We start from the raw sequence: 56,343 nt of genomic DNA, 5'->3' as shown, positions 1-56,343 counted from the left end.
TTCCGGTACCCGATAATGTTCGCTTAGATGCGCAACTACATAGGGCAGATGAGCCGGTTCGCAGCGGCGTGATTTAGGCTTAGGGCGAATGGTGCGCGGCAACAAATAGGGGGCGTCGGTTTCCACAAGCAGCTTAGCCATGGGAATAACCTTAAGCGCATCGTTAAGCTCGCCGCTACGGCGCTCGTCGCATACCCAGCCGGTAATGCCCAGATACAGGCCCTGGTCTAAATAATTTTGTGCCTGCTGGCGGTTGCCGGTAAAGCAGTGCAATACCCCGCGGGGTTGATACTCACGCAGCATGGCAAGCATATCGTCATGGGCATCACGCTCGTGTAAATACACCGGCATATTGAGCTCGTTAGCAAGTGCTAACTGACTGGCAAATATTTTTCTTTGCTGGGGGCGAGGTGAAAAGTCACGGTTATAGTCAAGGCCGCATTCGCCTATGGCAATCACTTCCTTGGCCTGGGCCATGGCGCTGAGATTGGCGGCGAAATCGTCCGTGGCATCCTTGGCATTGTGGGGGTGAATGCCGGCGCAACTATAAAGGTTAAATTGCTGCGCCAGAGCCAGCGCTTCTCGGCTGTCGGCTTCATCGCAGCCGATCACCATCATGGATTGAACGCCGGCCTCGCGAGCGCGGGCAACAACGGCATCAAAGTCATGGCGAAATTGACTGCTGCTGAGGTTAACGCCGGCGTCGATCATATTAGTCGGTGCGTTTTACGCGGATACTTTTATTGCTGCCTTGTTTTTTCAACAAGAAGGAATTGAACATGGCGCGACTGATCACTACGGTATCGTTTTTACTGATACGGAATGATTCAGTGCCAACCTGGCGCCAGCGCTGACCGTTGTCCAGGGTAATGATAAGCTCACCGTATGGCGCTTCTTTAATGCTGCTGACCTTGGCTACAAGTTCATCACCATTTTCTTCATTGCGCTGTTTGTGCTCTAAGCCAAAATCACCCTTGTCTTTTTTGCCTTTGTTGGCGGCGTTTGCATTGGCATTGCCTGCTGCAGCGGCAGAAGCCTCTGCGCCTTTGCCTTGTGACTTACCAGCCTTGTTAGCAGGCACATTGGTGGGCACATTGGCAGGCATGCTGTCGATTGGTTTGCCGGCCATGATGTTGTCATAACATAAAAGGCGACGAAAATCGTTTTCGATAAAGCTACACGCTTTTAAGGCCTGAATATTTACACCATCATCGGCCTGAGCCGTGGTGCTTAGGGTGGCTAGTAATGCTAGCGAGGCGGGCACGAGGTATTTTTTCATTGCTTTTCTTCCTGTGATTCTTCCGATGACGGTTTCGCGCTGTAAAATGCAGCCAAAATAAGGCCAAGCTCAAATAATAACAGCATGGGCAAGGCAAGCAAGGTTTGTGATAGCACATCCGGTGGCGTTAGAAACATCGCCAGTACAAAGGCACCGACCACTATATAAGGGCGCTTTTCTTTAAGGCTGGTGGTCGAGGTGACGCCGCTCCAGCATAACAACATGATGGCGACGGGAATTTCAAAGGCGATGCCAAAGGCCAAAAACAACTTAAGTACAAAGCCCAAGTAGCTGCTGATATCTGGCGTCAGGGTCATGACCTCGGGGCCAATGCCGGTGAAAAAGCTGAGGATAATCGGCAGCACGACAAAATAACAAAAGGCGATACCGCCGTAAAACAGAACTATGCTTGAGAGCAGCACGGGGATCAGCATACGCTTTTCATGGGCGTACAAGCCGGGCGCTATAAAGGACCAGATTTGGTGCAAAATAAAGGGAATGGCGGCAAAAAGCGCGACAAACAAGGTCAATTTAAAGGGCGTAAACAGCGGGGCCGTCACATCTGTGGCGATCATCTGGCTGTTTTCAGGCAGATTTTCTACCAAGGGGTTGGCGACGAAGGAGTAAATATCATTGGCGAAATAAGCCAGGCCAATAAAGATCACCAATACCGCAATCACAGAGCGCAACAAGGTGTTACGCAGTTCAAGTAAGTGCGAAATAAAGCCGGATTGCGCGGGTTCAGTCATGATTTTTCTTTGTGCTTTGCAGGTCGCTGCTGGTGTCTGTGGTAGGCTCGGACGTTATGCCCGCTTGCTCTTTACTCTGGACGCTTGTTGCCGTGCTATCCGTATTCTCATAGCTGCGTGTGACCGACTGTGCGGCGCGCTGTAATTGCGCCACCGATTCTTGCAGTTCCGGGGAAATATCGCTCATATTTTGCTGCTCGGCTTTTTTGAGGTTCTGATGTAGCTCATGCACGCGCAGCTCTTCGCTGACTTCGGCGGAAATATGATTAGCCATGGTTTTGATTTTGCGTATCCAGGTGCTGACGGTACGTATGGCCACCGGCAAACGCTCGGGGCCCAATACGATCAGGCCAACTATGGCCACAACCAGCAATTCCCACATGCCCATCGGCGCTTATACCTTGTCTTTATCTTGCGCAGCGGTTTTATCGGCGGCCGGGTTGGTCGCGTTATCTTGCTCGCTGATCTTTTCTTGAGTGGTCGTTTCGGTTTTATCTTCGTCTTTTACGGCCTTCTTAAAACCTTTCACCGCACTGCCTAGATCGCTGCCGATGTTACGTAGTTTTTTGGTGCCGAATAGCAATACGATGATCGCTAAAACGATAAGTAGCTGTACCCAGCCGACGTTACCAATGCCCATATTATGTACTCCAATATGCGGATAATTGTTCGACGAGTATACCTTGTACTACGTCGAGCTAATAGTATAAATCTTTACGGGGGAGACCCTATCCCTTTCGCCAACCCAGCCAACAAAGGCCTGCTCCCAAGGTGGCGCTAAGTGCGGCCCCAGTATACCAGTGGTTGATGACCAAAATACTACTGACTATCAAGGCACTGCAACCAATTAGGGTAAGCAGCACGGGTTTGTGGTTATTGGCCTGGGGTGGCGGCTGCAGATGCTGGCGCTTCAGCGCGTGATAGAGCAAATCCGGGATCTCGGGCATCTTTTCCGCCCAAAATGGCAAATTAGCATACATTTGCTTGGCCACGGCCCAAGGACCTACTTGTTGTTTGACCCAATCTTCGAGGAAAGGTTTCGCCGTTTGCCACAGGTCCAACTGCGGGTAGAGCTGACGACCCAGGCCTTCAACATAGAGCAAGGTTTTTTGCAGTAACACCAGTTGCGGCTGCACTTCCATATTAAAGCGTCGCGCCGTGTTGAACAGGTTAACGAGCACATGGCCGAAGGAGATCTCCGCCAGTGGCTTATTAAAAATGGGCTCACACACGGTGCGAATGGCAAATTCGAATTCTTCTATGCTGGTATCGGCAGGCACCCAGCCCGAGTCCACATGCAGCTCCGCCACCTTGCGGTAATCGCGGTTAAAAAAGGCGATAAAGTTCTCAGCCAGGTAGCGTTTATCGTCCTTGTTCAGGGTGCCGACAATGCCGCAGTCTATGCCTATATACTGCGGGTTGTGCGGGTTCTCGTGAGAGACAAAAATATTGCCCGGGTGCATATCGGCATGGAAGAAGCTGTCGCGGAATACCTGAGTAAAGAAGACCTCAACGCCACGCTCGGCCAGCAACTTCATATTGGTACCTTGCTTAAGCAGGGCATCGGTGTCGGATACGGGAATACCGTAAATGCGCTCCATCACCAGCACATTGCTGCGGCTGTAATCGCTGTACACATAGGGAATGTAGAGGGATTCAGAACCTTCAAAGTTGCGTCTGAGCACAATGGCATTGGCGCCCTCACGCATTAAATCCAGCTCATCGAGCAGGGTTTTCTTATACTCTTTGACCACTTCAACCGGGCGTAAACGACGGCCCTCGCGCAGTAATTTGGCCACCACCTTGGCGCATTGTTGCATCAGGGTGAGGTCGGCATCGATCTGCTTTTTGATATCGGGGCGAATGACCTTAACCACCACTTCCTGATGCTCGCCGCTGCCATCGGCCAGCTTGGCGGTATGTACCTGAGCGATGGAGGCAGAGGCTAATGGGGTGGTGTCGAATTCGCTGAATACGACGCTAATATCGTCGATTTCTAACGCCTGTTCGATAATTTTCTGCGCCAGGTCGCCGCTAAACGGCGGCACCTGGTCTTGCAGCAGCGCCAGTTCGTTGGCGATCTCAGGAGGCAAGAGGTCGCGGCGGGTAGACAGCATTTGTCCAAATTTAATCCACACCGGCCCTAGGGTTTGCAGGGCCAGGCGTAGGCGCATACCAGCGGGTTTGTCGCGATGGCGGTTGCGCAACCAAAAGGCGCTGCTTCTGGCCAGTTTGGCAAACCAGGGCAGTTTATGGCGCGGCAGCAGCTCATCAATGCCGTATTGCAATAAGGTTTTGGTGATGAAATACAGTCGCGCTACGGCCACAATTAACCTCTTGTTTGCTGCATTGGCATTTGCGCCAATAGTTTATCTAGGCGCTGTTCCAGCTGTTGGACATCGCTCTTTAATTGGCGATTCTGACGCGTGAATTGGGTCAGTTCCAGCGGGTGAATGCTTACTTTAAGCTCGTCTTGTAACAGCGTCAGCAGGATATGATCCAGCTTGCCTTGTGCTTCTAACGCCCGGGCTTTGCCTTGGCTGACAGCTTGCCATAATAACTGCGCTGGCGCATCGCCGATATATTGCGACCAATGTTCCGGCCAGTCGATATCGAGCTCGCTAAAGGCCTGACTAAAGGCCTGGGCAAGATGAATATCGCCGTCGATATCGAGTTTATGCTGGCGGATAAGCTGGGTCAGGCGCGATGGCTCTTTAAGCTTCATCAGGGTGTCGGTATCGGCACTGATAAAGCAATCACTGTACTCGGGCTGTGCATCGTGCACTTGCAGCATCAGGCCTTCGCTGGCGTAGACGACGCTGATAAATTGCTGCCAGTCGCGCACATGTACCACAAGGCTTTGCCCCTGTACCTTGGCAAGACGGGCCTGCACCTGGGGGGCGAGGGAGATTAGCCTGTTGGCGAGTGTTTCTATGGCGGCGATAGCAAAATGCCCGAGCATGGCCGCTCCTTAAAACTTAAAGCCGCGATGCAGGGCAACGATACCGCCGCTCATATTCTGATAGCTGGTCTGCTCAAAGCCCACGTCTTTCATCATGCCCTCTAATGTTTCTTGATCCGGGTGCATACGAATAGACTCGGCAAGGTATTTGTAAGACTCGCTGTCATTGAGCACTACCTGGCCCACCTTAGGCAGAATATTGAAGGAATAGATATCATAAAGCTTAGTCAGTACTTCATGCTCAGGCTTGGAGAATTCCAACACCAGCAGACGACCGCCTGGCTTAAGCACGCGATACATGGAAGCCAAAGCCTTGCTTTGGTCGGTCACGTTACGTAGACCAAAGGCGATGGTGATCACGTCTATGCTGTTGTCCGGAAACGGCAGCTCTTCGGCGTTCATCTGTACATATTCGATGTTGCTGACCAGGCCACGGTCGCGCAATTTGTCACGACCTACCTTGAGCATCGAATCATTGATATCGCCCAAGATCACGCGGCCGGTATCGCCAACCAGCTGGCTGAATTTAGCGGTCAGGTCGCCGGTACCACCGGCTAAGTCAAGAATTGTCTGGCCTTTGCGGGCGCCCGAGCTGGCTATGGTTACGCGTTTCCATAGACGATGAATGCCAAAAGAGAGCAAATCATTCATTAAATCGTATTTAGCTGCGACCGAGTGGAAAACATCGGCAACATGAGCCGCTTTTTCGTTTGCCGCGACCGTTTTATAACCAAAATGCGTGGTTTTTTGCTCAGCTTCTTTCATGGTAATTCAAGCCTAGAGGGAATTTGGCCATAGTGTACTTGAGGGCCCGTAACAGCTCAAGGATTAAGCCATTTTTACGCCTGCCATGATTTTCGCCAATGTGACCTAATAGCCGTGCAATCGCAGTGGGGTGAACAAAAGAAGGGAGATTTGGTCGCATCGACTTTGACACACATAGCCGCTGGGCTAGAGTAGGGCATCATAGTGCATTGCAATAACGAGAACAGAAATATGCAGTCTCCCTTTAAGTTGAAAACATTGGCCCTGGCCACTGCCTTGGTATTGGGCGTTAGTGCCTGTGCGGCGCCCAGCAAAACCGCGCCCCTGAACCAGGATGAGACCTTTACCCAGGTCGCCGAGCAAATCGTCAAATATCGCGAAAGTGTGAATCCTTACAGGCAAGAGGTGGACGGTTATCTGCTGGCCAACCTCAGCCCCGAGTACCTCAAGGCGCAGTACGAGCAACGCCAGGCCTTGCTTGCCCAGCTTGATGCCATAGATAGCGAGGCACTCAGCGGCGAGAACAAGATCAATCTACAGATTATCCGCGCTCAGGTGCAGAACCAGCTGGATGAGTATCGCTTTAATACCCACTATATGCCGCTGACCTCAGAGTACGGCTTTCACTCGTCGCTGTCCTTTATGGTTGCCCGTGGCGATTACAGCTCAAAAGCTGGTTTTGAAACCTACCTTAAGCGCTTAAGCCAGGTGCCGCGTTTCTTCGAGCAGAATATTTATTGGATGAACAAGGGCCTGGAAACCGGTCTGACTCAACCTAAGGCGGTGCTCGCCGGTTATGAAGAATCCATCAGCGCCTTTTTGGTGGATGATGTTACCGAATCCGAGTTTTATGCGCCCTTTAAGCAAAATACCGCCGGTATCAGTGATGATGAATTTGCCCTGCTGCAAAACCAGGCCAAGGAAGTGATCGGTAAGCAGGTGTTGCCAGCGTATCAGGGGTATTACGACTTTTTCGTTAACACCTATCGCCCCGGTGCCCGCGATACCATAGGCATCTCGAATGTGCCTAACGGCGAGGCCTTTTATGCCAATCGCGCCAAGCATTACACCACCACCGAGATGACGCCAAAGGAAATCCATGAACTGGGTTTGCAGGAAGTAAAACGCATCCGTGGTGAGATGCAGGCGATCATCGATGAGCTTGGCTTTGAAGGCAGTTTTGCCGACTTTGTTGAGTTCTTGCGTACCGATCCGCAGTTTTACGCCACCACCCCGGAAGAGTTGCTGAAGGAAGCGTCTTATATCGCCAAAAAGATGGACGCTCAGTTGCCAAAATTGTTTAAGGAGTTGCCTCGTAAGCCTTATGGTGTTGCGCCGGTTCCCGCCAACATAGCCCCTAAATACACCACGGGCCGCTACTCGGGCTCCAGCCGTGATGACGAAGCTGGCTTCTACTGGGTCAACACCTATGCCCTGGATAAGCGCCCCTTGTATGTGTTGGAAGCACTGACCTTGCACGAAGCGGTACCGGGTCATCACCTGCAAATTTCCCTTAATGCCGAGCTGGATTACCTGCCAAGCTATCGCCGTAATGCCTATCTATCGGCCTTTGGTGAAGGCTGGGGTTTGTACAGTGAATACTTGGGTATTGAAGCGGGCTTCTATCAAGACCCTTATAGCGACTTTGGTCGCCTCACCTATGAAATGTGGCGTGCGGCGCGTTTAGTGGTGGATACCGGCATGCATATGTTCGGTTGGTCGCGCCAGCAGGCGCTGGATTTTATGAGCGAAAACACAGCATTATCACTGCATAATGTGAAAACGGAAACGGATCGCTATATCTCCTGGCCAGCTCAGGCACTATCGTACAAAATTGGCGAGCTGACCATTAAGCGCTTACGTGCCAAGGCGGAAAAAGCCCTGGGTCATGACTTTGACGTTCGCGAGTTCCACTATCAGGTCTTGCGTCATGGTTCTATTCCACTTAATGTACTAGAGCAGCAAATTGACCAGTATATTGCTGAGGCATTAGCGACCAAGAAAAGCTAGAATGCTGAAATATTACAAGAAATTGGGCGCCTAAGGCGCCCAAATAGTTAGGGATAAGGCGAATTATGCCGATATTGATTAAGCGCCTCTTGCTCACCATTCGCAGTCATATCGACCAGCTCAGTTGGCAGGCGGTGGTACTCGCAATTTTAGCGCATATGGGGATAACCTGGCTGCTGCTGGCGGCCGCCGGTGAGCAGGCGCTGCTGGCGCCAAACACGTTTTTTTATTATTACGTGGTCACCACTTCAACCGTGGGTTATGGCGATTTAAGCCCAAGCTCAGATCTGGGGCGCCTGCTGGTGGCCCTGGTGCAAATTCCTTTCGGTTTGGCATTATTCGGTATGCTGCTGGGTAAGGCCGGACAAACCATTACACATATAATAAGGCGTGCTATGACAGGTGAAAAAGACGTAACGCATTTTGCTAACCACATCATTATTTTCGGTTGGCACCCAGTGCGCACTCGCAAAATGGTGCGCTACATTCTTGCCGATGACAAACGGGTGCGCAGAGACATAGTGCTGGCGGTGACCGATGATATTGAGCACCCTTTCTTTTCTGAGCCCAATGTCAGCTTTGTAAAACTGAGCAGCTATACCGATGAAGAGCAACTCAATCGTGTTGGTATCAGTACCGCCGATCGCATCATAGTGGAAGGGGCGGACGATAACCAAAGCTTTACCACGGCGCTGAAGATCAGCAAGTTAGTGAAGGAAAGCGCCCATATCTGTGCTTATTTCGATGATGAAAGTAAGGCGCAAATGCTGAGCGAACACTGTGCCAACGTTGAATGCAGCTCTAACCGTACCGCCGAGGTGCTGGTTCGCTCCATGGAAGACCCGGGTGCCAGTCGAGTGCAGCAGGAAATTATGTCGAGTCTCCATGGTGACACGCATTTCTCCATGGTGATCCCAAACGAAGTCAGTCGCTTCACCTATGCGGATATTTTTGAGCTCTTTAAGCGCCAGTATGACGCCACCATTTTAGGCATTGCCCATAATCGCAGCGCTCTGGATATGGATCTCAACCCACCGCTGGATTACGCCATTCAGGGCGGCGATATTATTCACTATATTGCCCCGGTACGCGTTCTTGCCGCCGAGGTAAAGTGGCCGTAACTTGGTGTTACTCACCTTCCCTGAGCAGCCAATCCAACCCTTGGATTGAGGTGCTTGGGAAAGCGGTGGCATGACGAGCCTCCTCTATAATCCTCAGTTTGATTTGGCTGTGACTCGCCGGCAGGCTGCGCAGCTTATCAAACAGGGCCTGTGCGTCGGCCACCATATCTTGCCCCTCGCCATACGCTGGGGTTTCTAAACTACCCACACCTATATAGACCTTGGGCGCTGCCTTACTGGGCTTTAGCTCTAAAGCCAGAATAGACTGGTTATCAAACCACACCGATGGGCTGCCCAGAATATAGTTGCTGAACATATCCGGTTCTTGCAGCAGTAAATAGGCGCCGAACAGTCCACCTAAAGAATTCCCCATATAGGTGCGCTGCGTTGCCAGAGCGCGGTAATTTTTTTGTATATGGGTAAATACCTGTTCGCGAATAAAGCGCGCATGTTTCGCTGCTTCGCCAGTGGCCAGCTTCCAGCTCGATTCTTTGGTTGGGGTGTAATCACGAACGCGGCTGCTCTGGCCCTTGTCGCCTTGAGCGTAACCAATGGCAACTAAAATGGCCTCGGGCATGGCCCCTGAATTCATCGGGAAGCGAGTGGCCCCAGAGACCAGTTGAAAACTGTAATGGCCGTCGGTGAGGTAAATAACCGGGTATTGTCTACTTGGGTTTTTAGCATAGGAAGCTGGCAGCTTAATATACAGGGGGTAGGTATGCTGGCTATGGTGATCCGTTAATTCGATGACCTGGCTGCGGGGGATGGAATACGCGCCTTGTTGGCCATAGGTAAGTCCGCAAAAGAGTAATAACAGCAGTGAGAATAACCGCATAAACACACCTAAAATCAATTAATTTGCTTCAATTTTGCACCATACTAGCAGCTATCTAGCAGCTATACTTTGACGGCGACCATAAATTAATTACCTTGGTTGCCAACCTTTTTGCTTGCTACTGCGTCTTGTAATAAAGATTTGATTTTCACTATGACAGAAACCACCACGGCGTTATTGGTTCTGGCCGCACAAAAAGGGGACGCGAGCGCCTTCTCGGCCTTGTGTGAGGGCCACTATCAGGGCAGTTACCGCTTTGCCTTTAAGCTCTGCCAGTGTGAGCAGGATGCGGCGGATCTCACTCAGGAGGTATGGAGCAAGGTGGCCAAAGATATTCGCGTTTTGCTTGAGCCCAGTGCCTTTAAAGCCTGGTTGTTTCGCGCCGTATATCGGCGCTTTATCGACCTAACGCGACGTCGGCAAAAAGAGCTGCTGGTGGCCGAGCCACCGCAGCAACAATGCGGGGATACGGCCAAGGTAGAGCGGCATTTAGACTTACTCGCCCTGATCGCCCAATTGCCAGACGTGGAGCGCCATAGTGTGTATTTGTTTTATTTAGAAGAGTTGCCCATAGCGGATATCGCCAAGGTACTCGATACGCCACCAGGCACAATTAAATCGCGCTTACACAGTGCTAGGCAGAAATTAAGCCAGTGGGCCCAAGATGAAAGAGGAAGCGAGCATGAATCTAGAGCAGCAAATTAAGTCGGAGCTGGCGCAGGAGCGCCAGCAATTAGACGGTATTTTAAGTCGGGATGAGGGCTTATTTGCCCGCTTGGGGCAAACCTACCAGGGCTCCATGCGCTTCTGGGTATGGTTTTCAACTCTGTTGGCCTTGATTGCCACGGCTGCCTTTATTTATTGCGGCTATCGCTTTTACATCGCCACTGAAGTCGGTGCCCAGATTTTTTGGGCGGTGTGGTTTATCGTCGGCCTTATGGTGCAGATTGCAGTGAAGCTATGGATCTTTATGGAAATGAACCGCAACTCCATTATTCGCGAGATTAAACGCACCGAGTATTTATTGCTTGAGCGCAGCCATAAAAAAGCCACCGAGTAGGTGGCTTTTTCGTTCGTTGTTAGTCCAGGGCCTTAAAGCGAATGGCGGTACCGCCGCTGGGCGCCAGCTTAAGCGGAAGCTGGTCCTTGCTGGTGACCACCTGCTTGCTGATGGTCATGCTGTAGGGGTTATTCACCCATTCGGCATCCTCGCCATCGGCATAAATCTGCGCCTCAAAGCGTTTACCCGGCTCTAAAAAGTCGAGCTTGATATCGACCTTGCGGGCTTCACCATCGGTAATGGCGCCCAGATACCAGTCGTTACCACTGTAGTGATCGCGCTTGCGTTCCTTACGGGCAAAAACCACATACTCACCCATTTCACCGGCAATGGCCTGGCTTAGCTCCCAATCGGTAGGCACATCCTGGATAAACTGGAAGGCATCCGGCTTGGCCAGGTAGTTACGGGGTAAATCCGCCGCCATTTGCACCGGGCTGTAGAGCACCACATAGAGCGCCAGCTGTTTCGCCAAGGTGGTTTGCGGGCGGTTGGTATCCGCGCCTAGGCCGTTAAAGCCCATATCGAAGATCCCCGGAGTGAAGTCCATCGGCCCCGCCAGCATGCGGGTGTAGGCCAGCATGGGCGTATGCGCCGGTGGGTTTGGCGGTGTGCCCCAGGCATTAAATTCCTGACCACGCGACCCTTCACGGGTGATCCAGTTCGGGTAGGTGCGGCGCAGGCCGGTATCTTTGATCGGCTCATGGGTATTGATGCTGAGCTGATACTTGGCCGCCAGTTCAATATTGTAGAGGTATTCGTTGGCCATAAACTGGCCGTCGTGCCACTCGTAGCGGGCGATACCCTGCTCATCGATGCGTTTGATATTGCCGCCATCGGCAACATAGCCGGTTTTGATCTGGCTTACGCCATGTTTCTGATAGAGCTTAAAGGCGTCTTCCATCTGGTTGCGATAGTTGCTGACATTGCCTGAGGTTTCATGGTGACCGATCAGTTTCGCACCCACCTTTTCACCGTGTTTGGCAATGGCGGCCAGGTCGAAATCATCATAGCTTTTGGTAAAGCTAAAGACATCGCCATTAAAGAACCAGTCGCCGTCCCAGCCTTGGTTCCAGCCTTCAACGAGCACGCCATCGAAGCCATATTTGGCAGCAAAGTCCAGGTATTCAATGGTGTTTTCTGTGGTGGCGCCGTGTTTTTCACCGCTGCCCCAGGTGTTTTCATTGATATGCATGCCCCACCAGATACCCACGTATTTACCCGGCTTAACCCAGGATACATCGCCGAGTTTATTCGGTTCATTGAGGTTGAGGATCAGGTGCGAGTTAAGTAGCCCGGTGGCCTTATCGGCGATTTGAATGGTACGCCAGGGGGTGGTGAAACCGTTTTCGGCTTTTACCGCAATGCCGTCGGACCAGGGCGTTAAATCGGCTTTAAAAATACCCGGACGACGCTGGTTCAGAGTCATGCCGGCATAATCGACCAGCGCGGCTTCGTGAATACTGATATGGACGCCATTGCCCATTTTCAGGGTAAAGGGCGTATGAACATGGGCTGCCTCGCTGGCGTCGGTGCGCTTATAGACGTACTCGTAACGGTTCCAGCCACGGGCCGGGATCCACAGCGCTTCGTTGTTTTGTCCGGCCAGAGCAAACTCGGTGAGCTCATCGGTGATCTGGTAGTCGGGGCGCTCTTTGCCTTCTAATTCATAACGAAAGCCCAGACCGTCATTAAAGGCGCGCACCCGCACCCTGTAGTTGCGGCTGGCATCGCTTTCATCGCTGAAGGTAACCGCCAGTTCGTTGTGATTGTCACGAATAAGGCGTTGCTCGCCCCAGGGCTGTTGCCAGCTTTGGTCGACGCTTTGAGTTTGCGTCTCGGTGATCACCAGGCCATCGCGTAGCGGTGCCGCGTCCTTAAAGTAAAAGCCGAGCTTGGATGAGTTAATCACCGGCTTACCGGCAAACGTCACCTGGTAACTTGGGGCGCCTTCATCACTTAAAGAAATTTGGATCTGGCCGTCGGGAGAGCTGACGCTCACGGTTTTTGCCAGCGCTAATGGCGATGCCAAAAGCAAAGGGATAAATACTCGCATTGACTTGTCCTGGTAATACATAACGCCTAAAGAGAAATCTTAGGGTAAGGTGAATCCAGGGTGATCACATAGAAATTGCATACGTATTCAAAGGCGAGGGGCTAGCTGCAGAGGTAAAAAAGGCGAGTTGAACTCGCCTTTTTTTATTTTGTTTCGCCTGCGAAGGCTCTTGCCATAAATGGCGGCTCGCTTAAGGCGCCCTGGTGGATACCCGGGGTGTAGTATTCGGTTTGTAGTGCTTGTGGATCACAGGCGCGGAAGCCGTCGAAACCCATGCCTTTACGAGCCAGAGTCACAGACCATAAACCCGACGGGTAAATAGGCTGTGGGAATGGCAAGGTTTGCAAGGCGCCAAAGCCCACTTCCTTCATCGCACCGCGCATTTCCAATAGTAATGGCATATGCATTAGCGGGCTTTCGCTTTGCTGTACCAGCACGCCGCCAGGGCGCAGGGCTTGCAAGCAGCTTTGGTAGAAGGCGTGGTTGAACAGGCCTTCACCCGGGCCAACCGGATCTGTGCCGTCAACAATCACTACGTCGATAGACTCAGGCGCGGCTTCGCGCATGTATTTGATGCCGTCATCAAATAACAAGGTTGCGCGTGGGTCCTGGTTTGAAGTGCACAGCTCAGGGAAATACTTCAGCGACATCTCGGTAACTACTTGATCTATATCGATTTGCGTGACCGACTCTACGCTGTCGTGCTTAAGCACTTCACGCAGGGTGCCGCAGTCGCCGCCGCCGATGATCACCACGTTTTTCGGATTCGGGTGGCTGAACAGCGCAGGGTGGGCGATCATTTCATGGTAAAAGAAATTCTCGCGGGTACTCACCATGGTGCAGCCGTCAATGATCATCAGGTTGCCAAAGTCGGTGGTTTCATACATGGCAACATGCTGAAAGGGAGACTGTTTTTCTTCAAGTAATTTGTTGATACGCAGTGAGAAAGCACTGCCATCACGGTCACTGATTTCGGTAAACCAGTGGTTTTTATCTAAACTTGTCATGTGTTACATAATCACCAATAAATGAGAAACGCAATTTTGCCAGTGTGCAGGGCAATGCTCAATCACATTTTAGCTGCATTTATGTGATTTTCTATTCGCTAGTGGCAATAAGAGGTATTAAACTAGCGGCAAATTCTTGGGTCAATATTGAGAGCAGAGTTATGGAAAAGGGTCCCCTGACAGGTCACCCAGCGGGTTACCAGGTCGCTCAATCCGTTTATAACGTCAGTCATTGGAGCGATGGCTACTTTGATATTAACGCTCAGGGCGAGCTGGTGGCTTATCCCGATGGCGATAAAAATAAACCCGGTTTGGCATTAAATGCCTTAGTCGAGCGTTTTAAAGAGCAAGGCCTGACCTTGCCGGTGTTGGTGCGTTTTACCGATATTTTGCAGCATCGTGCATCGCGTTTAATTTCTGCCTTCAGTCAGGCCAAAACCGCCAAGGGCTATCAGGGTGACTATACTTGCGTCTATCCGATCAAGGTAAACCAGCAGCGCTCTGTGGTGTCCAAGTTATTGGCGCACAGCAGTGGTCAGGTCGGCTTAGAAGCCGGTTCTAAGCCTGAGCTGATGGCCATTCTCGGCTTGGCCGAAAAAGACATCACCATAGTCTGTAATGGTTACAAAGACAGTGAGTTTATGCGTCTGGCGCTGATCGGTCAGGCTACCGGCCACAAGGTCAATATTGTTATCGAAAAGCTTTCCGAGCTTGATGCGCTGATCCGCGAAATGGATGCCATGGCCCTTGAGGCGCCAATCGGTATTCGTATTCGTCTTAATTCCGTGGGTAAGGGCAAGTGGCAAAATACCGGTGGTGAGCGCGGCAAATTTGGTTTGACTGCCTCTCAGGTGCTGCAGGCCGTTGAGACCTTAAAGAAACATAATAAGCTGCATTTAATGGAGCTGGTGCATTTTCATATAGGTTCGCAAATCGCCAATATTCGCGATATCCAACGAGCGCTAACCGAATGTGCCCGCCACTATGCGCAGTTGTGCCAAATGGGCGTGCCGCTGAAAACCGTGGACGTGGGCGGCGGCCTGGGTGTTGACTACGAAGGTTCGGGCTCACGCAGCAGCTGCTCAATGAACTACACGGTTGAAGAGTATGCCAAAAACGTGGTTGCCGCCTTTGCTGAGGTGAGCGATGCCAACGATCTGGCTCATCCGGCCATTATTACCGAATCGGGCAGGGCGCTGACCGCACACCATGCGGTATTGATCACAGATGTGGTGGACGTAGAAAAAGCACCTAATAACGAGGTGGCGATAGCCGATGAGGCAAACCTGCCTAAGGTGGTGCTGGAAATGCAGCAAACCTGCGCCGGTGTTAACGCCCGAATGGCCATTGAAAGCTATCACGATGCCATGCATCTATTCAGCGAGGCTCATGCTCAATATGTGCATGGCATGCTGGGTATTGAGCAGTGGGCCCTGGTTGAGCAACTTTATTTCCGTACCCTGCACAAGGTGCGTGCTTGTTTGAGCGAGTCGGCTCGTGCCCATCGCGAAGTGATCGACGAGCTGAATGAAAAGCTGGCGGATAAGCTGTTTGTAAACTTCTCATTATTCCAGTCGCTACCGGATGTGTGGGGTATTGGTCAGTTATTCCCGGTATTGCCCATCGAACATCTAGATAAGCCGTTGGATCAGCGCGTGATCATTCAGGATATTACCTGTGATTCAGACGGACAAATTCGCGAGTATGTAGATGGTGCCGGTATCGAAGCCAGTCTGCCCATTCCACGCTATGAGTTTGGTCAGCAATATCATATTGCCATGTTTATGGTTGGTGCCTATCAGGAGATCCTCGGTGACCTGCATAACCTGTTTGGTGACACCGACTCTGTGCATGTGGAAATGCACGGTGAAGAGTACCGCCTGACCAATGAAATCAAGGGCGACAGTGTTCAGGACGTATTAAAATTTGTTCATTACGATAGTGAAGCCTTGGCGGCGCGTTATCAGCAAAGAGTCAGCTCAATGGCTATCGATGCGGCGCTGAAGCAGAGTTATCTGGATGAGCTAAATCACGGATTAAGCGGCTATACCTACTTTGAAGACTAGCCCGGGTTTGTTGCCAGTCGGCAACAGAACCCTTTTCCGTTAAAGACAAAAAAGCGCTATCATTAGCGCTTGTTTTTTATACCCAAATAGGAAAGTTGTTGTGCGTGCAGTGGTTGCTTTATTTCGGCAAATTGTGAGTATTGGCTTATATACCCTGAACACCTTATTTTGGTTTCTCCCCATAGTCCTGTGTGGTGTTTTTAAGCTTATCCCCATTAGGCCCTGGCAAAAAGCCATGAGCGCCTTGGCAAAAACCATGGCCAGTTGTTGGGTTGCGGGTAACTCCTTAAATCAAAAACTGATTACTCCTTATAAACTTAAAGTGATCGGGCTTGAGCAACTACGCAAAAAAGATTGGTACCTGCTGGTGGCTAATCACCAAAGTTGGGTCGATATTCTGGTGATGCAGCGCATCTTTCGCGGCCGCATCCCGTTTTTGAACTTCTTTTTGAAAAAAGAACTGTTGTATGTGCCGTTTTTAGGCCTGGCCTGGTGGGCGCTGGATTTTCCTTTTATGAAGCGAACCAGCAAGTCGCAGTTGAAGAAAAACCCTAAACTGCGCGGTAAAGACATAGAAACCACGCGCAAGGCCTGTGAAAAGTTTAAGGAAATGCCGGTGTCCATAGTCAACTTTGTTGAGGGTACCCGCTATACAGACGCCAAGCATCAGCGTCAAAACAGCCCCTTTAACCATTTACTTAAGCCTAAAGCCGGCGGGATCGCCTTTGTGTTGCAGGCCATGGGCGAGCAGATCAGTAAAATAGTGAATGTCACCATTCATTACCCGGGCGGTATTCCTACTTTTATGGACTTTGCTGGCGGTAGGGTGAAAGAGGTTGTGGTGCATGTGGAAGTGCGTCCACTGGACTCGCAGCTGATCGGCGACTATAGCAACGACAATGCATTTCGCGTAGAGTTTCAGCAGCATCTCAATGCTCTTTGGCAAGAAAAAGACTCGACCCTGAAGCAGCTAACGCAGCAGAATAGGAACTAATTATGCTGAAACGATTATTGCCCAAATGGCTGGTGGGAAGCCTGGCGACCTGCTTATTGCTGGTAAATACCCTGGTGTGGGGAGTGATCGTTTTTATCCTTGGGCTGGTAAAACTTATCCTGCCGTTTTATGCCACCACTGTGGTGTTGCATTGGGCCTACAGTGGCTGGCGCCTTGGCAATCGCTTGGCGTTACAGCTAGGTTGCGAGCGCTTTAATGTGCGCTTTGACGGTAAGGTCGACCCCAATGCCTGGTATCTGTTGATTGCCAATCACCTGAGCTGGCTTGATATCGTGGTGCTAAGCGCCGTTACCGAGCTGCCGGCGCCGAAGTTTTTCCTTAAGGATGAACTAAAATACGTGCCCTTTATCGGCAGCGGTGCCTGGGCCATGGGTATGCCCTTTATGAAGCGCGCCAGCAAGGAACAAATTGCCAAGAATCCAAAGTTAAAGGGCATGGATGTGGAGCGTACCAAACGCAGTTGCAATAACTTTAAGCAATACCCATCCTGCATAGTTAACTTTGTTGAGGGTTCGCGCTTTACTCCGGGTAAACAGCAGCGCCAACTCAGCCCGTTTGCCTATTTGCTCAAGCCCAAGGCTGGCGGCATCGCCTTTGCGTTACAGGTTTTAGGGGAAAGGTTTGACGGTTTGCTCGATGCCACACTATGCTATCAATCTCAGGGAACCCATATCTGTCGTGATTTTATGCTCGGACGCCTGACCCAGATAGATTTACTGGTCAATGTGCGTGACATAGCGCCGCAGCTGATCGGTGATTATCAGCAAAACAAGGCGTTTCGGGTCGAGTTCCAACAACAACTCAACGATATTTGGCAGGCCAAGGATAAGCTTATCGCCCAGCAACAAGCACCCACAGCCGCCCCCGACTGCGCCAAAGTAGTAGATAACACAGGAAAGGTGTAACTCAGCTATGACCCAAAGTCATTTACAAAAATTGCTTAAGCCCTTATTCGCCGACACCGAGCGTGCCGAGTTGCTAAGCACGATTTCAGCGACGGGTATCGGTCTGATGGCCATTATCCTGCTGTACTTCTTTTTAAGTAGTTTAATGTTGCCGGCGCTGCAAAGCCTGATGATGCGCATAGCACCACAGCGTACCTCGGCCTTGAAGCCGCTGTTGATTAAATTGAACCGTCGTTTGGCCGGCTTTATTTGCTGTGTTGCCTTTCTGGCGTCCTTCCAAACCGTGGTGCAAATCCCCGAACTTTACCTGGATATTATCCATTCCTGCGTGAAGATTTTGCTTATCGTATACGGTGGTTTTATCGTTAGCAGCATGGTGAGCATAGGCGGTGCGCTTTATAACCAGTTTGAATTCTCCCGCGAGGTGCCGATTCAGGGGCTAATTCAGCTGGTTAAGCTGATCACCTTCATCATCTGTGCGATTTTAATTTTTGCCCTGCTGCTGGAAAGGTCACCTACCTATATTATCTCCGGCTTTGGTGCCATTGCCGCGGTGACCATGTTGGTGTTTAAAGACACTATTTTAGGTTTTGTGGCCAGCATACAAATAGCCGCCAACCGTCTGGTGACCTATGGTGACTGGATTCAGGTAGACAGCTATGGCGCCGATGGCGAGGTGATCGACCTGGGTTTGAATACCGTGAAGGTGCGCAACTGGGATAACACCATCACCACCTTGCCGACCTATACCTTGGTCTCCGGCTCGTTTAAAAACTGGCGCGGCATGCAGGAGTCCGGCGGCCGGCGTATTAAGCGCTCGCTCAATATAGATATGAACAGTATCCGTATCGCCGATGACGAGTTGCAGCAAAGCATAGAGGAAACATTGCAGCTGTGTGAGTATATCAACACCACATCCTTGCCGGATAAGGTCACCAACCTAGGTCTGTTTCGTCGTTACGCCGAGGGCTATTTGAAACAGCACGACCGTATCAATAAGGACCTGACCCTGATGGTGCGTGAGTTACAGCCCTTGAACCATGGTCTGCCCATTGAATTCTATTGCTTTAGTGCCGACAAGCGCTGGATTTCCTACGAGCATATTCAAGCGGAAATTATGGATCATCTGCTGGCGGTCCTGCCCATCTTTGAGCTTAGGCCTTATCAGAGCGTAAGCGGGCAAATGAATGGCTCTAGCTAAGCGATTGTCTTAAGCATTAAACTAAAAAGCCCGGCTCGCCGGGCTTTTTAGTTGCGCATTTCAAAAACTCAGCCTCGTTAGTAAGGCAACTGCTCCAGTAGCAGTCCCAGCGCCGCAAAGACGGCAATCAGCATCAGCACAGGTGGCTTAAAGCGTTGCAACCACCACCATCCCAAGGCGACAAAAACAACGTACCACCACTGGGTTACACCAGCGGGAATTATGGGGTTATAGAGCGCCGCCAAAATAAAACCGACCACAGTAGCGTTGATGGCAGTGCTTACGCCGGCCAGCAGGGGGTTGCTCATCAGCGCTTGCCAATGACGGGCACACCCCAGCACCAGTAAGAAGCCGGGTAGAAAAATGGCCAAAGTAGCAATTAAGGCGCCCAACAAGGGGGTTGAAGGCGCTAAGACAGCACCAAGATAAGTCGCAAAGGTAAACATGGGACCGGGAATGGCCTGCGCCGCCGCATAGCCAGTTAAAAAGCTGTCGGCATCCACATCGGTCAATATGGTATCGAGTAGGGGCAACACCACATGCCCACCGCCAAACACCAGAGAGCCCGCCTGATAAAACTGGGCGCTGAGCTGCCACAACTCACCCGTAGCGGCGAAACTCAGGATAAACAGCAGGGCAAAAAGCAGCAGCGGTAGCTTGCTAAGGCCTGTGCTTGCTTTGTCTGCGTCTTGCGTTGTGCCTTCATCCTTAAAGGGTTGCAGTTGCCATGCCCCCCAGATAGCCGCCAGCACCAAGATCAATAACTGGGTATACAGGCTGGGGATTAATATCAAGGCACCCGCACTGAGTAACGCTAACGCCCGGGTATGCCAGGTGCGACAGAAGCTTTTACTCATGCTAAACACTGCATCGGCGACAATCACCACGGCGAACAATTTAAGCCCGGTGATCAGCCCCGTAGTGGCCCAAGGCAGCTGTTGTGCTCCTAATGCCAGCAGCACCATGATCAGCATGGAGGGCAGGGTAAAACCGATAAAGGCGGCGATCCCCCCGGCTAAACCGGCGCGCTCTACACCAATGGCAAAACCTACCTGCGAGCTGCCCGGTCCGGGAAGCAATTGACTAAGGGAAATAAAATGTCCGTATTGCTGCTGAGTCAGCCACTTTTTATTTTCCACAAAGTGACGTTGAAAGTAACCCAGGTGTGCCGCCGGGCCACCAAAGCTAGTGCAACCAAGCAACAGGAACTGGTAGAAGATGGATAACAATTTCATAGTTTCATTATACTTAGAGCTTGTGTAGATTATGTGACACTATAGAGGTGTTCCATTTGGTTGCAACAACATTGAGGTTGTTATGAAGATGCGCACAGGGTGCTGGGTGCCACTAATATTATCGCTGTTCATTCCCATGGCCGCTGTGCAAGCCAGCACAATTACCGTCGCTATAGATCATGCGCCTCCTTATAGTTCTACCCATGGCGCTCAGGCTAAAGGCCTCTTGCTCGATATTCTTACGCCCATCGCCGATGAGCTTGGGCTTGAGCTTAAGGTGGTCCCTTGCCCCTTTTCGCGCTGCGTGCATATGCTGGAGCAGGGCGAGGTCGATATTATGGGCGGCCTTATTCGTACTAAGCAGCGCGAGCAGGGACTGACCTTTGTTCCTCCCGCTTATATGGCGCTGCACTCATCTTTTCGTTTTTATTCCTTGCGCGCCAATGGCATAGAAATCACCGATTACGAAGATCTTTACGGCAAGCGTATTGCAGTGATGCGCGGAGCGGCGCACTTTGCCCGTTTCGATAAAGACCGGGATATCATCAAGGTGCCGGTAACCTCGGAGCAGGTGGCGGTGCAAATGCTGCTAAAGGGCCGGGTGGATTTATTTATTGGGGTTGAAGATACCGCCGAGCATGCCATGAGCATCTTGCAGCAGCCCATGCACGAATTGGTTAAGCAGCCTTATCAGTATCGCGATTCGATCTTTGGCTATATGGCCTACAGTCGCGATTTTGCCAAGACGTCCCCGGCAAAACAAATCACTTCTTTATACCAGGACCTTGCCGAAAGGGGTCAGCTAACTGAGCTGGTGAAGCCTTATGCGCTGCCGCCGATCGCCAGGTATTGATAACAAGACCATTGAAATTAGTGCAATAAATCATTTTTACTGGCTCCATTTTAACCGTAAGTTCATGCAAATCTGTTACCATCCCCCAATAGGACAAATAATAGGAAAATAAATCATGGCTAAACGACTAAACACTTTGACTCCTGTCGTGGCACTAACCTCAGTGGCATTGTTATTAACGGGCTGTCAGGCAACCAATACGCAAAAAGGCGCAGGTATCGGTGCCGGTGTCGGTGCGGTATTAGGTAAAGCCACAGGCGATCATGATGATAAGCGTATCTTCATCGGTGCCGCTATCGGTGCACTAGCCGGTGCCGCGGTAGGTAACTACATGGATAACCAAGAGCAGGCGTTTCGTGATGAGCTAGCCGGTTCTGGTGTTGAAGTTGTGCGTGAAGGCGACAACATTCGCCTGGTAATGCCGTCAAACATTACCTTTGCTACCGAGCAGTCGTACATCTCAAGCGGTTTTCATGACACTCTGAATGCCATCGCCAGCGTGATGAACAAGTACGAGAAAACCTACCTAAGCGTACAAGGTCATACCGACAGCACGGGTCGCAGCGAATACAACCAAAACCTGTCTGAGCAGCGTGCGCTAAGTGTGAAAAACTACTTGGTGAACAGCCAGATCCTGGCGGCGCGTATCAGTACTCAGGGTTACGGTGAAAGCCGTCCTATCGCCGACAACAGCACGGCAAATGGCCGCGCTCTAAACCGTCGCGTAGAAATTCAAATCGTACCTAACGTACAAAACTAAGCGGAGGCGCTGGGCTGATTAAACTGCAGCTCACAAAGCTTTCGATACAGCGGCGATTGTTGCATTAAGCTAGCATGATTGCCGCTGGCAACCACCTTCCCCTTATCCATTACCACAATTCGATCGGCGTGCATCACGGTACTTAAGCGATGGGCGATGATCAGGGTCGTACGCGACTTCATCAGTTCGGTTAATGCCGCCTGTACATGGTGCTCACTTTGCGCATCAAGGGCGCTGGTAGCCTCGTCAAGTAACAGAATTTTCGGATCTTTGAGTATGGCTCTGGCAATGGCGATACGTTGTTTTTGCCCGCCGGATAAACGCACTCCGCGCTCTCCTAAAAAGCTGTGGTAGCCATCGGGTAACTGCTCGATAAACTCATCGGCATAGGCCTGCCTGGCGGCGGCGCTCACCTCGTCCTGCGTAGCTCCTTCCTTGCCATAGGCAATATTGTGATAAACATCGGCGCTGAATAGTACGGGGTGCTGGGCTACCATGGCCATTTGTTCGCGAATATCATGCAAGCTAAGCTCGCGGATATCCGTGCCATGCAGGCGAATGCTGCCGGCACTGACATCATAGAAACGTTGTAGCAGTTCAAATAAGGTGCTTTTGCCGGCGCCGGAAGGGCCGACTATGGCTACAGTTTCGCCCTGGGTGATCTGTAAATTAAAGGCCGATAGGGCGCTTTGCTGTGGCCTGGAAGGATAATGAAAATTGACGTCAGTAAATTCGATAACATCAGCCTGAGCCTGGGTATTCAGGCTTTGTGCCTGTGTCGGGTCAAGAATTTCGCTTTGCACTTCCAGTAATTCAATCAGACGTTTGGCCGCGCCGGCGGCTCTTTGCAGCTCACCATAAATTTCCGCCACCGTACCCACCGCCATGGCCACAACTATGGCGTAAAACACAAAGGCGGCCAGTTCGCCGCCGGACATCTTCCCGCTAAGCACATCGACACCGCCGCTGTAGAGCATAAAGCTGATGCCGGAAAAGCTGATAAAGATCACAAAGGCGATAAGAAAAGAGCGCTGCATAATGCGCTTTTTAGCTACCGCAAAAGCCTTATCAACCTCGCCGTCAAAGGCGGCCAGTTCACTGCCTTGGCGATTAAAACTGTGCACGGTTTTGATGTTTTGCATCACCTCGCCGGCATAAGTGCTGATATCGGCGATGGCATCCTGTGAGCTGCTGGCCAAAGTGCGCACCCGACGGCCAAAAAGCTTCATGGGCAGCAGCACCATGGGTACGCATAAGAGCACTATCAGGGTGAGTTTCACATTGGTGATAAAGAGCATAATGACGCCGCCGATCAGCATCAGGGTGCTGCGCAGCGCCATGGATAAGGACGAGCCGACTATGCTTTGCAGCAAGGTGGTGTCCGTGGTCAGGCGTGACATGATCTCGCCGCTGCGATTTTCTTCAAAATAACTTGGGTGCAGAGCGAGAATGCGGGCAAACACTGCCTTACGAATATCGCTGCTGACCCGTTCGCCAAGCCAGGACATCAGATAAAAGCGGCAAAAGATGCCTACCGCCATCAATGCAATCAAGCTGATCAATAAAAAGACCGAGCCGCGCAATTGCTCCATGGAGCCGGCGATAAAACCCTGGTCTATCACCTGCTTCAAGCCCTGACCCAGGGAAAGGTTAATGCCTGCGGTGAGCACCAAGGCAAATAGCGCAGCGGCCACCACCCACTTGTAGGTAAAAGAAAGCGGAAAATCGGTCGTAAGTGACGTAGCGCACTTTTCTCATTAATGGATGTTTCGGTATTGGATGCAGCCATGGGGGTACCAGATTGAATTGTCCATTTGAGTGTAACAGAGCGGCGTAAGCAAATGTAATAACGCCTTTTATTTTTGCGACTAAGCTTTAACGACTATCAATTTAAAAGCGACTAATAAAAAGGAATGATAATGAAGCAGGTAAACACCCTATCTCGTGCCCTATGTGCGTTCGTCGGGGCCATGTCTCTGACCAGCACGGCGGCGCTGGCCGACTGGCGTAACGAGCCGATTTATAATCAGCAGTATCAATCCATCAACACCTGTCAGGGCCAGTATCCCAGCTATTGGCAGGACCCGAATTTTCAGCCAATGTGGGCGGGACAAACACTGACCAATGTGCCTAATCAGGCCTACGCAGGTCCGGTGTTTCAGTTATCCGATGCCTTCCCTGGCCAGCCAGTTGACGATAAACAGGCGCAGGCCTGGCGGGATAAACGCTTCGACGCCTTGTTTGCCGAGGGCACCAGCGCTAAAGACAAGTATAAGCTGGCGCTGGCCTACAGTGAGGCGGTGATGGATTATATTCTCGCCGGTAATGTGCAGCGCCAGGACAGGGAAGACTTCGATGTATGCGAAAACCAGGTGCGCCCCTGGTTCCATATGCCGTTTCAAACCTATGATGCCATGTCGGGTCGGGAGTTTACCCATGGCTTAACCCGTGAAGCGCCGGTGACCTTCTCGGTGCAGGCGGGTACCGGCACCGATCAATCCACCATGTGGGCGGTGGCTATTTACAATGCGACCGCGGCTTATACGTTGGGGCAGGTGTGGCAAGATGGCGGTGCTAAGGTGCCAAGCGACAATATTCGCTTTGATGAGGGCGCGGTGATCGCCAAGCCCTTATTTAATACCTCGACCGTGGCACAGTTGCCGATATTGACCAATATGCCCAGCTGGGACGCCAATATTTCCGATCCGGCTTTTTGCGCCTGTAAGCCCAGCGATAGCAATCGTCACGAGTGCACATTGCAGGAAGAAAGTCAGCAATGTCCGCGCAGTTATGCTCAATGGGGTGATGTAAAGCTGCTGCAATTCGATTTTGCCGTCAAAGACAGCCGTGCTCGCGATACGGGTTGGGTCTATGGCACCTTCGTCGCCGATGGCCTGCGTAAAGCGAAAGAGAAAAACCCATGGCAGCGCATCAGCCTGCTCGGCATGATGTGGGGTAATGACACACCGCCCGCTGGTCACTATGCCATCAGTTACCCTCAGGCACCCCGAGAAAATGGCTTTAAAGAAGCGGTTATTATTTGGGACAGCGTCGATGAGCTGAACAAATACGCGGGCTCAGGACGCATGCGAGCACCTGGGCACCTGGGCTGCAATCAGCGCCTCAATGGTCCTGCCGATAACAGCAACAGCTCCTGTATGTCGTGCCATGGCAGCGCTTCGGTACCGGATAAAAACTTCGATACACCCCCTTTGTTGTCGCAGTTTTCCGGCGATCAAACCCATCAATGTGTGGCGCCGCTGATCAGCAGCACCAGTGCCGGAATCGACAGAGGGGGTGACAGTGCCGAAGTGAAGTATCAGGTGGCGTTTGACACAGTGGATGCGACTTATTTTACCAATGTGGGTGCTGGAGAGTCGTTTAACATGATGGTGGTCAATGAACAGGGCCAGAAGGTTAACTTGATGCATGACAGCAATGCGCCCAATTATGCCGATGATGATACCAAGCAGTGGCGTTCGCTCGACTATTCCTTGCAGATGTCCATCGCCCTCAAGCAGTGGTTGCAATGGCAGGCCAACGCTCAGCTTGACGCTAAGCAGCGTGTCCATTTTAAAGAGCTGCGACGAAACGTCGAATAACTATTGATAAAGCCCGCATTGAACTGCGGGCTTTTTTTATATACTAATAAACATAAAACAATCATTAACAGGTTTACTTATGAACGCGATCGGCACCTTTACCGTGACACTAAACCCCCAGGATGCCTATGCCACCGGTGTCGACGGCATTAACCTTGGGCGCATGTCGATAGACAAAACCTTTAGCGGCGATCTGCATGGCATTAGCCAGGGAGAGATGTTGAGCGCCATGACTGTGGTACAAGGCTCCGCCGGTTATGTTGCCATCGAGCAGGTGACCGGTACCCTGGATGGCAGAAAAGGCAGCTTTGTGTTGCAGCACTTCGGTACCATGAATCAGGGCCAGGACCGACTCGTCCTCGAAGTGGTGCCTGACTCCGCCAGTGGCGAATTGCGTGGTCTATCTGGGCTGATGCGTATTCGTATCGATAAGGGTGTGCACCATTATGAATTCGATTACCGCTTGGAGTTTGATGATGAGTAGCGAAACGATTTTAAACACCGCCCAGTTTGACCCCAGGGTTAAGCAATACTGGCTGACCATTTGGTTGCTAGTGGCCAGTATCACCTTGTTTGGCATCGCCTTACTGCCCATTGTCGCTGTCTTGGTATGGTGGCTTGGTGGGCGCATTTTGGCGGCCATGTCGGCGACCTTAAGTGAAAAGAAGCTGGTGGTGAAGCGTGGTATCTGGGTGCGTGAGGAGAAATCCATTCCGCTTGATAAAATTACCGATGTGGCCATGACTCAGGGCCCGCTGATGCGAGTATTCGGCTTGCATAGGTTAAGTTTTGAAACCGCCGGACAGTCCGGGCCGGGAGCCTTGGTGTCCTTGCTTGGGGTGGTGGATGCGCATCATTTTCGCGAAGCGATTTTAACGCAAAAGGAACGAGCCGCAACACAGCAGGGTGAGCACCATCATGGACAAAGCGCCGCGCAAGGCGGCACTAATCAAGATAACCAGGCGCTTATGCAACGCCTGGTCGATGCGGTGGAGCGCATAGACGCGCGCTTAGCGCGCCTTGAACAAGAGCCAAAGGCCACGGCAAAGGCTTCGTCCGAAGAAGCCTCGCCTAAGGCCTAGTCTATGGCGTAGCCTAAGGCTTAGCCCAGAGCCTGCAACTGCGGATTGCCTGCCAGCATCTGCAGCTGTTGGCCACGCTCGGTGCTGACCTGGTAGGCGCGGGCCTTGATGGTATCAACATAATGCCATTGTGCCTGCGCCGCAGCGGCGCTGAAGGTCACGGTCAAAAAGCCGCGGTTTACCAGGTTGTTATAGCTCAGATCATCGATCAGCAGGGCAATCACCTGTTCCATTTGCGCTATGGCTTGTGGGTCTTGCGTGTTAAGTGACAAATACTCTTCAATACCCGGTGATGAAACCGATGCGGTAGCAAATTCGACCCCGGCGGGCTGAGCACCGGCGATGGGGTTGGCAGCGTCGGTACGCAGTTGTCCCGCCCAGCCATTGTGGGTATCACCGGCCAGCACCACCAGATTCTTCTGCGTCGCCAGGGCTGTGCCTAAAATTACTTCCCTTTCATAAGCATAGCCATCCCAGGCATCCAGATTATAAGGCAATACGGTTTCTACACGAGCGCGCTCAGCCTCGGTGACGCTGGGGTCGCCGGCTAAAATGCGGCCCTTAATTTGTGCCAGCTCGGCAAATAAAATGTTGGCCTGTGCCAATAGCGGCGCGGTGTCGCCACCTTGAGCCAGGGTGCCTTGCACCGCGGCCAATAACATCATCACCTCGGCGGGCAGATGCATCTTGGTCATCAATACCTGTTGACCTAATACCTGCCATTGCTGGCTTGAAGTGCTGATACCGTCGGTAAGCCAGGTAAGCTGCTCGCCACCAAGTAAGGTCCTGCTTGGAGCACCAATGGCGCTGGCAAAGTCGTACTGGCCTGCGGCCGTGGTGAGGTCAAAGTCGCCGTAACTGAGTTGTTCATCACGTGCCAAGACGCGGGTATCGAGCATGTACAAAGAAACCAGATTGCCGAAGTCGAAGCGACGATAGATTTTTTCTTTGTCGGCGACGTTGCGGATTGGCATCCATTCAAAATAGGCGCGCAGCGCCTGCATTTTTCGCTCTTCGAACGGGCCTTCCGAATCATCATGGTTTTCAGCACCACTGTGCCAGGTATCATTGCTGATTTCGTGGTCATCCCAGACGGTGATAAAGGCGCAATGGCCGTGCGCCGCCTGCAGATCCGCATCCTGACGATACAGGGCGTAACGTTTACGGTAGTCGTCCAGGGTAATAATTTCTTCGTTATTGTCGCTGGCTAGCTCGCGGCCAAGGGCTGCGGCGTCTTCACTGGCATAGCCGCCGGCACCATATTCATAGATGTAATCACCCAGATGCAGGATGGCATCTAGGTTTTCCTGCTTGGCGACTTCGCCATACACATGGAAATAACCGGCCGGGTAGTTGGCGCAAGAAAGTACCGCCAGTTTAACCTGATCTATGTCGCCGACGGGCAGGGTTTTACCCTTACCTGTGGCCGAGGTGATACCGTAGGAAATAAAGCGATAATAGTAGGTGGTGTTGGCATCCAGCCCTTGTAAATCGACCTTCAGGGTAAAGTCGGTGTCCGCACTCACCTCGGTTTGGCCATCATGAACCAGGGATTCAAAGTTGGCGTCGGTGGCCGCTTGCCACTGTACCTTTACGCGAGTAACGCTTGGGTCTTTGGGCGTCACGCGAGTCCAGATTATCAGGCTATCGTTAAGGGGATCGCCGCTGGCTACGCCATGGTCGAAGCTAACATTAATCTGTTCTTCGTCGCTGTCATTGTCGAGTACACAGCCGCTTAGGCCAAGAGATAAAACGGCAGCGCCAAATCCCGCTGCCGAAGCTTTTAAAAAACGTCTACGAGTAAACTGCATTGGTTTGTACCTGTTATTTTTTTATGATGCAGAGCTTATCCGACCAGTGTTACTGTTCGGTGACAAGCATGTCAACTAGAAGACGCTACATACCTCCTCGGCCTTACAGCTGATCACGGTGACATTTTCATAACCGACCCGGGTGAGTTGCTCGGCGGCTAAGGTGGCGCGGGCGCTGCTGGCACAGTGCAAATAGATAGGACGGCTGGCGTCTTTTTCTATTTCCATCAGCTTCATTTCCAGCACACCGCGAGGAATATTAATGGCACCAGTAGCCGCCTTGGTAGCGTGCTCGGCAGGCTCACGCACGTCAATTAACAGGCCGTGGTTCTCGGCCAGCTCCGCCTTGGCTTGTTGCGCATCAACGCGGCGCTGCTTGGGAACTATGGTTTTTAGTAAGTCTGGGATTGGGGTGAGCATATTATTCCTCCATGCCTAATTTGCGTAGTAAGGCCATCATTGGACACCAGCCGGAAAACGCCGATTGGATCAGGTTAACGGCGATAAACGCGGTAAACCACAGCCACATTGGGCTGACCAGATAAGTTAACAATAGCGACAATAAAATCATGATGCCAGCGATCAATCTGAGTGCGGCGGGTATTTTCATGGTAAGCCCCTTGTTGGTAATTTGTTCAATTTAATTATATTAGTAAAACCTAATTTAGCAATAGTTAATATTAGACTTTACTAATGTTAGCTTCTATACTGATTTGCATACTTCAATTCTCTAGCTTAACCGGGGGAACTCGTGGACCTGATGAAAATGGCAGACAATGCCGAGCAGGCTCAAGCCTTACTAAAACTGCTGGCCAATAAAAATCGGCTGATGATTCTTTGCTGCCTGCAACAAGGTGAGCTCAGTGTTTCTCAGCTTAATGAAAGTGTGCCCTTAAGCCAGTCCGCCTTGTCTCAGCACTTGGCGGTACTGAGGCAGGAAAACATAGTGAGTACCCGCCGTGAGAGTCAGACCATTTATTATAGCTTGTGCAACGACCAGGTACGGGCCGTACTCAACACCCTGTACACGCTGTTTTGTGAGGAGTAGGCCGTGACTTGGTTAGATAGAGGAGTGAGGGCCAGCCTGGGTGGGCCAATGCCCTTGTTTATCTTTATTATCGCCTTGGTGGCCGGCGCCTTTGCACTGCAGCAAACGCCCCGCGAAGAAGAGCCGCAAATTGTTGTGCCCATGTTCGATATCCTGGTTGATGTCAGTGATATAGAAGCCCCAGAGGTCGAACGCCTGGTGACAGTGGAGCTGGAAAAGCTGCTGGCGCAGATAAAGGGCGTTGAGCATATTTACTCGGCCACCCAAAATGGCCGCCTGGTCAGTACCTTACGGTTTGAGGTCGGTCATTCTCGCGAGCAGGCGCTGATTGATACCTATGCCAAGCTTTATGCCTATCAGGACACCATGCCGGCGGTGGTACGCCAGTGGCAAATTAAACCCATAGAAGTGGATGATGTGGCCATCGTCATGCTGGGTTTATACAGCTCGGCGCCGCAGTTATACGACGATTATCAACTGACACGTATGGCGCAGGAGCTGGCAACCCGATTGCAAAGGCTCGAAGACACCAGTGAGGTTAAGGTGATCACCGGGCGTACCCGCAGCGCCAATATCTATCTCGACAGCGCCGCCCTTAATGCCCATAAAACGACGATTTCGGATGTGCTTTATGCCCTAAGCGTGGCTAACCAGTTGCGGGATGTGGGTAAGGTCAAAGATGCTCAGGGACACTGGCGCCTGCAAGTACAAGGCGGCGATGCCTTGCGCTCATTGGAGCAGCTTGAGTCCCTGGTGGTCAATGTGGTGAATGGTCAGGCGGTGCGCCTCGACAGCGTTGCCAGCATAATCGATGGCCCCGGTGAGGCGCAGCATTATCAATGGTTGCAAACCCAGGATGGTCAGCCCCAACTGCCCATGGTTACCCTGAGTGTGGCGAAACAGGCCGGTGCCAATGCCGTGGCTGTGGCTCGCGATGTTCATGCGCAAATGCAACAGCTGCAAGATGAGTTGTTACCGCCCGAGGTTAAGGTGGTGACGCTGCGCGATTATGGTCAAACCGCCAATGAAAAGGTCAATAATCTGGGAGCCAGCCTGGTATTTGCCATAGTCACGGTCGTGCTCTTTATTGGTGTGTTCCTGGGTTGGCGTCCGGCCATAGTGATCGCCTTGGCCCTGCCCATTTGTTATGGCCTGACCCTGAGTTTTGACTGGGCCTTTGGCTACACCATTAACCGAGTGACCCTGTTTGCCTTGATCTTGGCCCTGGGCTTGTTGGTGGATGATCCGATCACCGGTATCGACAACATCAGCCGCTTCTTTAGCCATCAAGGCAGTGTGCAGGATCGCATAGTGGGGGCCATGGCGGAGATTCGCACGCCCTTGTTGATGTCGACCCTGACCATTATGGTGGCCTTTTTCCCATTGGCCTTTATAACCGGGATGATGGGGCCCTATATGGCACCCATGGCCTTTAACGTGCCGATCAGTGTGGCGCTTTCTACATTAGTCGCGTTTTTTGTAACCCCCTGGCTGGCGATGAAAATTCTTAAGCCCGAGGGCGATGAGGTGGCCGAACAAGCCCAGGCCGCCAATCTCTATACCCGGATGCTGGACTACTTATTACTGCGCCGCAGTCGTGCCAAGCTGATGCTGCTGTTGGTGTTGGTCTTGTTTGTATTCAGTGCCTGTTTACCCTTGTTGCGCGCGGTGCCGCTTAAGTTATTGCCCTACGATAACAAGAGTGAAGTACAGGTCTTGGTGGATATGCCCGAAGGCACTTCGTTGGAGGATACCTCGGCGCTGCTGAGCAAGGTGCAGGCGCTAAGCTGGCAGTTGAACGAGGTGCAAACCATAGCCGCTTATGCCGGTCAGCCGTCGAGTATGGACTTTAATGGCATGGTGCGGGGTTATTATCGCCGCTATGGCGATCATTTGGGTGAGTTACGCATCCTGTTACGCGATAAAACCGAGCGTCAGCATCAGTCCCATGCCGTGGTATTGCGTTTGCGTCAACAGTTGGCGCCACTGGCCAATAAGGGTATCAGCATCAAGGTGATCGAAGTGCCGCCCGGGCCACCGGTACTTAGTACCCTGGTTGCCGAAGTCTATGCCGAGCCCTTTGTGAGTGAGCAACAACATCGTCTTGGTGCCGAGTTAATTGCCCAGCGTTTGCGCCAGGAGCCCCATGTGGTGGAGGTGGATAGCACCCTGGAGCGCCAGCAGCAGCAACTGCGTTTTGTCACCGATAAAACCAAGGCGGCGCTGTCTGCCTTGAGTACCTCAGATGTGGTCGATGCCATAGCTGTGGCGGTGCAGGGCAGAGAAGTCGGCGCCCTGTATGTGACCGAAGAGGCAAAAATGCTGCCCATTCGTGTCTCGCTTCCCTATGCCCAGCGTGATCAGGCCCACTTATTGGCCTTGCAGGTGAAGGGGCAAAGACAAATTAGCCAGATCAGTAACGATCTCGGTCTGGTGAGCGCGCCGCAACCCCTGGTGCCTTTGTCCGAGGTGGGTGAGTTTCATCTTGAGCCACGACCGCAGGCCATTATGCGCAAGGATCTTAAACGGGTGATTTATGTCACCGCCGAGCTCAACGGGCGCACCCCGGCGGAAGTGATCGCCGATATCAGTGCCGACCGTGGCCCAGAGGAAGTGGAGCCGGTATCTTGGCAGCAACGTAGTTTCTTTAACCCAGGCGGCAGTGCAGCCTGGCAGTTGCCCCCGGGCGTTGATGTGTCATTCAGTGGCGAGGGCGAGTGGCGCATTACCATAGATGTCTTTCGCGATATGGGCATCGCCTTTGCCTTTGCCCTGGCCGCCATCTTGGTGCTGCTGCGTGTGCAAACCCGCTCCATGAGCTTATCCCTGATCATTATGTCGGCCATTCCCTTGACGGTGATCGGCATTATGCCTGGCTTTTGGCTTCTGAATCAGTTTGGCGAGCGCCAGGTTGCCGGTGCGCCAGAGCCGGTGTTATTCACTGCTACGGCCATGATAGGTATGATAGCGCTGGCCGGCATTGTGGTACGTAACTCGCTCATTTTGGTTGAGTTTATTAACCAGGCTCGGGCCCAGGGCATGGCTATTAAGGAGGCATTGGTGACCGCCGGACGAGTGCGTATGCGCCCGGTGTTGTTGACCGCGGGCACCACCTTGTTGGGCAACATAGTGATTGTTTTTGACCCCGTGTTCAGCGGTCTCGCTATCGCCATTATTTTCGGCATTATTGCCTCCACTTTATTTACCTTATTGGTGGTGCCACTAGTGTACTACCTGGTTTTTGCTGATGAGGAACACACGCATGCAACCTAAGTTAGTGATTGTCCTTGTGGTCGGCTTCTTAGTCGCTGCGATTATTTGGTTTTCCGGGGTGCTGGATCAACATCTGGCGCCTGGAACAAAACAGGCGCCCGCGCCCTACAGCGGGCAAACCCAGCGCGTTGGCAGTGAGCCGGTGGTCGCTTATGAGGCCGTACCCGGTCAGGTGATTGCCCAGCAAAATACCAAGGTAGCGGCACGGGTGATGGCGCAAATTGAGCAAATTACCGTGCGTGCTGGCGATATGGTGGAGCAAGGCCAGGTGCTGATCCGTCTCGATGAGCAGGAGCTAACCACTCAATTGCAACAGGCCAAGGCCCAGGTGCAGGCGCTGCAGGCTTCATTCACCCAGGCGCAAAAGCAATTACAGCGCGCAAAGGAGCTTTTTGCCCAGGGACTTATTGCGCAAAGCGATATAGATGCGGCCACCGCCAATCATGATAATTTATCCGCCAGCTTGCAACAGGCGGGGCAGCGCCAGCAACAGGCACAAATTGCCTTGGGTTATGCCACCATTACCGCGCCCATTTCCGGGCGTGTGGTAGAGCGCTTTGCCGAGCCGGGCGACACAGCCACGCCGGGTCGCGACTTGTTGGCCATATACAACCCACAGCAGTTACAGCTGGAATTTGCGGTGCGTGAGCGCCAGGCGGTCAATCTGCGCTTGGGCGATATGCGCCAGGTGGAGGTCCCGGCCCTGGATGTCAGCGAGGCCACCGAGTTAGTAGAAATCGTGCCCGCCGCCGACAGTGCTTCGCGCTCGCTGCTGGTGCGATTGTCGGCCCCTAAAAATGCGCAGTTGCTGCCCGGTCTTTATGCCCAGCTACAGCTGCCCTTGCCTCAGCATGAGGCGGTGATGATCTCGCCGCAGTATGTGCACAGCTACGGCCAGCTCGATATGGTCTTAGTGGTGGAGAATCAGCAGTTGGTACGTCGCTATGTGCGCCTTGGGCGAGTGATTGGCGATCAGGTTGAAGTACTCAGCGGCCTGCGCCCTGGCGATGAAATCGCTATCGATGCCAAACCACCAAGGCTATAGCCTGCCTTATTGATATGCCCAAGATCACCGCTGTCGGTGCTCTTGGGCATCCTCATTCATAAATATTTACATTATTAATATTTACTTCACCTTTGTACCTAATTAGCCATGTGATATAAGAGTAACTTTATAATAATAAAGCTAATTTAAGGACAATCAGGTGCTAACAATTCAAGGTCTTACCAAAACCTACAGCAATGGTGTGCAGGCTTTAAAGGGCGTGGACTTAGATATCCCCAAGGGCATGTTCGGTCTTTTGGGCCCCAATGGCGCGGGTAAATCATCGTTAATGCGAACCATAGCGACACTGCAAAGTGCCGACGGTGGCAGCATCACCTTCGATGGTATCGATGTGCTCAACCAGCCCCAGGAAATTCGTCGCCGTTTAGGTTATCTGCCTCAGGATTTTGGTGTGTACCCACGTATTAGCGCCTATGAGCTGCTCGACCACCTGGCCATTCTTAAAGGCTTAGACCAGGCCAAAGAGCGTAAAGAGGTGGTGGAAGGTCTGCTCGCCCATACAAATTTGTATCAACATAAGTCTAAGTCGGTGAGTGGCTTTTCCGGCGGTATGCGCCAGCGTTTTGGCATTGCCCAGGCGCTACTAGGCGACCCGGATCTGCTGATTGTCGATGAACCCACCGCCGGGCTTGACCCGGAGGAACGTAACCGCTTCCATAACCTCTTGGTGAGCCTAGGCGAGCAAAAGGTGGTGATCCTCTCTACCCATATCGTTGATGATGTCAGCGAGCTGTGCCCGAACATGGCGGTACTGGCCGGTGGCGAAATCCTGCTTAAGGGCAACCCCATCGACCTGACGCAACAGCTTAACGGCCGTATCTGGCGTAAAGAAGTGGTCACCCAGCAAGAAGCACAAGAGCTTGAACAAAATCTGCCGGTGATTTCCAAGCGTCTGTTTGCCGGTAACACCATATTGCATGTGTTTGCCGAGCAGGCGCCGGAAGGCTTTGAAACCGTGGCCAGTAATCTGGAAGACGTGTACTTCTCGACCTTGCATCAGCAACGCCTGGCAGCATCGGCCTAAGGAGGGGTTATGTTGTTAAAAATGCTCACCTTTGAGCTGCGCTATTTTGTGCGCCAGCCATCATTCTATGTGTCCAGCCTGCTGTTCTTTTTACTGGCATTTTTCGCCACCGTTTCCGATAAGGTGCAAATCGGCGGCAGTAATGTGAACGCCAACAGTCCCTATACCATCTTAATGATGACGGCGGTGCTGTTGATCTTTGCTCTGTTTGCCGTGGTGAACTTTGTCGCCTCCTCGACCATACGCAACGACAGCGAACATATGGCTGAGCTGGTGTACAGCAAACCCATAGCTCAGCGCAGTTATCACCTCGGCCGCTTCCTTGGCGCTTTTTGTGTCACCGTGCTGGTTTTTGCCTTTGTGCCGCTAGGGATCTTCCTCGGTACCTGGTTCGGCTCGTTAGTGGGTTGGTTAGACCCTGAGTTACTGGCCCCCAACAAACTGCAATATTACCTGCAGCCCTTTGTGATCCTGGCGGTGCCAACCCTCCTGGTGATGGCGGTAAGCTGCCATGTGGCGGCGCTGCGCTTTCGTACCATGATGGCGGTATATATTGCCGCCGTGGTGCTCTTTATTGGTTATAACGTGGTGTCGGTGTTTTTCGAGCAACCGGAATTCCGCTTATGGGCGGCACTGTTCGACCCCTTCGGTTTTGGTGCCTTTATGGATGCCACTCGCTATTGGACGGTGGCAGAGAAAGACACGCAAACCTTGGCCTTGGAAGGAAATGTTCTTTATAACCGCCTGATTTGGTTGACTGTTGCCCTGGTGCTCTTTGTCACCATGGGCCTGAAGGGCGGGTATCAAAGCGGCGGTAAGGATAAAAAGCCGCAGCAGGTTTCTGCTTCCATGCTTAAACGCGCGCAGCAGGCGCTTAGCAATAAGATTGCCGTGCGTCCGGCGCAGATCAGCACTAAAAGCCAGTTTTTACTGCGTACCCGCTTCGAGATAGTACAGGTGGTCTTTAGCGCGCCCTTTATGATTCTCGCGGCGCTGACCCTGTTTATGTTGATCTCGCCCTTGCTGGTGCCGGGTCAATGGTATGGCACCTCAAACTGGCCGCTGACGCAGGCGATGATCCCGCTGATCAAGGGAGTGATGGGCATGTTTATGATCATCATCCTGGTGTATTACAGTGCCGAGGTGGTGTGGCGTGAGCGCAATTCCAACTTCGGTGACATTATCGACTCTTACCCCACCCATAACCTGGTTTTTTGGGCGTCAAAGTTGTTGGCTATCACCACGGTATTGGTGCTGCTCTACGGTGCCGGCATGCTCTTTACCATCACCTATCAGTTGGTGAAGGGGCAGTTTAATATCGAACTTAGCCAGTATTTGTTCCGCCTTGGTTACCTGACCATGGTGCCTTTGGTGATGACCACCATATTGGCGTTTTTCTTCCAGGTGATCAGTCCGAATAAATACGTGGGCATGCTGCTGTTTATCATCTATTACGCCGTGAACATGGTGCTCAGCAATTACGGTTTTAGCCATAATATGTATCGCTTTGCCTCTTCGCCGGCGGCACCTTATTCCGATTTGAATACCTATGGTCACTTCTTAACCGCAGTGCACTGGTACAACTTATACTGGCTGGGTTTAACCCTGGTCTTAGCGGCCCTAGGCTATGGCCTGTGGCACCGTGGTCCGCAGCAGACGCTGCTTTCGCGCCTGCGTTTGCTGGGTTATCACTTAGGTAATAAGGGTAAGCTGGTCGCGACCTGCGGTCTGGTGATCTTTGTTGCCAGCGGCAGCTGGATATATCACAACACCCGGGTGTTGAATGATTACCAAACCCAAGATCAGAGCGAAGACCTGCGCGCCCAGTACGAGCAACAACTGGTGCAGTATAAGGATGCTCCTATTCCTGCAATTACCAAGGTGGATGTCACCGCGGATATTTACCCGCAGGAACGTCGCATGCTCGCCAAGGCCGAGGTGGAGTTTACCAATACCAGTGAGCAGCCAATCAGCCGTTTCCTGGTAAGCAAGCCAAGATTTAGCTCCCAGTGGCAGCTTAAGCTTGAGGGCGGGCAGTTAGGGGAGGAGCTCAGCGAGTTTAAATCCTGGTGGTATGAATTTGATACCCCGTTACAGCCAGGCGAAACCCGCAGCGGTGAAATGTCCGTGGTGCGTGAACATCAGGGCTTTAAGAACAGTGGCTTTGATACCCAGTTGGTTGAGAATGGCACCTTTATCAATAACTATGAACTCTTCCCGGTATTTGGTTACCGTGGCGACTATGAGTTGCAAGACCGCAACGAACGTCGCAAGCGCGGCCTGCCGGAGCTGGAGCGCGCTCATGACCTTAAAGACAGCCGTTATTACCAGCAAAGCTTCTTTGGTCAGGGTGTGGGCTTTATCGACTTTAGCGCCACCATTAGCACGAGTCTGGATCAATTCGCTATTGCGCCCGGTTACCTGCAGCATGAAGAGGTGGACGAGGAGCGTGGACGCCGTACCTTCCGTTATGAGATGGATGCGCCCATGGTGCACTTCTACAACATTATGTCGGCCCAGCTTGAGGTGAAGAAGGAAGAGTATAAGGGCATAGATATCGAGGTGTACTATCATAGCGACCATGCCTGGAATATAGATACCATGATCCAGTCCACCAAGGACTCTATCGACTACTTTACCCAGGCCTTTGGCCCATACCAGCACAAGCAGTTACGTATTTTGGAGTTCCCCGGCTATCGTTCGTTTGCGCAAAGCTTTGCCAATACCGTGCCCTACTCTGAAAATATCGGTTTTATCACCGACCTGCGCGACCCGGATGATATCGATGCGCCTTATTATGTTACCGCTCATGAAGTGGCGCACCAGTGGTGGGGTCATCAGGTGGGTGCCGCCGATGTACAAGGTTCGGCGGTTATTTCCGAAACCCTGTCGCAATACAGCGCCATTCAGGTGTTGCGTGAAAAGTATGGCGAGCAAAAGCTGCGTAAGTTCTTAAAGTATGAGCTGGATCGCTACCTGCAGGGGCGAACCCGTGAAGCCCATGAGGAAATGCCGCTGTATCGTTCGGAGAACCAGCAATACCTGCACTATCAAAAGGGTTCTGTGGTGATGATGGCCATCGCCGATCGCATCGGTGTAGAGCGCACCAATGAGGCGTTAAAGGCATTTTTACAGGCCTTTAAGTATAAAGACGACCCTTATCCAACTACCTTGGACTTGTTGTCTTACCTCAAAGCGGATGTCGATGAGCAGGAGCAGGCCTTTATCGATGATCAGTTTAAGCGCATTACCCTGTTTGAGCTGGGCGTAGAAAAGGTAGAAGTGGCCGAGCAGGCCGATGCCGATGGTAAGTTTAAGGTCACGCTAACGGTAACGGCTAAGAAGGCATTTGCCGATGGTAAGGGCAATGAAACCGAGCAGCCCATGGCGCAGCTGGTGGATATTGGCTTGTTTAGTGAGGACCCAGAGAAGTTGAGCGCCGAGGACGCGGTGATCTATCTGCAAAAGCATCAGCTCACCAGTGGTGAAAATACCCTGGAGCTGTATGTGGACAAGAAGCCGAGCTATGCCGGGGTTGACCCCCTGGTGAAGCTGGTCGACAGAGACAGCGCCAATAACATCAAGAAACTCTAATGCTGTTTATCACCGCCGGGTTCCTCTGTGGTGATATGCACAGACACCAAGAGAGGGTTGTGATCCGAACTGGTGCGCTCCAGCGTTTGCGCTGAGGTGAGGGTCACGCCTCTTATCCATATTTGATCTAGGGGTAAATCAAACACCCGGGTACGATGATCCGGTGTAAAACTGACCCTTGTCATATCTAGTTCACTCAGCAGCCCTTGCACCAGTTGCCAGCGCGCGCGACTCCAACTGTTAAAGTCTCCGGCAAAGATCACCGGCCCGGGATGAAGCTTGATTAATCCCGTTAACCGCTCCAGCTGTTGCCTATAGTCGCTGATGCCAAGAGTAAAGTTAATGCCGTGCATATTCACCAGTAATAAGGAGTCACCATTAGCCAAGGGATAGCGACTGACACTCGATGCTTTGGGGGTACGCAACCAGGGTTCCCGCTGATAAAAACGACAATAAAGCTGGGGCGACCAGTCGCTTAGCAAGGCCAGCCCGGTTTGCTGGTTGAGGCCCTTGTAGCCTGGCGAAAAACGGGTGTGGGGCTTGAGTTGTAACAGCGCCTCATCGGTGATGGCTTCTTGCAGCAGCATAATATGGCTTTGCTCTGACAGGGCGTGCAGATCTGCCAGTAATTCAGGCTTGGCCGCCTTATAAAGATTCCAGCTGAGCAGTCTGAGTTCCGATACCGGCAAGGGCATGCTGACTGGCTCACCGGGCTGGGCTAATAGGGCCGCGCAGGATTGGGGTGAGTCGGCACTAAAGGGCGACGCAGGCAAAGGCTCCGGCAGCACGGCCTGTTGCCACTGAATAAAGAGTAAATAAAGCAGAAAATAGAGACTCGGCACAGGCAGCCTTAGTAAACCTACTGATTGGCAAGATTATAGTGGCAAAAATGGCTTTAGATGCCAAACAGAAAAGATAAAGGGCCTTACGGCCCCGGTTTGCAGCAACAATAAGAGGGTATGACTTTAAGCTTAAAGCTCAAAGTCTAAGCTGTATGAAACATACGCTTTTAAATCATCATCCGCGTCCAGGTCGGTTTGCAGCAGACCAAAGGTAAAGCCCGACTTGCTGATACTGACGCCATAATCTATGTAACTGTCGTCTTCACCGTACCATTCCTGCACGGTATCGCCGCTGGAATGGCCGAAGTGAAGCGCCAGTTCGGTATCTTTTAAAATGGTAAAGCTGGCGTTGAGCTCAAGGTAGAGCATGTCTTCTTCGTCGGTGGCATCGCCTTCGGCATTGACCAGGTAACTGGCACCGGCGCTGAGCCATTGCCAGCTCACCGAGCCATAGATCTCACCAAAACCAATATCTCCCTCGGCATCCGGGTAGGCGTAATAGATATAGCCGACATCGTAGCCTATGTCGTCGATTGAACCGGCGAAGCCCGCGTACAAGTCCATTTCATAGCTGGTGCTGGCAGCATCGCCGAAATCGATATTCGACAGCCAGGTGCCAGCATAAAAGCCGGTGTCGGAGGCGTAGTCTATGCCACCGGACACCGCGGCCCCATCGTCCGACTGGGTAATACCGCGCCAATAATAGTTAGAACTGGCGGCGACATTGGCGGTGACTTCCGCCTGGCTGGCCAGCGGGGTGAGGGACAGTGCCAACAAAGCCAGCACCGGCACGTATTTCTTTTTGTTCATTTTCTCATTCCTGTAGTAACGCTGTGTTGAATATTTAGTTGGCAAGGCGTGTGCCAATAGCGGAATATTTTTTAAAAGTTACTATTTTTCAGGTGCTTGTTGGTTTTTGGGGCTGTGTTGGCTGGTGGGCGGGGAAGTGCGGATGCACTCTGGTGGTGCATATTTTATGCTTTTGCACTCATTTTAACCAAAGGTACTGCATAAGAATTCTTGTTTGGTTTTGTGTTGCTGGTGGTATTGGTTGTTAAATTAAGATCTTGTCGCGGTGGGTGAGCGCGTTAAGAAAATGGTCCGGTGGACTATTTTTAGCAAGCGAACGCCTTGAGCCAGTGAAAGGCCGGGGACGGCGCCCAAAGAGGGAGTGATTAATTTGGATGCAAGTAATTCGTCCATGAAGCTGGGTTCCTGTTCGTGACGAAGTTACGGCATACATGCCTCCACCTCCTCGCGCTGCGAAGCGGTGCTTCGGTCACTCGTCGCCCCCGCTTATCGCAGATCTCTTCGCCTTCAAGCGGCGAGAGTGCAATTATTCACTCTCTTATTTCCGCTTTCAGCCCTGCCTCGCTGTCTTAGCCACGCTTCGCAGCAAAAGCCGAGATCGAAAGCGCGAATTTTATCGGGATTTAGCTGATACATCTGTGTTTCAATTTAGGTTAACGCAAACTGTAAGTTCGATTAGAGCGAATAGCTGAATGCTCATCCTTCAACCGAAATCACAGTGTATACATCCATAATCGTTGAGTTTCTCCCATGGTCAGGAAAACGACCCAATGGGTCGTTTTTGTCGTGTCCACGTTTAGAGCAATGTAGCGTAACTTCAATGCTGGTATGCACTTACTAAATCTGTTATCAATGGTCATAGGACAAAAACGAGACAGCTTGCGGTAGAAAAACGACCCAATCGCTCGATATTAAATTGTTAGCACTCAAACGAGGTAAGTATGGAAACTATAGTTAAAACTAAAGAAGAGCTTGAGAAAGCAAAGAAATCTGGCGCAACGATAATCCTTGTCCAAGGGGAGTTAGCAGACAAGCTGAAAAAGTCAAAAAAAGTAGCAAAGCTAAGCGGTGCAGGTATCGCGGCATTAACGGCTGCGCTAGGCGTTGCAACCGTCACAGCCCCTGTAACTGGCGGCTTATCTTACCTTGCTGCCGCACCTGCCGCAGCGTTAACTGGTGTTGAGATAGCGGCGATTATTGCGGCTGCTTCTCTGGGTGTCGGCCTCATTATTGCCCTGTTTCTCGACTATGAAGAAATTGATTATTCAAAAGGTTCCCTGAAACTCAGAAAAAGACAAAAGCCATGAGTAAGTTTTTTCCAGGTCCCCCATATTTCTATATTTGCAAAAGCTGTGGTCACAAATTTACAAGGAAAGTAAAAATTGGGCTATTTTGCCCAGAATGCAAATCCTTGCGAGTGGTTGCCGATCCTAGAGTGTGCAAATAGTGCTAACAAGCGCATGTTGTCGGACTGGTTTTCCGCTACGCTCCAAACCAGCCGCAAATGCGGGCGTTATGTGTAGGACTTAATTCGAGAAAGGATAATATATGGGCAGTGAAAGCTTATTTACTCAATGTACAGGCTGCAATAAGAGTGTTTCAAAATCGGCCAAAAAATGCCCGGATTGTGGAAAAAGAATTAAGAAACTCAGTATTATCCACTGGGTCGGAATATTTTTTATAGCTTTGATAGTGATTGGCATTGCTAACTCGCCAAAGAGAAAAAATACTGAAATTCTTGCGGTCGAAAAAGTGCCTCTAGAGGAAAACATGGATTTGGAATACACATGGACTAAAGAAGCCTTTGGTTCAATTATGGAAGTTGACTTCATTATTACAAACAACAATGATGTTGATGTTAAAGATATTCAAATTGAATGTAACCATTTTGCAAAGAGTGGCACTGAAATAGATAGTAACAATCGAACTATCTATGAAGTTGTCAAACACGGAAGTAAGAAAAGATATCCTAACTTCAATATGGGCTTTATGCATTCACAAGCAGTAAAGTCCTCGTGCTTTGTAAAGAAAGTTTTAGAAGTTAAATAATTTCATTAAAAAGGAGAAGTTAAATGGCACTAATCGCATGCCCTGAATGTTCAGCTGACGTAAGTGATTCTGCATTAAATTGCGCAAAATGTGGGGTTCAGCTAAGAAAGCCAAAACGAGGATTTTTTGGCAAAATCATCAAATATACGTTCATTGTATTTAATTTACTTATGGGGTGGTGGCTTGTTGCAGGCATGGGAGCAGCGAGCGAGACTATTCAAACTGCAGGTAGTTCAGCCGAACAAGCAGGTGCTGCAATTGGAACGGGTTTGGGTGCGGCAATGATCATAGGTCTATGGGTTTTTGGCGATATCATTCTTGGACTATTCGTAATGCTTACCCGCCCCAAATCATAGATGCACCTAACAAGGTGCCAATAACCTCCGGCCGTTGAGCCCGGCGTTCACCGTCCGCTATTGGTGCTTAGCGTCCTATCGGAAATCTCAAGATTCACAGGCATCGATCTTCCCGTTTTGATTCGCGCTGGAGAAATCGGCTTTTGTTGTGGAGTCTGTCATTGATAGCGAGGCACGATGCCGAGCTAGATTTATCAGTACAGGGAGGTGCTGTTAAATCGCATCAATGACTAAGCGGAACGTTTAACAAAACGCTGAGTTCGTAAGCATTAGCGAATCACGGGTTCGCGGAGTTTCCAAAGAGGGAGTCGAATCACTCCCTCTTTGGTTGTCGTCGCCAACGCGACAAGATCTATCAGTCAAAACCACAGTCGGCGACTCGGCAAAATTTACTCAAAAGCACCTTTGTCGGCGCAGAGCACCGACCTACTTGCGGCCAAGCCAAACAACAAAAAGCGCCAGTCGGCGCCCCGACAAAAAGTTACAGATTACCCAAAAATCGCCCGCATCAAGCTAATGGTATCCGCCACACTGCGGCCTTTTTCCACTTCACTGATAATAGAATCACGTTTTGCGCGAATATGCTCGGGAATGCCTTCTTCGGCCAGGGCGCGGTCGACCAGCAGGGCAGCCGATTCCTTGGAGCGCTTTCTCGCCGTGCTGTTGGCGCTGGCCGGGCTCGCCTTAGGCTTGTGTAACAGCTTAAAGTAGTTGGATTGCTCCATGGCGTTTTTATCAAAGTAGTAGAACAGACACGGAAGCAGGGCCTTAATATCCACTAAGCGCTGTTCCTGCTCGTTATCCCCTTGCGCCATGGCGAACCATGGCTGGCGGGCCAGGGTGCAAACGATATCTTGCCAGTAGCGCTCAAAGTCGCGGTTGTTCAGTCTGGCAATATTCAATGCCGCGCATAGGGTATCGCTTTTGGCATTGGTAATGGGGGTGAACACATCGGGACGGCGCATCGCCAATAGGCGGGTGGCCGGGGCCAGGGTTGGCTTGTCATCGCTGCCGCTAAAGAGTTGCAGGTACGCAAGCACAAAGGCTTGGTAGTGCTCTAGGTTCACCTCGTCGGTGAGGGGGATATGTGCCAGTGCCGCCTCGACCGCCTGCGGTTGGTCGTCAAGAATTTGCGCAAAGGCCTTGTTGTTTTTGATGCCGGCAAAGAACTCCACATCAAAGCGATACACAGCCGGGTCGTGAGCGGCGGTGTGCTTGCCGATAAAGGCGAGGCGGTCTTCCTTGCTCATTTCCTGTAATGGCGTGCTTTTAATGCTGGCAATATGCTCGGCCAAGCTCAGGTGCTCAGCCAGCAATACACCTTCTTTATTTTGTTCAAGGTAGGCGCAGATCACCGGCCAAGGGGCAATACGCAGGGTTTTTAGCTGTAAAAAGCTAATCGCGTCCTTAAGTTGGGCTTGTAGTTTTTTCACCGTGGGCAGCTGCGTTGGCTCAAGCAAATCAAAGTTCAGGCGTTCGGTGGTCACATCAAGCAGCTCATAGGCCCAGCCGAGAAAGTCTTCAGGGTGGTGCTCTACTTTGACCGCCATCAGGTTAAGGCTGATGTCCGCCGCCTGTTTGAGGATATTCTGATAAATCTGACTTTCTTGTTCTGCCAGCGCCATTTTAGATGGCGAGATAAGCAACTTCTTCATGCTAGGTACTACGCTCCGCTTGATACATTACAGCCCCGACCGAGTCTGGTGATCCAGCGGGGCTGTGCATCATACTGAGATTGAGTTTTGTTGCAATATTGACATTCGCCTATTTATTTCAATGCTCTTAGCCGCGACTTCGCATTCGTAGCTAAGGAGTGGCCAACGCCATTTTTACAAAGCAATCACACCTGCGAGCCTCTAGGTTGCCGGTTAATATTTTTCCTTTATGTTTCTTGTGGATAGCAACTGCGTTATTCTTGCCACGAAACAACTACTTCGATTCAAAGGTGTGCAGAAGTCTCATGCTCATAGCCGCGGTTAACAACTCTTGGGCAAAACCAGCCTCGACTCTTTTCTTATCCACGTTTGCTTTATTGGCCCAATTTTATAGTCCGCAAGTCGCTGCAGATGAGGTGGCAATTTACCTTGGTTATACATTGGGTGCGAATGATGATGATCGCATAACGGCCATTTCATACAGCTTAGAGACCGAGCCATCTTTTACCTGGTTTGATGGTGTTGCATTCACTTATGGCGAGTTTAATGGCTTAGACAAGCATTATGGCTGGAATGAGTTCGATGATGTGCCCTATTTTTCAGCGGGCTTATATTGGCATCTATTGCAAGGGCAGCAAACCAGGCTTACTTTTGAGTTCGCCCCCACCTATGTAGATGGTAATTACTATTATGCTCACTACGTAGGAAGCCGCTGGCATTTTACATCCAGTCTTAGTTACACCTACTTTATTGCTCAGAGCGACGTGTTTACATCACTGCGCTACCAGCATACCTCTAACGGGGGGATTGAACCGCCGAACCCCGGGGTGGATGGCCTGGGTTTGCAACTTGGCTACCGTTGGTAAGCGGGAGCAGGCAGCTATCATCATATATTCATCCATCTCGACTACAATTACACTTTTATAGCCAATAGGTTATGCTACTAGTGTTGTCTCAAAAGGAACGAGGTTAAGCATGAAAACCCTTGCCAAGGTATTAGGTATTATTATTGTCGTGATCATCGGCTTGTTGATCGCGATTCCATTTTTTATTCCGGTCGATGCCATCTTTACTAAGGTGTCCGAGCAGGTGGAGAAAACCACCGGCCGTACTTTGACCATTGCCGGTGATAAAAACTTAGCGATTTTCCCGTCGCTACGCCTGGAGCTCAATGATGTCAGTTTTAGCAACATGGCCGACGGCTCACGCGCCAACATGGCGACCATGAAGCAGCTGGATATTCATATTCCCTGGACGTCACTCTTCTCCGGTGAAGTGAAGCTGGATAAGTTCGTTATTCGCGAACCGGATGTCTTGCTGGAGACCAATGCTCAGGGCAAGGGCAACTGGCAGTTGTTTGATAAGGTGGCCGAGCAGCAACCTGAGCAAACGAAATCTGGACAGGTTAGCCTTCCTGAAAACTTCGATATCGAACTCGGTGAAGTCGCCATCTATGGCGGTCAATTTACCTACCTTGATGGCCAAACCGGTGCCAAGCAGCAAATTTCCGACCTGGAACTGGCGGTGTTATTGCAATCACTGCGTAAACCGCTGGAGCTGAAAGGTGGCATTACCTATATGGCGCGGCGCTTTAACCTGGATGTGGTGGTCGATAACCCTATTAAAGCCATTGAAGGACGCCCGTTTGCGGTAACTAAAACCGTCGAGTCGGATTTGGTTAATGTTGAATTTAAGGGGCAAATCGCCGATCAGGGCCAAAATATTAGCGGTACTTTGCATCTTGATGGCGACTCGGTAAAAGACATCGCCAAGTGGCAGGGTGTTGAGCTTGATGCCAAGGATAACGCCTTTAATGCCTTCAGTGTTGATGGCAGCATGCAGATGCAAGGTCAGTCCTTGACCATTAATAAGCTAGTGGCCAAGCTTGATGAGCTTGCCATCGAGGGTATGAGTACCATCAACCTGGGTGAGCGTTTGGCGATTAATGCCAATGTTGACCTCGGCATGTTGGACCTAAACCCGTATCTACCTGAACCAACTGAAGCAGCAGAAGCGCCAGCTGAAAAACCGGCCGAGGATGCCAAGGGCGATGCCAAGGCTCAGCCAATCGTCTGGGATAACACCAAGATGGACCTGTCAGCACTTAATAGCCTGGATGCCAACGTGGTGGTGCGTTCAAGCGGCTTAAAGGCACGCGACATTACCCTAGGGGAAAACCAGTTCACCTTGAAACTACAAAATGCCGTGGCGAATTTAAGCATGGATAAGTTTGTGGCCTATGAAGGCCAGGGTAAAGGTACTGTGATGCTTAACGCCAAACAGGCGCCGTATCAAATCAATACTAACTTCAGTCTGGCAGGCATCAATGCTGAGCCGCTGCTAACCGATGCAGCCAAGTTCGATAAGCTGATGGGCAAGGGCTCTATTGATTGGCAGTTGAGTACACGGGGCCAAAGCCAAAAAGACTTTGTGAATGCCTTAGCGGGTAAACTGAGCTTTAACTTTGCCGACGGTGCAGTGAAAGGGGCCAACGTGGCTGAGCTGGTGCGTAAGGCCAAGGAGTTGATCAAGGGTAACACCGCAGCGCTGGCCGATGGTTTAAATACCGGCTATGACGAGTCGCAAAAAACAGACTTTACCGCGCTAACGGGTAGCATGACGTTTACCAATGGTGTGGGCACTAACTCAGACCTGTCTTTGCAGAGCCCGCTTGTTCGTATCTCGGGTGAGGGTGAGGTGGATTTACCGGCGACCGAAGTGAACTATCGTTTAGTTACCGGTATCGTCGATTCCATCGAAGGTCAGGGCACCACGGATGACAGCACAGGCTTTAAAATTCCGATGCGTATTAAGGGCCCATTCCACGATGTGGGCATTAAGCTAGACGTGGCCGATGCGGCCAAGGAAGAAGCCAAAGAAAAAGTTAAAGACAAGGTAAAAGATAAGCTCAAGGGCTTGTTTGGTGGTTAATTGACCCCATATAGAAATTTAGCAACAGGGCGCTTTATGCGCCCTGTTTGTTTTGTAAGCAATTGAACCTTGGGGCAATTGAATGACTGGTAGGGGAAAAGGCCAGCTTAAGGGCATTTATCGCAGGCGAATATGCGTGTAGATACAGCCCCTTGGTCGGGAAATTAATTAAAAATTAGCCTACCTTTTGCGCGCCATTACTGATACAATTGCCCGCCCTCAGCAGTCATACAGCATAAAAGTTGCCTGATTATTGAGCGGATAAAATATTTAATGCCTTAATTTTTAAAGAGATTTAGGCTGTTTGTAACTACACCGGAGCATCTAAAATGATCCAAATGCAAACTCAGCTGGACGTTGCTGATAACAGCGGCGCTCGCAAAGTGCAGTGTATTAAAGTCCTTGGCGGTTCACACCGTCGTTACGCATCGGTTGGTGACATCATTAAGGTTTCTGTTAAAGAAGCTATTCCTCGCGGTAAAGTGAAGAAAGGTGATGTTAAAAACGCAGTAGTTGTGCGTACCAAAAAAGGCGTTCGTCGTCCAGACGGTTCTTTGATCCGTTTCGATAGCAATGCTGCAGTTATCCTTAACGATAACCTTCAGCCAATCGGAACTCGTATCTTCGGCCCTGTGACTCGTGAACTTCGTACTGAAAAGTTCATGAAGATCGTTTCACTAGCACCAGAAGTACTATAAGGAGTCGATCATGGCAGCAAAAATCCGTCGTGATGACGAAGTAATCGTACTAGCCGGTAAAGACAAAGGTAAGCGCGGTAAAGTGCTTTCAGTTGTAACTGAAACTGGTCGAGTATTTGTTGAAGGCGTAAACCTTATCAAGAAGCACCAAAAGCCTGTTCCTCAGTTGAACCAAGCTGGCGGTATTGTTGAGAAAGAAGCGTCTATCGACGTATCAAACGTTGCGATCTACAACTCGGAAACGGGTAAAGCAGATCGTGTGGGTTTCAAGTTTGAAGATGGCAAGAAAGTGCGTATCTTCAAATCTACTGGTAAAACTATTTAATAGTTGGAGTAGAAGATGGCGAAACTGCATGAAGTATACAAAGACAAAGTAGTAGCAGAACTTCAACAGAAGTTTGGTTACAGCTCTGTCATGCAAGTCCCTCAGATCGAAAAGATCACATTAAACATGGGTGTGGGCGAAGCCCTAGCTGATAAGAAAATTCTAGAAAACGCTGTTGCGGACCTAGAAGCAATCTCTGGTCAGAAGCCTCTAATCACTAAAGCTCGCAAGTCAGTTGCAGGCTTTAAGATCCGTGAAGGCTACCCAATTGGTTGTAAAGTAACCCTACGTGGCGAGCGTATGTGGGACTTCTTTGAGCGTTTGGTTTCAATCGCTATCCCGCGTATTCGCGATTTCCGTGGTGTAAGCGCTAAGTCTTTTGACGGTCGCGGTAACTACAGCATGGGCGTACGTGAGCAAATCATCTTCCCAGAAATTGATTATGATAAAGTAGATCGCGTTCGTGGTCTTGATATCACTATCACTACTTCTGCGAAAACGAATGATGAAGGCCGTGCGTTGTTAGAAGCGTTTAACTTCCCATTCAAGAAATAAGGGTAGGGTTATGGCAAAGAATTCAATGAAAGCGCGCGAAGCAAAGCGCACTAAATTAGTAGCACAGTACGCTGAAAAGCGTGCGGCACTTAAAGCTATCATCAGCGATGTTAACACATCAGATGAAGAGCGTTGGGACGCGGTTCTGAAACTTCAGAGTCTACCGCGTGATTCTAGCCCTGCACGTCAACGTAATCGTTGTAACATCACGGGCCGCCCACATGGTTACCTTCGCAAGTTCGGCCTAAGCCGTATCAAATTACGCGAAGCTGCTATGCGCGGTGAAGTTCCTGGCCTTAAAAAGGCTAGTTGGTAATAGAATCACGGGAGTAAGACTATGAGCTTGCAAGATCCTATTGCGGATTTGTTCACACGTATCCGTAACGGCCAGACTGCGAAGAAGGTTTCTGTTTCAATGCCATCTTCAAAGCTGAAAGTAGCAGTTGCTAAAGTGCTAACTGATGAAGGTTATGTATCTGGTTACTCTGTAACTGAAGGTGCTAAGCCTGAGCTTGCTATCGAACTTAAGTACTTCGAAGGCAAAGCTGTAATCGAAAATATCCAGCGTGTTAGTCGCCCTGGTCTACGCATCTATAAGAAGCGTGACGAATTACCTAAGGTAATGGGTGGTCTAGGTATCGCTATCGTATCAACTTCTAAAGGCCTAATGACTGACCGTGCTGCACGTAGTGCTGGCGTTGGCGGTGAAATCATTGGCTTTGTAGCGTAATCGGAGGGGACTATGTCGCGTATAGCAAAGGCACCTATTAATGTTCCTGCCGGTGTAGAAATCACGCTAAAAGGCCAGGATATCACAGTTAAAGGTAAGAACGGCGAACTTAGCCGTACGATCCACGAGGCTGTTGAAGTTTCATTCGAAGAGAACGTAATCAAAACGAACCCAGTTGAAGGCGTTGCTAACGCTTGGGCTCAAGCTGGTACTGCTCGTGCACTTATCAACAACATGATTGTTGGTGTAAACGACGGTTACGAGAAGAAGCTACAACTTGTTGGTGTTGGTTACCGTGCTGCGGTAAAGGGTAACGTACTAGATCTAACTCTAGGTTTCTCACACCCAGTAAACTTCGAGATCCCAGCGGGCGTCACTATTGAAGCTCCAAGTCAAACTGAGATCGTTGTTAAGGGCGCAGACAAGCAGCTAGTTGGTCAAACTGCTGCGAACATTCGTTCATACCGTGAGCCAGAGCCTTATAAAGGTAAAGGTGTACGTTATGCTGACGAACACGTGCGTCGTAAAGAGGCTAAGAAGAAGTAAGGTAAGACGATGGATAAGAAAACAGCTCGTCTACGTCGTGCTAAGCGCACCCGTAGAAATTTTATTGAACAAGGCAAAACTCGTCTTGTTATCCACCGCACGCCACGTCACATTTACGCTCAGGTAATTAGCCCTGAGGGTACTGTACTGGCTGCTGCTTCTACTGTTGAAAAAGCAATTGCTGAAACAGTTAAAGGCACAGGCAACATCGAAGCTGCGCAAGCAGTGGGTAAAGCAGTTGCTGAACGTGCGGCTGAAAAAGGCGTTAGCGCAAGCATCGCTTTTGACCGCAGTGGCTTTAAATATCACGGCCGTGTGAAGGCGCTTGCTGATGCAGCGCGTGAAGCCGGTTTGCAATTCTAGGAGTAGACAATGGCTAACGTAGAAGCAAAGCAACAACAGCCTGATTTGGCTGAAAAGCTAATCGCGGTAAACCGTGTGTCTAAAGTGGTTAAAGGTGGTCGTATCTTTAGCTTCACTGCACTAACAGTAGTTGGTGACGGCGCAGGTAAAGTAGGTTTTGGTTATGGTAAAGCACGTGAAGTTCCTGCTGCTATTCAAAAAGCAATGGAAAAAGCACGTCGCAACATGATCAACGTAGACCTTAAAGGTAATACACTTCAGCACCCTATCAAGGGTCGTCACGCTGGTTCTAAAGTGTACATGCAGCCTGCATCTGAAGGTACAGGTATCATCGCCGGTGGTGCGATGCGTGCAGTACTAGAAGTAGCTGGTGTACAGAACGTATTATCAAAGGCTTACGGTTCGACTAACCCGATCAACGTTGTTCGCGCAACAATTTCTGCTCTTGAGAACATGAAATCTCCAGAAGCAATTGCTGCGAAACGTGGTCTTAACGTTGAAGAGATTTTGGGGTAAGACACCATGGCAAACACAGTAAAAGTAACTCAAGTACGTAGCTCTATCGGTCGTTTACCGAAGCATAAAGCTACATTACGTGGCCTTGGTTTACGTCGTATCAACCACACTGTAGAGCTAGAAGATACGCCTTCAGTACGTGGTATGATCAACCAAGTTTCTTACATGGTTAAGGTTGAGGGGTAATTCGATGAACTTGAATACACTTTCTCCTGCTGCGGGTTCTAAAACACCTAAGAAACGTCTTGGTCGTGGTATTGGTTCTGGTCTAGGTAAAACTGGTGGCCGTGGTCACAAAGGTCAGAAATCACGTTCAGGCGGTAAAGTACGCGTTGGTTTTGAAGGCGGTCAAATGCCTATGCAACGTCGTCTACCTAAGTTTGGTTTCACTTCACGTAAGTCGCTTGCGTCTACTGAAGTAAATCTATTCGAAATCGCTAAAGTTGAAGGCGATGTGGTAGATCTAAACGCGTTACAAGCAGCTGGTCTGGTTAAGAAGAACATCCAGTTCGTTAAAGTAGTTAAATCTGGCGAAGTTTCTCGCGCGGTTACCGTTAAAGGTCTTAAAGTGACTCAAGGTGCTCGTGCGGCGATTGAAGCTGCCGGAGGCAAGGTAGAAGAGTAAGGAAGTACTTTATGGCTAAACCAGGTCAAAATATGCAAAGTGCACAAAGTGGGCTTGCGGAGTTGAAGCGTCGTTTACTATTTGTTCTCGGAGCTATCATCATTTACCGTCTAGGTTCATTCGTGCCGATCCCTGGGATTGACGCCGCTGTACTTGCCGAATTCTTCGAGCAACAAAAGGGCACCATTGTTGAGATGTTCAACATGTTCAGTGGTGGTGCGCTTGAGCGTGCTTCAGTGCTTGCACTGGGTATTATGCCGTACATCTCGGCCTCGATTATCATGCAACTATTAACGCATATACATCCTGCGATGATAGAGCTGAAAAAAGAGGGTGAGGCTGGGCGTAAGAAAATTAGCCAGTACACGCGTTATGGTACGCTCGTGCTTGCTACATTCCAATCAATCGGTATTGCTACTGGCTTACCGAACATGATGGAAGGGTTAGTTGTTAACCCTGGCTTTGGTTTCTATTTCACCGCTGTGGTGAGCTTAGTAACCGGCTGTATGTTCCTCATGTGGTTGGGCGAACAAATTACAGAACGTGGTATCGGTAACGGTATCTCAGTGCTGATTTTTGTTGGTATCGTAGCTAACCTGCCGTCTGCTATTGGTTCGACAGCCGAAATGGCGCGCCAAGGTGAATTGAACATTTTGGTACTGGTATTGATTGCGGTAATCGTATTTGCCGTTACTTACTTGGTGGTTTTCTTTGAACGTGGTCAACGTCGTATCGTTGTTAACTACGCGAAGCGCCAACAAGGTCGTCAGGTGTACGCTGCTCAAAGCACACACTTGCCGTTAAAAGTGAATATGGCTGGGGTTATTCCACCAATCTTTGCTAGTAGTATCATTCTGTTCCCTGGTACAATTGCAAGCTGGTTCGGCCAGGGTGAAGGTCCTGTAGCTGACGTGTTACAAGCTATCTCAACAGCGTTGACCCCAGGTCAGCCTCTGTATGCGATGGTCTTGGCAGCGGCTATTATCTTTTTCTGCTTTTTCTATACTGCGTTGGTGTTCAACCCGCGTGAAACTGCAGATAACCTGAAAAAATCTGGTGCATTTATTCCAGGTATTCGTCCAGGTGAGCAGACATCGAAATACATTGATAAAGTAATGACACGCCTGACATTGGCAGGTGCCTTGTATATTACCTTTATCTGTCTGGTGCCCGAGTTTATGACCATGGCATGGCAAACGCCATTCTACTTCGGCGGTACATCAATTTTGATTATCGTTGTTGTGATCATGGACTTTATGGCACAAGTACAGACCCATCTGATGTCACATCAGTATGATTCTGTGCTGAAAAAAGCGAACCTTAAAGGCTACGGCCGCTAAGGTCTGTTACGGAGTTGAGTAATGAAAGTACGTGCTTCCGTTAAGAAAATCTGCCGTAACTGCAAAGTAATCAAGCGTGCTGGTGTAGTACGCGTGATCTGCAGTGAGCCTAAGCACAAGCAAAGGCAAGGCTAATTAAACAGTCATGCAGGCTGAGTATCCTACTCGGCCTGTGTTTTTAATATTGGTTTGGTTATCGCTTGAGTATCCTTACGGGCTTTTCAAGAAGATGATTACCAAACTTTAAAATAGGAGATGTGTTAGTGGCCCGTATAGCTGGCATTAACGTTCCTGACCATAAGCATGCAGTTATTGGTTTAACAGCAATTTATGGTGTAGGTAAAACTCGCGCTAAGGCGATCTTAGCTGCGACTGGTATCGCCGAAACCACAAAAATCGGTGAACTTTCAGACGAAACACTTGACGTACTTCGTGAAGAAGTTGGCAAGTACACTGTTGAAGGTGATCTTCGTCGTGAAGTTACTTTGAACATCAAGCGTCTTATGGACCTTGGTTGCTTCCGTGGCTTACGTCACCGTCGTTCGCTTCCACTTCGTGGTCAGCGTACTAAGACTAACGCGCGTACTCGTAAGGGTCCTCGCAAGCCTATCAAGAAATAAGGTGGGGTAAGTTATGGCTAAAGCACCAATTCGTCGTAAGAAGGTAAAAAAGCAAGTTGCTGATGGTATGGCTCACGTTCATGCTTCTTTCAACAACACTATTGTTACTATTACAGACCGTCAAGGTAATGCACTATCATGGGCAACTGCCGGTGGTTCAGGTTTCCGTGGTTCACGTAAATCTACTCCATTCGCTGCTCAGGTAGCTGCAGAGCGTGCAGGTACTGCTGCTCAAGAATACGGTTTAAAGAACCTAGAAGTTTTCATTAAAGGTCCAGGTCCAGGCCGTGAGTCTGCTGTACGTGCATTGAACGCTGCTGGTTTCCGTATCACCAACATCACTGACGTGACGCCAATCCCTCATAACGGTTGTCGTCCACCGAAGAAACGTCGCGTATAACAATAGGTTAGGAGAAAGAACATGGCAAGATATTTGGGCCCTAAGCTCAAGCTAAGTCGTCGTGAAGGTACTGACCTGTTCCTTAAGAGCGGCGTACGAGCTATCGACTCTAAGTGTAAGCTAGAGAACGCACCTGGTCAGCACGGCGCCCGTAAAGGTCGTCTATCTGACTACGGTCTACAGCTACGTGAAAAGCAAAAGGTTCGTCGTATGTACGGCATCCTTGAGAAGCAATTCCGTAACTACTACAAAGAAGCTGCTCGCCTTAAAGGCAACACAGGTGAAAACCTACTTCAGCTTCTAGAGCAACGTCTAGACAATGTTGTATATCGCATGGGTTTTGCAAGCACACGTGCTGAAGCACGTCAGCTAGTAAGCCACAAAGCGGTTATGGTTAATGGTCGTGTTGTTAACATTCCTTCTTTCAACGTTTCTCCTGAAGACCAGGTAGAAATCCGTGAGAAGTCTAAGAAACAAGCGCGTATCGTAGCAGCTCTAGAATTGGCTGAGCAACGTGAAAAGCCAACTTGGGTTGAAGTTGACGGTAAGAAAATGGAAGGTACTTTCAAGCGCCTACCTGAGCGTTCTGATCTGTCTGCGGACATTAACGAACAACTAATCGTCGAACTTTACTCGAAGTAAAGTTAAGAGTTAAGAGAGGATAAAATGCAGGGTTCTGTAACCGAATTCCTAAAACCAAGGTTAGTCGATATCGACGCTATCAACCCGACTCGTTCAAAAGTGGTTCTTGAGCCGCTTGAGCGTGGTTTTGGTCACACTCTAGGAAACGCACTACGTCGTATTCTGTTGTCATCTATGCCTGGATGTGCAGTTACTGAGGTAGAAATTGATGGCGTTTTACATGAGTACAGCGCGAAAGAAGGCGTACAAGAAGACATCATTGAAATCCTGCTAAACCTGAAAGGGTTGGCGGTAAATATCGAAGGCAAAGATGAAGTTTTTCTGACCCTGACTAAATCTGGTGTAGGCCCTGTGACTGCGGCAGATATTCAGCACGATGGCGACGTAACAATCGCTAACCCTGATCACGTAATTTGTCACCTAACGACAAATAATAGCGAGATCAGCATGCGTATTCGTGTTGAGCGTGGTCGTGGTTATGTACCAGCGTCTAGCCGCGTATCCTCTGAAGACGATGAGCGTCCAATCGGCCGTCTGTTGCTTGATGCATCATTCAGTCCGGTTGAGCGTATTGCGTACTCGGTTGAATCAGCACGTGTTGAACAACGTACTGACTTAGACAAGCTAATCATTGATATGGAAACGAACGGCACTTTAGATCCTGAAGAAGCGATCCGCCGTGCGTCAACTATTCTTGCTGAGCAATTAGAAGCATTCGTAGACTTACGTGATGTTTCTGAGCCAGAAGAGAAAGAAGAGAAGCCAGAATTCGATCCTATTCTGCTTCGTCCAGTTGATGATCTTGAACTAACAGTTCGTTCAGCAAACTGCTTGAAAGCCGAGCAAATTCAATATATCGGTGATTTAGTACAGCGTACCGAAGTTGAGCTTCTTAAGACACCTAACTTAGGTAAGAAGTCTCTAACTGAGATCAAAGACGTGCTTGCATCACGTGGTCTTTCTCTGGGCATGCGCCTAGAAAACTGGCCGCCAGCAAGCCTAGCTGAGTAATCTAGATCACTATATTTAGTTTAGTTAGAAGGATAGGGTCATGCGCCATCGTAAGAGTGGTCGTCAATTAAACCGTAACAGCAGCCATCGCAAAGCGATGTTCAGCAATATGGCTGGTTCTTTGGTGAAGCACGAAATCATCAAAACAACATTGCCTAAAGCGAAAGAGCTGCGCCGTGTAATTGAACCTTTAATCACACTGGCTAAGACTGATAGCGTTGCAAACCGCCGTTTAGCGTTTGCTCGCACGCGTGATAAAGAAGTTGTTGGTAAGTTGTTCAGCGAGATTGGTCCTCGCTACGAAAGCCGTCCTGGTGGCTACACTCGTATTTTGAAGTGTGGTTTCCGTGCTGGCGACAATGCACCAATGGCTTACATTGAACTAGTAGATCGCCCAGTTGCGACTGAAGAAGTTCAAGAAGACGCGCAGTCTGCAGAGTAAGTCTTAAAAAGACACAAAAAGCCGAGCTTATGCTCGGCTTTTTCTTTATATGGCCAAAATAAAACGTTTCCCTCTTCTATATATAGCTATTTGGCTACTCCTTTCTCTATATAAAACAAGCTAAATGTAACCAAATAGATCTAAAACAGATCTTTAACCGTTAAATACATCGGTTTTAGTTTCTTTTTTGCGCAAACGATCCATTTTTGGCAATTTTCTTTAAAAAAGGGGTTGCGTCGAAATCGAATCTCCCTATAATGCGACCCCACTGAGACGGCAGGCAGCAACGCATAGCGAGGCGCTAGCGGCTCAGGGAGTCAAATAAAACTTAAGTTTAGAAACTTTAAACTTTCTCAAAATTAAGTGTTGACAACAAATCAGGGTTGAGTAGAATGCACAGCCCTCGAGACGCGAAAGCAACTCGAAACGTTCTTTAAAAATATGAAGCAATCATCTGTGTGGGCACTCGTACAGATTGAGTTCTAACAGCAGATTCTAGTTCGCTAGATGA

At 50.4% G+C, this 56,343-nt stretch carries 58 protein-coding genes and 1 pseudogene (1 of these 59 only partly in view); 40 read left to right on the top strand and 19 right to left on the bottom strand.

All coding sequences use genetic code 11. The features are described from left to right. The 8 genes from C2M34_RS07655 to ubiE form a co-directional block, all read right to left on the bottom strand. A protein-coding gene (locus C2M34_RS07655; RefSeq protein WP_105258466.1) for a TatD family hydrolase crosses the window boundary here: on the bottom strand, positions 1 to 711 show its 5' portion. It extends 60 nt beyond the left edge of the window; 711 of the gene's 771 nt are visible here — the first part of the coding sequence; the start codon lies at positions 709 to 711; its stop codon lies off the left edge, out of view. A gap of 1 nt (position 712) precedes the next feature. Then, the gene (locus C2M34_RS07650; protein WP_105258465.1) at positions 713 to 1,279 is read right to left on the bottom strand and encodes a hypothetical protein; all 567 of its coding nucleotides are present in this window, start codon (positions 1,277 to 1,279) and stop codon (positions 713 to 715) included. Then, positions 1,276 to 2,028, bottom strand: coding sequence for a twin-arginine translocase subunit TatC (gene tatC, locus C2M34_RS07645; protein ID WP_105200360.1), 753 nt, complete (start codon positions 2,026 to 2,028; stop codon positions 1,276 to 1,278). Before tatC ends, C2M34_RS07650 begins: the two co-directional genes overlap by 4 nt. Next, on the bottom strand, positions 2,021 to 2,416 hold the full coding sequence (gene tatB / locus C2M34_RS07640; RefSeq protein WP_105258464.1) for a Sec-independent protein translocase protein TatB: 396 nt from the start codon (positions 2,414 to 2,416) through the stop codon (positions 2,021 to 2,023). The genes tatC and tatB overlap by 8 nt, the downstream gene beginning before the upstream one ends. 6 nt (positions 2,417 to 2,422) lie before the next feature. Continuing rightward, a complete protein-coding gene (gene tatA, locus C2M34_RS07635; RefSeq protein WP_105200358.1) occupies positions 2,423 to 2,668 on the bottom strand; it encodes a Sec-independent protein translocase subunit TatA in 246 nt (81 codons plus the stop codon). Between the two features lie 88 nt (positions 2,669 to 2,756). Continuing rightward, complete coding sequence (ubiB, locus tag C2M34_RS07630) at positions 2,757 to 4,355, bottom strand: ubiquinone biosynthesis regulatory protein kinase UbiB (RefSeq protein WP_105258463.1); 1,599 nt, start codon at positions 4,353 to 4,355, stop codon at positions 2,757 to 2,759. A 2-nt stretch (positions 4,356 to 4,357) separates the two neighbouring features. Then, entirely contained in the window at positions 4,358 to 4,990 is a 633-nt protein-coding gene (locus C2M34_RS07625; protein WP_105258462.1) for a ubiquinone biosynthesis accessory factor UbiJ, read from the bottom strand. Between the two features lie 9 nt (positions 4,991 to 4,999). Continuing rightward, positions 5,000 to 5,755 carry a bifunctional demethylmenaquinone methyltransferase/2-methoxy-6-polyprenyl-1,4-benzoquinol methylase UbiE gene (ubiE, locus tag C2M34_RS07620; RefSeq protein WP_105200355.1) on the bottom strand — a complete coding sequence of 252 codons (756 nt, stop codon included), beginning with the start codon at positions 5,753 to 5,755 and terminating at the stop codon, positions 5,000 to 5,002. A 231-nt stretch (positions 5,756 to 5,986) separates the two neighbouring features. On the opposite strand from ubiE, the gene C2M34_RS07615 reads away from it, so the two are divergent. Together C2M34_RS07615 and C2M34_RS07610 are read left to right on the top strand one after the other, a co-directional pair. After that, positions 5,987 to 7,765, top strand: a complete 1,779-nt coding sequence (locus tag C2M34_RS07615; RefSeq protein WP_105258461.1) for a DUF885 domain-containing protein — start codon at positions 5,987 to 5,989, stop codon at positions 7,763 to 7,765. Positions 7,766 to 7,830: 65 nt separating this feature from the next. After that, complete coding sequence (locus C2M34_RS07610) at positions 7,831 to 8,886, top strand: potassium channel family protein (protein WP_105258460.1); 1,056 nt, start codon at positions 7,831 to 7,833, stop codon at positions 8,884 to 8,886. A 7-nt stretch (positions 8,887 to 8,893) separates the two neighbouring features. Here C2M34_RS07610 and C2M34_RS07605 read toward each other — a convergent pair whose 3' ends face one another. Beyond that, positions 8,894 to 9,721 carry an alpha/beta hydrolase gene (locus C2M34_RS07605; protein ID WP_105258483.1) on the bottom strand — a complete coding sequence of 276 codons (828 nt, stop codon included), beginning with the start codon at positions 9,719 to 9,721 and terminating at the stop codon, positions 8,894 to 8,896. Between the two features lie 153 nt (positions 9,722 to 9,874). Between C2M34_RS07605 and C2M34_RS07600 the strand changes: the two genes are divergently transcribed. Continuing rightward, positions 9,875 to 10,426 carry an RNA polymerase sigma factor gene (locus C2M34_RS07600; protein WP_105258459.1) on the top strand — a complete coding sequence of 184 codons (552 nt, stop codon included), beginning with the start codon at positions 9,875 to 9,877 and terminating at the stop codon, positions 10,424 to 10,426. Next, positions 10,404 to 10,781, top strand: a complete 378-nt coding sequence (locus tag C2M34_RS07595) for a DUF6768 family protein (protein ID WP_105200351.1) — start codon at positions 10,404 to 10,406, stop codon at positions 10,779 to 10,781. The genes C2M34_RS07600 and C2M34_RS07595 overlap by 23 nt, the downstream gene beginning before the upstream one ends. Before the next feature lie 19 nt (positions 10,782 to 10,800). Here the strand turns inward: C2M34_RS07595 and C2M34_RS07590 are convergent, their stop codons facing one another. Both C2M34_RS07590 and speE read right to left on the bottom strand, forming a co-directional pair. Then, on the bottom strand, positions 10,801 to 12,834 hold the full coding sequence (locus tag C2M34_RS07590) for a glycoside hydrolase family 97 protein (protein ID WP_105258458.1): 2,034 nt from the start codon (positions 12,832 to 12,834) through the stop codon (positions 10,801 to 10,803). Positions 12,835 to 12,977: 143 nt separating this feature from the next. Then, the gene (gene speE, locus C2M34_RS07585; RefSeq protein ID WP_105200350.1) at positions 12,978 to 13,841 is read right to left on the bottom strand and encodes a polyamine aminopropyltransferase; all 864 of its coding nucleotides are present in this window, start codon (positions 13,839 to 13,841) and stop codon (positions 12,978 to 12,980) included. Positions 13,842 to 14,002: 161 nt separating this feature from the next. On the opposite strand from speE, the gene speA reads away from it, so the two are divergent. The 4 genes from speA (at position 14,003) to C2M34_RS07565 (ending at position 19,028) form a co-directional block, all read left to right on the top strand. Continuing rightward, positions 14,003 to 15,907 carry a biosynthetic arginine decarboxylase gene (gene speA / locus C2M34_RS07580; RefSeq protein WP_105258457.1) on the top strand — a complete coding sequence of 635 codons (1,905 nt, stop codon included), beginning with the start codon at positions 14,003 to 14,005 and terminating at the stop codon, positions 15,905 to 15,907. A 100-nt stretch (positions 15,908 to 16,007) separates the two neighbouring features. Beyond that, positions 16,008 to 16,901 carry an acyltransferase gene (locus tag C2M34_RS07575; protein ID WP_105200348.1) on the top strand — a complete coding sequence of 298 codons (894 nt, stop codon included), beginning with the start codon at positions 16,008 to 16,010 and terminating at the stop codon, positions 16,899 to 16,901. A gap of 2 nt (positions 16,902 to 16,903) precedes the next feature. Then, positions 16,904 to 17,827 carry an acyltransferase gene (locus tag C2M34_RS07570; RefSeq protein WP_105258456.1) on the top strand — a complete coding sequence of 308 codons (924 nt, stop codon included), beginning with the start codon at positions 16,904 to 16,906 and terminating at the stop codon, positions 17,825 to 17,827. A 7-nt stretch (positions 17,828 to 17,834) separates the two neighbouring features. After that, positions 17,835 to 19,028, top strand: a complete 1,194-nt coding sequence (locus tag C2M34_RS07565) for a mechanosensitive ion channel family protein (RefSeq protein ID WP_105258455.1) — start codon at positions 17,835 to 17,837, stop codon at positions 19,026 to 19,028. Between the two features lie 77 nt (positions 19,029 to 19,105). Here the strand turns inward: C2M34_RS07565 and chrA are convergent, their stop codons facing one another. Continuing rightward, positions 19,106 to 20,263 (bottom strand): chromate efflux transporter, encoded by a 1,158-nt coding sequence (gene chrA / locus C2M34_RS07560; protein WP_105258454.1) that lies wholly within the window; start codon positions 20,261 to 20,263, stop codon positions 19,106 to 19,108. A 106-nt stretch (positions 20,264 to 20,369) separates the two neighbouring features. Between chrA and C2M34_RS07555 the strand changes: the two genes are divergently transcribed. Next, positions 20,370 to 21,116: a substrate-binding periplasmic protein gene (locus C2M34_RS07555; protein WP_234398776.1), complete on the top strand. Its 747-nt coding sequence runs from the start codon at positions 20,370 to 20,372 to the stop codon at positions 21,114 to 21,116. 115 nt (positions 21,117 to 21,231) lie between these two features. After that, complete coding sequence (locus C2M34_RS07550) at positions 21,232 to 21,876, top strand: OmpA family protein (RefSeq protein WP_105200343.1); 645 nt, start codon at positions 21,232 to 21,234, stop codon at positions 21,874 to 21,876. Here C2M34_RS07550 and C2M34_RS07545 read toward each other — a convergent pair. Continuing rightward, a pseudogene (locus tag C2M34_RS07545) lies at positions 21,873 to 23,665 on the bottom strand (ABC transporter transmembrane domain-containing protein). The gene C2M34_RS07550 and the pseudogene C2M34_RS07545 overlap by 4 nt on opposite strands. Before the next feature lie 130 nt (positions 23,666 to 23,795). Between C2M34_RS07545 and C2M34_RS07540 the strand changes: the two are divergent. The 3 genes from C2M34_RS07540 to C2M34_RS07530 all read left to right on the top strand — a co-directional run bounded on the left by C2M34_RS07540 (position 23,796) and on the right by C2M34_RS07530 (position 26,560). After that, positions 23,796 to 25,478: a hypothetical protein gene (locus C2M34_RS07540; RefSeq protein ID WP_105258452.1), complete on the top strand. Its 1,683-nt coding sequence runs from the start codon at positions 23,796 to 23,798 to the stop codon at positions 25,476 to 25,478. Positions 25,479 to 25,557: 79 nt separating this feature from the next. After that, positions 25,558 to 25,962, top strand: a complete 405-nt coding sequence (locus C2M34_RS07535; RefSeq protein WP_105200340.1) for a DUF3224 domain-containing protein — start codon at positions 25,558 to 25,560, stop codon at positions 25,960 to 25,962. After that, positions 25,952 to 26,560 carry a PH domain-containing protein gene (locus tag C2M34_RS07530; protein WP_105258451.1) on the top strand — a complete coding sequence of 203 codons (609 nt, stop codon included), beginning with the start codon at positions 25,952 to 25,954 and terminating at the stop codon, positions 26,558 to 26,560. The genes C2M34_RS07535 and C2M34_RS07530 overlap by 11 nt, the downstream gene beginning before the upstream one ends. A gap of 20 nt (positions 26,561 to 26,580) precedes the next feature. On the opposite strand, the gene C2M34_RS07525 is transcribed toward C2M34_RS07530, so the two are convergent. The 3 genes from C2M34_RS07525 to C2M34_RS07515 all read right to left on the bottom strand — a co-directional run bounded on the left by C2M34_RS07525 (position 26,581) and on the right by C2M34_RS07515 (position 28,981). Then, positions 26,581 to 28,371 (bottom strand): alkaline phosphatase D family protein, encoded by a 1,791-nt coding sequence (locus C2M34_RS07525; RefSeq protein WP_105258450.1) that lies wholly within the window; start codon positions 28,369 to 28,371, stop codon positions 26,581 to 26,583. Between the two features lie 75 nt (positions 28,372 to 28,446). Beyond that, positions 28,447 to 28,791 (bottom strand): rhodanese-like domain-containing protein, encoded by a 345-nt coding sequence (locus tag C2M34_RS07520; RefSeq protein WP_105200337.1) that lies wholly within the window; start codon positions 28,789 to 28,791, stop codon positions 28,447 to 28,449. 1 nt (position 28,792) lies between these two features. After that, positions 28,793 to 28,981, bottom strand: coding sequence for a YgaP family membrane protein (locus C2M34_RS07515; protein WP_105200336.1), 189 nt, complete (start codon positions 28,979 to 28,981; stop codon positions 28,793 to 28,795). A gap of 150 nt (positions 28,982 to 29,131) precedes the next feature. Here C2M34_RS07515 and C2M34_RS07510 point away from each other — a divergent pair, with 150 nt between their 5' ends. The 5 genes from C2M34_RS07510 (at position 29,132) to C2M34_RS07490 (ending at position 38,376) form a co-directional block, all read left to right on the top strand. After that, a complete protein-coding gene (locus tag C2M34_RS07510; protein ID WP_233997945.1) occupies positions 29,132 to 29,419 on the top strand; it encodes an ArsR/SmtB family transcription factor in 288 nt (95 codons plus the stop codon). Positions 29,420 to 29,422: 3 nt separating this feature from the next. Further along, positions 29,423 to 32,692, top strand: a complete 3,270-nt coding sequence (locus C2M34_RS07505) for an efflux RND transporter permease subunit (protein ID WP_105258449.1) — start codon at positions 29,423 to 29,425, stop codon at positions 32,690 to 32,692. Further along, positions 32,682 to 33,737: an efflux RND transporter periplasmic adaptor subunit gene (locus tag C2M34_RS07500; protein ID WP_158677993.1), complete on the top strand. Its 1,056-nt coding sequence runs from the start codon at positions 32,682 to 32,684 to the stop codon at positions 33,735 to 33,737. Before C2M34_RS07505 ends, C2M34_RS07500 begins: the two co-directional genes overlap by 11 nt. A 160-nt stretch (positions 33,738 to 33,897) precedes the next feature. Then, positions 33,898 to 34,782, top strand: a complete 885-nt coding sequence (locus C2M34_RS07495; RefSeq protein WP_105215363.1) for an ABC transporter ATP-binding protein — start codon at positions 33,898 to 33,900, stop codon at positions 34,780 to 34,782. Between the two features lie 9 nt (positions 34,783 to 34,791). Continuing rightward, positions 34,792 to 38,376, top strand: coding sequence for an ABC transporter permease/M1 family aminopeptidase (locus C2M34_RS07490; RefSeq protein WP_105258447.1), 3,585 nt, complete (start codon positions 34,792 to 34,794; stop codon positions 38,374 to 38,376). Here the strand turns inward: C2M34_RS07490 and C2M34_RS07485 are convergent. Then, positions 38,373 to 39,218, bottom strand: coding sequence for an endonuclease/exonuclease/phosphatase family protein (locus tag C2M34_RS07485; protein ID WP_105258446.1), 846 nt, complete (start codon positions 39,216 to 39,218; stop codon positions 38,373 to 38,375). The two genes, C2M34_RS07490 and C2M34_RS07485, sit on opposite strands and share 4 nt — an antisense overlap. Positions 39,219 to 39,347: 129 nt before the next feature. Next, positions 39,348 to 40,028, bottom strand: a complete 681-nt coding sequence (locus C2M34_RS07480; protein ID WP_105258445.1) for a TorF family putative porin — start codon at positions 40,026 to 40,028, stop codon at positions 39,348 to 39,350. Between the two features lie 941 nt (positions 40,029 to 40,969). On the opposite strand from C2M34_RS07480, the gene C2M34_RS07475 reads away from it, so the two are divergent. The 3 genes from C2M34_RS07475 to C2M34_RS07465 all read left to right on the top strand — a co-directional run bounded on the left by C2M34_RS07475 (position 40,970) and on the right by C2M34_RS07465 (position 42,433). Next, positions 40,970 to 41,335: a hypothetical protein gene (locus C2M34_RS07475; protein ID WP_105258444.1), complete on the top strand. Its 366-nt coding sequence runs from the start codon at positions 40,970 to 40,972 to the stop codon at positions 41,333 to 41,335. A 241-nt stretch (positions 41,336 to 41,576) separates the two neighbouring features. Then, on the top strand, positions 41,577 to 42,077 hold the full coding sequence (locus tag C2M34_RS07470) for a zinc ribbon domain-containing protein (protein WP_105258443.1): 501 nt from the start codon (positions 41,577 to 41,579) through the stop codon (positions 42,075 to 42,077). 23 nt (positions 42,078 to 42,100) lie between these two features. Then, a complete protein-coding gene (locus C2M34_RS07465; protein WP_105258442.1) occupies positions 42,101 to 42,433 on the top strand; it encodes a hypothetical protein in 333 nt (110 codons plus the stop codon). Positions 42,434 to 42,921: 488 nt separating this feature from the next. Here the strand turns inward: C2M34_RS07465 and C2M34_RS07460 are convergent, their stop codons facing one another. Next, positions 42,922 to 44,088 (bottom strand): hypothetical protein, encoded by a 1,167-nt coding sequence (locus C2M34_RS07460; RefSeq protein WP_105215375.1) that lies wholly within the window; start codon positions 44,086 to 44,088, stop codon positions 42,922 to 42,924. A 305-nt stretch (positions 44,089 to 44,393) separates the two neighbouring features. On the opposite strand from C2M34_RS07460, the gene C2M34_RS07455 reads away from it, so the two are divergent. From C2M34_RS07455 to rplQ, 19 genes are all read left to right on the top strand, one after another. Continuing rightward, entirely contained in the window at positions 44,394 to 44,954 is a 561-nt protein-coding gene (locus C2M34_RS07455; RefSeq protein WP_105200325.1) for an acyloxyacyl hydrolase, read from the top strand. Between the two features lie 109 nt (positions 44,955 to 45,063). After that, positions 45,064 to 47,019 carry an AsmA family protein gene (locus C2M34_RS07450; protein ID WP_105258441.1) on the top strand — a complete coding sequence of 652 codons (1,956 nt, stop codon included), beginning with the start codon at positions 45,064 to 45,066 and terminating at the stop codon, positions 47,017 to 47,019. A gap of 329 nt (positions 47,020 to 47,348) precedes the next feature. Continuing rightward, entirely contained in the window at positions 47,349 to 47,717 is a 369-nt protein-coding gene (gene rplN, locus C2M34_RS07445) for a 50S ribosomal protein L14 (protein ID WP_105189441.1), read from the top strand. A gap of 10 nt (positions 47,718 to 47,727) precedes the next feature. Next, positions 47,728 to 48,042, top strand: coding sequence for a 50S ribosomal protein L24 (rplX, locus tag C2M34_RS07440; protein WP_105189440.1), 315 nt, complete (start codon positions 47,728 to 47,730; stop codon positions 48,040 to 48,042). Between the two features lie 15 nt (positions 48,043 to 48,057). Beyond that, the gene (gene rplE, locus C2M34_RS07435; RefSeq protein WP_105189439.1) at positions 48,058 to 48,597 is read left to right on the top strand and encodes a 50S ribosomal protein L5; all 540 of its coding nucleotides are present in this window, start codon (positions 48,058 to 48,060) and stop codon (positions 48,595 to 48,597) included. Positions 48,598 to 48,607: 10 nt separating this feature from the next. After that, positions 48,608 to 48,913: a 30S ribosomal protein S14 gene (rpsN, locus tag C2M34_RS07430; RefSeq protein ID WP_105200323.1), complete on the top strand. Its 306-nt coding sequence runs from the start codon at positions 48,608 to 48,610 to the stop codon at positions 48,911 to 48,913. Between the two features lie 21 nt (positions 48,914 to 48,934). After that, entirely contained in the window at positions 48,935 to 49,327 is a 393-nt protein-coding gene (gene rpsH / locus C2M34_RS07425) for a 30S ribosomal protein S8 (RefSeq protein ID WP_105189437.1), read from the top strand. A gap of 12 nt (positions 49,328 to 49,339) precedes the next feature. Then, positions 49,340 to 49,873: a 50S ribosomal protein L6 gene (gene rplF, locus C2M34_RS07420; protein ID WP_105200322.1), complete on the top strand. Its 534-nt coding sequence runs from the start codon at positions 49,340 to 49,342 to the stop codon at positions 49,871 to 49,873. A 9-nt stretch (positions 49,874 to 49,882) separates the two neighbouring features. Continuing rightward, the gene (rplR, locus tag C2M34_RS07415; protein WP_105200321.1) at positions 49,883 to 50,236 is read left to right on the top strand and encodes a 50S ribosomal protein L18; all 354 of its coding nucleotides are present in this window, start codon (positions 49,883 to 49,885) and stop codon (positions 50,234 to 50,236) included. A 9-nt stretch (positions 50,237 to 50,245) separates the two neighbouring features. Beyond that, positions 50,246 to 50,752: a 30S ribosomal protein S5 gene (rpsE, locus tag C2M34_RS07410; protein WP_105200320.1), complete on the top strand. Its 507-nt coding sequence runs from the start codon at positions 50,246 to 50,248 to the stop codon at positions 50,750 to 50,752. Positions 50,753 to 50,758: 6 nt separating this feature from the next. Continuing rightward, entirely contained in the window at positions 50,759 to 50,938 is a 180-nt protein-coding gene (gene rpmD / locus C2M34_RS07405) for a 50S ribosomal protein L30 (protein WP_105189433.1), read from the top strand. A 4-nt stretch (positions 50,939 to 50,942) separates the two neighbouring features. Beyond that, positions 50,943 to 51,377 carry a 50S ribosomal protein L15 gene (gene rplO, locus C2M34_RS07400; RefSeq protein WP_105200319.1) on the top strand — a complete coding sequence of 145 codons (435 nt, stop codon included), beginning with the start codon at positions 50,943 to 50,945 and terminating at the stop codon, positions 51,375 to 51,377. A gap of 11 nt (positions 51,378 to 51,388) precedes the next feature. Next, positions 51,389 to 52,717, top strand: a complete 1,329-nt coding sequence (gene secY / locus C2M34_RS07395) for a preprotein translocase subunit SecY (protein ID WP_105189431.1) — start codon at positions 51,389 to 51,391, stop codon at positions 52,715 to 52,717. A 21-nt stretch (positions 52,718 to 52,738) separates the two neighbouring features. After that, positions 52,739 to 52,852, top strand: coding sequence for a 50S ribosomal protein L36 (gene rpmJ, locus C2M34_RS07390; RefSeq protein WP_002959476.1), 114 nt, complete (start codon positions 52,739 to 52,741; stop codon positions 52,850 to 52,852). Positions 52,853 to 52,980: 128 nt separating this feature from the next. Then, positions 52,981 to 53,337, top strand: a complete 357-nt coding sequence (gene rpsM / locus C2M34_RS07385; protein WP_105200318.1) for a 30S ribosomal protein S13 — start codon at positions 52,981 to 52,983, stop codon at positions 53,335 to 53,337. A 13-nt stretch (positions 53,338 to 53,350) separates the two neighbouring features. Then, a complete protein-coding gene (gene rpsK / locus C2M34_RS07380; protein ID WP_022943956.1) occupies positions 53,351 to 53,737 on the top strand; it encodes a 30S ribosomal protein S11 in 387 nt (128 codons plus the stop codon). 21 nt (positions 53,738 to 53,758) lie between these two features. After that, on the top strand, positions 53,759 to 54,379 hold the full coding sequence (gene rpsD / locus C2M34_RS07375; RefSeq protein WP_105200317.1) for a 30S ribosomal protein S4: 621 nt from the start codon (positions 53,759 to 53,761) through the stop codon (positions 54,377 to 54,379). A 24-nt stretch (positions 54,380 to 54,403) separates the two neighbouring features. Further along, positions 54,404 to 55,390, top strand: a complete 987-nt coding sequence (locus C2M34_RS07370; RefSeq protein WP_105189428.1) for a DNA-directed RNA polymerase subunit alpha — start codon at positions 54,404 to 54,406, stop codon at positions 55,388 to 55,390. A 40-nt stretch (positions 55,391 to 55,430) separates the two neighbouring features. Then, the gene (gene rplQ / locus C2M34_RS07365) at positions 55,431 to 55,832 is read left to right on the top strand and encodes a 50S ribosomal protein L17 (protein ID WP_105200316.1); all 402 of its coding nucleotides are present in this window, start codon (positions 55,431 to 55,433) and stop codon (positions 55,830 to 55,832) included. Positions 55,833 to 56,343: the final 511 nt, after the last annotated feature.

Source organism: Pseudoalteromonas sp. T1lg88 (genome assembly GCF_002964765.1).
In the GTDB taxonomy this organism is placed as follows: domain Bacteria; phylum Pseudomonadota; class Gammaproteobacteria; order Enterobacterales; family Alteromonadaceae; genus Pseudoalteromonas.
The sequence above is the reverse complement of the archived record's forward strand: the minus strand, read 5'-3'. Positions and strand labels throughout refer to the sequence as shown.

Bases quoted from the DNA above. Each gene is read 5' to 3' on its own strand.
- C2M34_RS07650 (WP_105258465.1), bottom strand. From the start codon at position 1,279: ATGAAAAAATACCTCGTGCCCGCCTCGCTAGCATTACTAGCCACCCTA.
- tatC (WP_105200360.1), bottom strand. From the start codon at position 2,028: ATGACTGAACCCGCGCAATCCGGCTTTATTTCGCACTTACTTGAACTG.
- tatB (WP_105258464.1), bottom strand. From the start codon at position 2,416: ATGGGCATGTGGGAATTGCTGGTTGTGGCCATAGTTGGCCTGATCGTA.
- tatA (WP_105200358.1), bottom strand. From the start codon at position 2,668: ATGGGCATTGGTAACGTCGGCTGGGTACAGCTACTTATCGTTTTAGCG.
- C2M34_RS07625 (WP_105258462.1), bottom strand. From the start codon at position 4,990: ATGCTCGGGCATTTTGCTATCGCCGCCATAGAAACACTCGCCAACAGG.
- ubiE (WP_105200355.1), bottom strand. From the start codon at position 5,755: ATGAAAGAAGCTGAGCAAAAAACCACGCATTTTGGTTATAAAACGGTC.
- C2M34_RS07615 (WP_105258461.1), top strand. From the start codon at position 5,987: ATGCAGTCTCCCTTTAAGTTGAAAACATTGGCCCTGGCCACTGCCTTG.
- C2M34_RS07610 (WP_105258460.1), top strand. From the start codon at position 7,831: ATGCCGATATTGATTAAGCGCCTCTTGCTCACCATTCGCAGTCATATC.
- C2M34_RS07605 (WP_105258483.1), bottom strand. From the start codon at position 9,721: ATGCGGTTATTCTCACTGCTGTTATTACTCTTTTGCGGACTTACCTAT.
- C2M34_RS07600 (WP_105258459.1), top strand. From the start codon at position 9,875: ATGACAGAAACCACCACGGCGTTATTGGTTCTGGCCGCACAAAAAGGG.
- C2M34_RS07595 (WP_105200351.1), top strand. From the start codon at position 10,404: ATGAATCTAGAGCAGCAAATTAAGTCGGAGCTGGCGCAGGAGCGCCAG.
- C2M34_RS07590 (WP_105258458.1), bottom strand. From the start codon at position 12,834: ATGCGAGTATTTATCCCTTTGCTTTTGGCATCGCCATTAGCGCTGGCA.
- speE (WP_105200350.1), bottom strand. From the start codon at position 13,841: ATGACAAGTTTAGATAAAAACCACTGGTTTACCGAAATCAGTGACCGT.
- speA (WP_105258457.1), top strand. From the start codon at position 14,003: ATGGAAAAGGGTCCCCTGACAGGTCACCCAGCGGGTTACCAGGTCGCT.
- C2M34_RS07570 (WP_105258456.1), top strand. From the start codon at position 16,904: ATGCTGAAACGATTATTGCCCAAATGGCTGGTGGGAAGCCTGGCGACC.
- C2M34_RS07565 (WP_105258455.1), top strand. From the start codon at position 17,835: ATGACCCAAAGTCATTTACAAAAATTGCTTAAGCCCTTATTCGCCGAC.
- chrA (WP_105258454.1), bottom strand. From the start codon at position 20,263: ATGAAATTGTTATCCATCTTCTACCAGTTCCTGTTGCTTGGTTGCACT.
- C2M34_RS07550 (WP_105200343.1), top strand. From the start codon at position 21,232: ATGGCTAAACGACTAAACACTTTGACTCCTGTCGTGGCACTAACCTCA.
- C2M34_RS07540 (WP_105258452.1), top strand. From the start codon at position 23,796: ATGAAGCAGGTAAACACCCTATCTCGTGCCCTATGTGCGTTCGTCGGG.
- C2M34_RS07535 (WP_105200340.1), top strand. From the start codon at position 25,558: ATGAACGCGATCGGCACCTTTACCGTGACACTAAACCCCCAGGATGCC.
- C2M34_RS07530 (WP_105258451.1), top strand. From the start codon at position 25,952: ATGATGAGTAGCGAAACGATTTTAAACACCGCCCAGTTTGACCCCAGG.
- C2M34_RS07525 (WP_105258450.1), bottom strand. From the start codon at position 28,371: ATGCAGTTTACTCGTAGACGTTTTTTAAAAGCTTCGGCAGCGGGATTT.
- C2M34_RS07520 (WP_105200337.1), bottom strand. From the start codon at position 28,791: ATGCTCACCCCAATCCCAGACTTACTAAAAACCATAGTTCCCAAGCAG.
- C2M34_RS07515 (WP_105200336.1), bottom strand. From the start codon at position 28,981: ATGAAAATACCCGCCGCACTCAGATTGATCGCTGGCATCATGATTTTA.
- C2M34_RS07510 (WP_233997945.1), top strand. From the start codon at position 29,132: ATGAAAATGGCAGACAATGCCGAGCAGGCTCAAGCCTTACTAAAACTG.
- C2M34_RS07500 (WP_158677993.1), top strand. From the start codon at position 32,682: ATGCAACCTAAGTTAGTGATTGTCCTTGTGGTCGGCTTCTTAGTCGCT.
- C2M34_RS07490 (WP_105258447.1), top strand. From the start codon at position 34,792: ATGTTGTTAAAAATGCTCACCTTTGAGCTGCGCTATTTTGTGCGCCAG.
- C2M34_RS07480 (WP_105258445.1), bottom strand. From the start codon at position 40,028: ATGAACAAAAAGAAATACGTGCCGGTGCTGGCTTTGTTGGCACTGTCC.
- C2M34_RS07475 (WP_105258444.1), top strand. From the start codon at position 40,970: ATGGAAACTATAGTTAAAACTAAAGAAGAGCTTGAGAAAGCAAAGAAA.
- C2M34_RS07470 (WP_105258443.1), top strand. From the start codon at position 41,577: ATGGGCAGTGAAAGCTTATTTACTCAATGTACAGGCTGCAATAAGAGT.
- C2M34_RS07465 (WP_105258442.1), top strand. From the start codon at position 42,101: ATGGCACTAATCGCATGCCCTGAATGTTCAGCTGACGTAAGTGATTCT.
- C2M34_RS07460 (WP_105215375.1), bottom strand. From the start codon at position 44,088: ATGAAGAAGTTGCTTATCTCGCCATCTAAAATGGCGCTGGCAGAACAA.
- C2M34_RS07455 (WP_105200325.1), top strand. From the start codon at position 44,394: ATGCTCATAGCCGCGGTTAACAACTCTTGGGCAAAACCAGCCTCGACT.
- C2M34_RS07450 (WP_105258441.1), top strand. From the start codon at position 45,064: ATGAAAACCCTTGCCAAGGTATTAGGTATTATTATTGTCGTGATCATC.
- rplN (WP_105189441.1), top strand. From the start codon at position 47,349: ATGATCCAAATGCAAACTCAGCTGGACGTTGCTGATAACAGCGGCGCT.
- rplX (WP_105189440.1), top strand. From the start codon at position 47,728: ATGGCAGCAAAAATCCGTCGTGATGACGAAGTAATCGTACTAGCCGGT.
- rplE (WP_105189439.1), top strand. From the start codon at position 48,058: ATGGCGAAACTGCATGAAGTATACAAAGACAAAGTAGTAGCAGAACTT.
- rpsN (WP_105200323.1), top strand. From the start codon at position 48,608: ATGGCAAAGAATTCAATGAAAGCGCGCGAAGCAAAGCGCACTAAATTA.
- rpsH (WP_105189437.1), top strand. From the start codon at position 48,935: ATGAGCTTGCAAGATCCTATTGCGGATTTGTTCACACGTATCCGTAAC.
- rplF (WP_105200322.1), top strand. From the start codon at position 49,340: ATGTCGCGTATAGCAAAGGCACCTATTAATGTTCCTGCCGGTGTAGAA.
- rplR (WP_105200321.1), top strand. From the start codon at position 49,883: ATGGATAAGAAAACAGCTCGTCTACGTCGTGCTAAGCGCACCCGTAGA.
- rpsE (WP_105200320.1), top strand. From the start codon at position 50,246: ATGGCTAACGTAGAAGCAAAGCAACAACAGCCTGATTTGGCTGAAAAG.
- rpmD (WP_105189433.1), top strand. From the start codon at position 50,759: ATGGCAAACACAGTAAAAGTAACTCAAGTACGTAGCTCTATCGGTCGT.
- rplO (WP_105200319.1), top strand. From the start codon at position 50,943: ATGAACTTGAATACACTTTCTCCTGCTGCGGGTTCTAAAACACCTAAG.
- secY (WP_105189431.1), top strand. From the start codon at position 51,389: ATGGCTAAACCAGGTCAAAATATGCAAAGTGCACAAAGTGGGCTTGCG.
- rpmJ (WP_002959476.1), top strand. From the start codon at position 52,739: ATGAAAGTACGTGCTTCCGTTAAGAAAATCTGCCGTAACTGCAAAGTA.
- rpsK (WP_022943956.1), top strand. From the start codon at position 53,351: ATGGCTAAAGCACCAATTCGTCGTAAGAAGGTAAAAAAGCAAGTTGCT.
- rpsD (WP_105200317.1), top strand. From the start codon at position 53,759: ATGGCAAGATATTTGGGCCCTAAGCTCAAGCTAAGTCGTCGTGAAGGT.
- C2M34_RS07370 (WP_105189428.1), top strand. From the start codon at position 54,404: ATGCAGGGTTCTGTAACCGAATTCCTAAAACCAAGGTTAGTCGATATC.
- rplQ (WP_105200316.1), top strand. From the start codon at position 55,431: ATGCGCCATCGTAAGAGTGGTCGTCAATTAAACCGTAACAGCAGCCAT.